Here is a 57,157-nt window from a genome sequence, read left to right on the forward strand (position 1 = left end):
CGGGTATCTTAAGCGAAGCCAACCGTGCCTCAGCAGTGTCGATGATATTCCGGCGATACAGGCTAACCACCCAGCGCTCGTAAGCAAAAAGTGCTGCCGGCATTGCAACCATCGCATTTTCCCAGTCTTGAGTAACCTTTACCGGCTCACCCATCTTTTCGTGCACTTCTGCCAATGCGGCATAAGTAATTGACGCAACTTTCTTGTCGTCCATACTCAAAGCGCGTTCGAACGCAGCTTCCGCCTTCTTCAACTCACCCTGGCTGTTTAAATACCACCCGGAAAAGAAATAACCCTGCGGCAACTCCGGGTGGGATTTCATAAACTCATTAATCAGCTGCTCAAGCAGATCGACTTCTCCAACGGCCGCCAATAGGCGATAGTAAGCCTGCTGCACAAGCAGATCGGTTTTAGCTAAATCGTAGGCCTTACTGAGCTGGGCGCGAGCCTGCTGCTCTTTTCCTGATTGGTTATAGGCGGCTGCCAAAGCAATTCGCAGCCTCGCCTGCTCCGGTTTAAGTGCGAGGCTTCGCTCCAGTGCACGCACCACGTCCTTCGGGTCAGACTTTAATTCGGCAAGCGCCAAGCCATAGGTTGCCCAAATTGCGGCATTTTCCGGCTGCAGCTCACACGCCCGCTGAAGCATAGATAGCGCTGCATCGGGTTGCTGGGTGCTTAGCTTTGCAATGGTCGCCGCCTGGATAACTTCCGGCGTAACCGTTTCCGCATCAACATACTGACCAAACAATTCATCTGCACGATCAAAATTTCCTAACTTCTGCGATACAACACCCAGCAAGGTACCCGCATTCTGATCTTCAGGAAATTGATCATGCAGTTCCTGTAATATTTTACTGGCGCCCTCAAGATCACCACTGGAAAAACGTTCCAGTGCTTCTGCAAACCGCTGTTGCGCTGAAATCCCTTCCGGATTGGCTTCGCTCAGTATTTTTTGATAGGTATAAGCTTCTGTGGCACGTCCCAACTGGGTGAGAGTTTCGATGAGTCGCCCCAAAACGGTGGCACGCTCTGCTGTCAGCACATCTGCGCTCTTCAGGGTGGCAAGCGCTTCGGTGTAATAGCGTTCCGCGGCTTCACGCTCATTAAAATAAAGGGCAATATCGCCTCTTAACGTAAGCGCCGGAAAATAATCAGGGTGCGACTCAATAACGCCATCGAGAAGCTCCTTCGCTGCAAGCGGATTATTGCCTGCCAGCTGATAAGCTGCCTCCAAATAACCTCGAAGTGACAGGGTTTCTTTCCCACTGACCTTGCCTAACTCTTTGATATGCTGCTCAAGGCCGGCGTAGTCATTGAGATAGAGCAGAGCCTCTCCCTTAACCTTAAAATAGCGCAACCCCTTTTCAGTATCAGGGCTCAGGACGATTGTATTCAACACTTCTATTGCTGATCGATATTTCTTGCTGGCCACATAGGCTTCAGCTAATGCAATGGCTAAAAAATCGCTTTGCGCAACGACCTCTTCCGGTATCCGCTGCGTTTGCCGGAATGCTCCAACTTGGTTATACACATTCGCCAGCAACTCATAGGCGGGCACCAGTCGCTCACCCTGCTGAATGACATTTCTGGCTTCCAGCATGGCAGCGCGATACTGCCCCTGCCGGTAGTAGGATTGAGCCGACTTCAGATGGCGCTCCGCCTTATCTTGCTGACTTTCCTTATCGCTCGCACACCCTACCGCGCCAAAAAAAAGCACTGCAATACATAGTGCTGCGAATGTGAGCCGATTAATCATTGCTTGCTTCCCTTCCGGACGTCACTTAAATGTATAGGTCAAACCTATGCCAAGAATATTCTGGTCATAGTCGACCTGAGCCTGTCGCTGCTCATAGCTATAAAAAACTCTTGCCGCCAGCTGCGCGCCGAGTGTTTTCTCCAATCGCACATCGATACGATCGGCCTCATAACCAAAGAGCGCATCGCTCCTGTAATCAAGCTTGGAGCGCTCATATTGAACGAAACTTCGAAGACTCTCGCTAAAACGGTAGCGGAAGCCAGCCGTAAACGCCTCCGTTGATCCATCTCGAATGTCTCTTCGATAATCGTCGTATTGGTATCGGTAGCCTAAAGTCGTTTCGCAACGGCCACATAACCCCTGTGACGTCCAGACCGCGCGAGCACGCTGTCGCTCAATTTGATCGACGCCCACGCCATCCGCCTCTGGATTTTCTGGCACATCGTCTAATAATGCACTGCCAGATGACGTATCAGTAATGTCTTGCGAAAGCTCGAACAGAAAACGATTGACTGAAGAGTTGTAATCCAACGTCAGATAAACACTCGGCGCTTCGTAATCAGCACCGTTATCCTCAAAAGTCGCTTTGTTATAGCCCAGCTTCAGCTCGTAGCTCAGCAGGCGCAGCCGGCTATTCCACGCAATGCCACCAAACTGGTTTTCATAATCATCCAAGGTGCCATTAGGGTACTCGACACTCCTGACGCCACCATAGGCCTGAAAAAAACTGACACTCGATACATCTCGCTGAAACGTTAGCGATGCAGTTTTTGGCTCACTGTCACGCAGACTGTTGTACCGGTAGGAAACCTGCTCTGCCCGCCCCGCCAATGTGAGCGAATTAACCGAGCCGAACCTGGCAATCAGCGAAGGCTCCACATACCAGACCGATCTATCATCCAGGTTTTCTGAGATTGGAGCGTCCTCGGGCGCATTGTAGACAGATCGCCGCTCGTTCCCCACTGCGAGGCTCGCCCAACCTTTTGGCTTGCCAAGAAATAGGCTTGCACGACCATCCAGTTGGTTTCTATCGTCCTGCGAATCTTTGCTGTAATTCAGATAGCGAGCCGTGTAGTCAGCATCAAACAGGTACCAGCTGCCCTTATAGTCCGCATACAATCGAGCCGTGGCCTCATCTTGCCGCTCTTCAATCTGGTTGACATCGGATTTTCGGGCGTTGTCATCCTGACTAACGGCTACCCCGACAGAACCTCCCCAATCACCTTCGGCAACAGCCAAAGATGTAACCAGTGGAGCAGCAACAAACAAGACAGCCGATATCGCATTGCGCTTTCTGCTTACCCTGTTCATAACAGCATTCCTTTTTTGCTTTAATAATTGAAAACCAATCCAGCAAACCGACCCCGACCAACAGCGTCAACACCGGCCATCACTTCGTCCTTCGTCGCCTTGCCAAAGGGCACCAGCAGCAAGGCTTTATCGCAATACTGCGCCAATATCCTTGCCTCAGTGCTGGACTGAATCGATGGCGCATCCAGGATAATGAACCTATCCGGATAACGATTTTTTATTTCATTAATAAACAGTTTCATTCGCTGTGTGTAAAAAAGCTCAGCAGCAGACTCATTCGAATCCGCTCCCGGAATAACCCTGACTCGTTCAACACCGGAGGAATAGATGATCTCCTCAATCTGAACCTTACTATCTTGCAAATAGTGCGATAAGCCTTTAGTGATTACACCATTTACATAACGATCCGCACATGAATCATACGGATTGCAGTCTACGTACAAAGCGGTTTTATTCGGATCAAGAGCAAACGTTGCGGCCAGGTTATAGGCAAAAAAGCTGGCGCCTCCACCGACCTTCAGCGAGGAAACCAGTACAACCAGGTTATCGTCCTGCGCGCCCTCCAGGAGCTTTATCCGCACTTCGCGTAGTGCATTGAGAATTTCACGCTGACGCATACCAACGTAAACGACTTTCCTCTCAATGAGTTCATCCTGTGTCCAAAGAGGCGACTGCACCATCTTCCGAATATTTGCTATGGGCTTATGCATGCTGGATTGCGACGCCTGATCGCCCAAAGGTTTTTCCATGGTGACTCCGACCGACTGACTATTTTCCATTGGCTTTACTTGCTCTCGACCGTCTCTACCGCTGTTTGGTTCGCGCACGGGCTGACCTTCATCACCTTCACCGGCGTTTGCTTTGGCACCCGACAAATTCGCTCGCTCTAGTAGCAATCGAATTTTTCTCGCCTCTGCATTTTTCCCCTGATACTGCAGTGAATCGGCAAGTTGTGCCATAACCACAGCCTTTTGCAGGTCCAGCGGCCCCCCTTCGGGAAGCAGCTTCAACGCTGCCCGGGTGTATATTTCGCATTTTGCGTACTGGGATTTACCCATTGCGATCGCACCCTGCAAAAGCAACGACCGGTAGTGTGTTGGGTGATCCCTGAGCAGAGAATCAAGCAGCTCATAGGCCTGATCAGCATGCCCTTCCTTCAACGCGCGATCGGCGGCATCAAACTGCTGCTCTACCGTATCTATTTTTCGAGTTGTCGCACCCATTCATTTACCTTCCGCGCATTACATGCGCATGTCGTACCAGTAGAGTGCCAACCCGATGTAGGCAACCATGGCAAAGGTGACTAAAAAGAGTACAACCAAAACGTCTTTTCTAATCAATCGTTGAGCCAGCGGTGAGTCGTAATGTGGGACCACCCCCACCAGCGGAATTTCTGGCGGCATTTGCTGTTGCAGAATCCTGGTTGAACGATAGTGAGGGTCAATCAACACAACCAGAATCAAAATACCGAAAGGCGCCAAAAAGCCAAGTAACGGAGCCGCTGCCGCAAAATGAGCGTAATGAATGCCTGACGGCCGGAGAGGGAAAGTAGCGGGATCCTGAATGCGATAGGTAACCCCCTGCCCCTCCTGATCCAGCGTCATGGATAAGCGGGCAGACTCTTTACGCTGGAGCATTTCCTCATAGACATCGCGTGTTACATTGTAATCCCGCGTTAACTCCGAAAGCTGAGCCTGATTCGCCGCCACCCGTTGGGCGCGCTCATGCTCCTGCTGCATGAGTTTTTCCAATGACTCCTTGCGTCGCAGTTGCGCTCTTAATTCAACCTCGGCAAGCGAAACCTGCTTGCGCAGCTCTTCATACAATGGATTCTCCACTGTTTGCGAAACCACATCGCCTTCGGTTTTTGCCTGCGCAATCAATGTATCGATTTCATTGATTTGTGCCCTCAGGGACACCACATCCGGATAGCTTTCCTGGTAACTCAGGAGCAACTGTTCAACATTAGCAGACAATCGAGCCCTGCGAGCCCTCAAGTCGTCCAACTGACCTTTGGCCTGGAGATACTGACCCTCGCTATCCAATTGCTGCTTTATCGTTCTGATACGGGACTGGCTCTCTTCGATGGCGATATTGAGCGTTTCAACATCAATTCTGAGCTGGGCAATACGCGCACTCACAGACGCCTCGGTACCATCCAAATTATTGGACTTGAACTCTTTAAGACGTTCTTCAGCCAATTCCAGCTGCCGCTTGTATGACTGCACCTGGGCATCTATAAAATTGAATGCCCCCATGCTTTCTTCACGTTTTTTACGCTCCGTGTAGTTAATAAACAGCGTTGTTACAGCATACAAGGTCTCGAACGAATCATCCTGACTACTCGAGGTGTATGTAATGGAGAAGTAGTTTGCTTTTTCGGATTTAACCCATAAGCCATCCCGAATTCGACGCACCACCCGATCAACCTGCTCCGGCGTCATAGTCGGCGATATCTTGCCGGTTTCCCGACCTGCCGCTTCGAGAATAGAACGCCCATAAATAATTTCGCGCGCCTGCGCGGAATGATCAACCTCTGTTACCGACGCCCTACCCTTTAACAAAGGCTCAATGATGTTGGTCACATCGGAATACAGCGAGACACTGGTGGTGTATTTGTGAGGCCATAAATAGCCCACACCTAAAATTGCAAAACTAAGCAGCACGAACATTGCAGCAGCCACAAACCGCCACCGTATAAGTTCCAGCTTCAGTGCTCGCAATAACTCTGCAATTAATACTTTATCCATAAATCCTCTTCACAACTGCCAATAGCAGTCAGAACGCCCTTTCCGGCACAGTGACAATATCGGACGGAATCAATGGGTAGTTGGTATCGGTTTTACCCTTATTGATTAAATCATCCAGATAGATGGGATAGACCTTGGTTTCACCATTGATCCGGCGGTACAGTTTTGCGTTATTACCCGACGCAAATTCATTGGTACCACCTGCCAGCAAAACCAGATCCAGGACCGTGATACCCTCGCGGTAAGGAATTGACTGAGGTGCCTGAACAGCCCCTGTAATACGGATGCGTCGCTGGAAATCGGCGCTGCTGGGATTTACCACGATTACGGTAACCTGGGGATTTCTCACAAAGCTTTTCAGCCCTTGGGTAATCTGGCCAGCAAGCTCTACCGGCGTGTGACCAGCGGCAACAATGTCGCCGATAAGCGGCATAGATATCTTGCCGTCAGGGCGGACCGGCACTGCCACACTCAGCTCCTCATTGCGCCATACACTAATTTGCAGCGCATCGCCTACGCCCACGCGGTAATCGGCCACGGGAGTGTAGTCTGTTGTGGGCGGGGGCGTTACCGGCCCCTGGCTGCTGCAGGAAGCCAGCGCAAATAACAACGGCAACAGAAGGTAGCATGCAGATTTCATTCTGGTTGTCTCCTTTAACCAAGTGCGGGGTTATCTGACCCCTTTACCTAACAATACGATCTCGACGGTTTGAACAAGAATCTGGAGGTCCATTAAAAAACCATGATTCTTGGCGTAATAAAGGTCGTATTTCAGTTTGTTTTTGGCGTCCTCTACCGAAGCACCATAGGGATATTTCAATTGAGCCCAGCCCATAAGACCCGGCTTCACCTTATGGCGAACATCGTAAAAAGGGATTTGCTGCTTCAGGTCTTCAACAAATTCAGGACGCTCCGGCCTTGGTCCGACAAAACTCATGTGACCCGCCAGTACATTATAGAGCTGTGGCAGTTCATCCAACCGGGTATTTCGGATAAAAGCGCCCACGCGCGTGACCCGATTATCATTTTCCTTGGCCCAGACGGCCTTACCTGCCACCTCGGCGTCTGTCCTCATGCTCCGGAACTTATAAATCCTGAATACACGTCCATTCAAGCCAACCCTCAGTTGCGAATAGAGTGCAGGGCCCTTGCTATCCAACTTTACGGCAAGCGCGGTCAACAACATTGCAGGCCAAAGCAGGGCCAGGAACACTCCGGATACTGCCACATCGAATAAACGCTTTGCCCACGCGTGCCGGCGCGAGACCCTGAATCCATCGGAAAACAGCAACCAGGAAGGCTTGAGCGAATCAACATCAATCGCATTGAGCTCGCGTTCTTCAAAGCTCAACAGGTCTGTAGTGGGAATGCCGGACACTTTACAATCCAGTAATTCCTGCACCGGCATGCCCGTCCCCTTGTCCCGGCGTCGTTCATCAGGGGCCATCACAATCTCATGGACATCATGCTTGCGCGCCAGCGCCAACCAACTGGACTCAGGCCGCAACAACAATTGCGGATCAACCTCCACCGGTTCCGAGCCCGCTGGCACGCAACCCACTACGGTCACCCCCAGTCTGGACGGCTGACTGGCGATGCGATTAAGCAATTCGCTCGCTTGCTGGCCCGCACCATAAACAAGGATTCTGCGCTGCAGATTGGCCAGATCAACAAAAGAGATAAACAATGCGCGAATCAGAAAGACCATCAATGTGGCAAACAACACCCCCCAAAACAGGAGTGCGCTATCAAACAGGTTGCCGCTGGTGATTAAATCGACAATGTAGAGAGACAGGCTGCCGAGCAGGAAGAAGCTGACTATGGTGCGCAACACCATACTGGCGTAGCCCTCTCGCACCAAAGAGATATAGACGCCCATTGCCAGGGTACAGCAACTCAAGACGACCGAGAAGATTAACGCCGGGACGAGAAAACCGACATCAATGCCGGCAAATAGGGATTCACCCGACAGCACAGACGGCAATCGCACGGCCAGCCAGGCGGCCAACACCAGGGTAAAGACTTCTATTATGCCCAGTGCGAGGTAGTGCTGGTGAATATAGTGTTTATTGAGGCGAATGTAAGCCACCCGAAAATCCCTTTGATCGCTACGTCCTGACTGTACTTCGCATGCCACCGTTACGGGCCCGGGGCCATCATTGACTGCATACGGTATACCCTTGCTTACCCACACAAACAGCGCGGATTTAAAGGTTAGCCCGCTATTATAGACTTTTTTATGACAATTTCCTCAACCTAAAGCATGAATAAAGAGTGGCTCACCTAGCACTATCGTTCAGACGCGGATTATCGGAAAATGTGGTACCGTACGCGCCTCTCAAAACCTCCCGTATAAAGACTTACGATCACGGATAGTATCTTATGTTCAACCCCTCTCCCTCTGTTTGCGTTATCGGCCTGGGCTACGTAGGACTACCGCTCGCAGTGGAATTTGGCAAGCAGGTCAATACACTTGGGTTTGACATCCACCAACGGCGGATTACTGAGCTCAATGCAGGCAAAGACCATACACTGGAGCTGAGCAGCGCAGAGCTGGCGGCGGCCACACACATCCGCTATACCGCCAACGAGGAAGAGATCAAGGCCTGTGACGTCTATATCGTAACTGTCCCTACCCCGATCACAGACGCCAAACAACCCGATCTGACGCCGCTACAAAAGGCCTCTGAGCTGTTGGGCAGGGTCATTGGCAAGAACAGTATCGTGGTATTCGAATCCACCGTTTATCCGGGCTGCACAGAAGAATATTGCATTCCTATTATCGAACGGGTTTCGGGCCTGGCTTTCAATCAGGATTTTTACGCCGGTTACAGTCCCGAGCGGATCAACCCGGGTGACAAGGCCCACCGGGTCCACAATATTGTCAAGGTCACATCCGGCTCAACGCCGGAGGTGGCCGACTATGTGGACGCCCTTTATCGGCGGGTTGTCACGGTGGGCACCCACAAGGCCAGCTCAATCAAGGTGGCTGAAGCCGCCAAAGTCATTGAAAACACGCAGCGCGACATCAATATCGCCCTGGTGAACGAACTGGCGCTGATATTCAAGCGCCTGAATATCGACACCCTGGAGGTGCTGGAGGCTGCAGGCACCAAATGGAACTTCCTGCCGTTCAGGCCCGGACTGGTGGGCGGCCACTGCATCAGCGTGGACCCCTATTACCTGACCCATAAGGCCCAGCAGGTTGGCTACAACCCCGAGGTGATTCTCGCCGGCCGCCGCATCAATGACAGCATGGGCGGGTTTGTCGCAGAAACCGTGATCAAGATGATGACCCAGCGCCGCATCCATGTGGTGGGATCCCGCATATTGTTGATGGGACTGGCCTTCAAAGAAAACTGCCCGGATCTGCGCAACACCCGGGTGGTCGACATTGTTGCCGAGCTGAAGACCTATCACGCAGACATTGATATCTACGACCCCTGGGTTGACCCGGCCGAAGCCGAACACGAGTACGGACTGACAATGCTGGAGACCCCTCAGGCCAACAATTACGATGCCATTATCATCTGCGTTGGTCATCAGCAGTTCCGCGACATGGGTGCGGCCGACATCCGCAAACTGGGCAAAAGCAGTTCCGTGCTATTCGACGTAAAGCACATTCTACCCAAGGATGAAGTAGACGGACGCCTCTAGCGCGCATCAACAGGGAGTTAACAAAATGAAAGTAATGGTCACTGGCGCAGCCGGGTTTATTGGTTCAACGCTGTCCCACCGGCTGCTGGCAAGGGGCGATGAGGTTATCGGTGTCGATAACCTGAACGACTATTATGACGTTACCCTCAAACACGCTCGTCTGGACCGCCTGACCTCGCAGCCCGGTTTTCAGTTCGCCAAGCTGGCGATTGAAGACAAAGCCGCTGTCGATAAAGTCTACCGGGAGCACAAACCCGACCGGGTCGTGAATCTGGCCGCGCAGGCCGGCGTGCGCTATTCACTGGAAAACCCCCAAGCCTATATCGATGCAAATATCACGGGTTTCCTGAATATCCTTGAGGCTTGCCGCCATCAGGGCACAGATCATCTGGTCTATGCGTCCAGCAGTTCTGTTTACGGCGCAAATACAGCGATGCCGTTTTCAGTGCACAACAACGTAGATCACCCCGTGAGCCTGTACGCCGCCAGCAAAAAAGCCAACGAACTGATGGCCCATACCTACAGCCACTTGTTCAACATCCCCACCACTGGCCTGCGGTTCTTTACCGTGTATGGCCCGTGGGGCCGCCCGGATATGGCACTGTTCATTTTTACCCGGAAGATACTGGCTGGCGAGCCCATTGATGTATTCAACTACGGCAAGCACCAGCGCGACTTCACTTACATTGATGATATCGTCGAAGGCGTGGTGCGCACGCTGGATCACATAGCGCCAGCTAATAGCAACTGGAGCGGTGACAGCCCCGATCCGGCCACCTCCAAGGCACCGTACCGGTTATACAACATCGGCAGCAACAACCCGGTAGAGCTACTGCGCTACATTGAGATTCTGGAAAACTGCCTGGGCAAGAAAGCCCAGATGAACCTGCTGCCATTGCAAGCAGGTGATGTGCCCGCAACCTATGCCGATGTTGATGCATTGATTGACGATGTGGATTACAAACCCACAACCCCCATCGAAGTGGGCATTGAACACTTCGTCAAATGGTACCGGGATTACTATAAAGTCTGAGCAGGGACCGTAACGTGAGTAAAGCCAGGGAAACGGCAATGAAAAATGCCATGACGATTGATGTGGAAGATTATTTCCACGTTGCCGCCTTCAAGGATGTGATAAACCCCGACGACTGGGGCCAATGGCCGAGCCGGTCAGATGCCAGTACCCGCCGCATCCTGGATCTTTTCGATGAAGCCGGTATAAAAGCGACATTTTTTGTGCTCGGCTGGGTGGCCGAACGCAATGGCGCTCTGGTGCAAGAGATCGCACGAAGAGGCCATGAAGTCGCCTCCCATGGCTACAGCCATCAGCTGATCTATTCGCAAACACCCGACGTGTTCAGAGCGGAAACCCACCGCTCCAAAGCGATTCTGGAAGACGCCCTGGGGACCGCGGTCACCGGATACCGCGCGGCCAGTTATTCAATTACCCGCAAATCACTCTGGGCAATCGAAATATTGGCTGACCTCGGCTTCCAGTGGGACTCGAGCATTTTCCCGACCCGCCATGACAACTATGGCATCCCCGGCAGCCCTGAACAGCCGTATCAGATTGCGACCCCGGCGGGCGGTCGTATTACCGAGTTCCCGCTCACCATGGCCAAGCTCGGGCCGCTGAAACTGCCTGCCGCCGGCGGCGGCTACTTCAGGCAATACCCCTATTGGCTGTCCCGCTTATTGTTTAACCGCGCCAGCGAAAACGGCCAGCGCCCGCAGATATTTTATTTGCACCCCTGGGAAATAGACCCCGATCAACCCCGGATACCGGGTGCAAGCTGGTTTTCCCGATTCCGTCATTACACCAATTTGGCGCGCTGTGAAAATCGCCTGAAAAAACTGCTTCGGGATTTTGAGTTCGGCACCATGAGCGAATGCCTGCAAGCTGAGGACTTGACCACCATTGCGCTGGCAGACCTTAAAGCTTAAAGGCTCACGGCCCGCCCACGGCAATGCGCCGTGAGCGATGGGTTTTAGCCGGTACAAGATCAGGCGTCCTCAGGCGCCACTAATTTCTGCCATAGCGATCGTCAAATCGCACAATATCGTCTTCCCCGAGGTATCCGCCGGTTTGGATCTCTATTAATTCCAACGGAATTTTGCCCGGGTTTTCGAGGGAATGAACTTCACCGATAGGGATGTAGGTCGATTCGTTTTCACTGATTAACAGTGACTTGTCACCCACCTGCACCTTTGCCGTTCCTTGCACGACCACCCAATGTTCCGCACGGTGGTGATGCATTTGGGTTGACAATTTCTGCCCCGGTTTTACGGTAATGCGTTTCACCTGATAGCGCTCACCGGTACCCAAACCATGAAACTTACCCCATGGCCGGTGGACCTCTTTATGCCAGTCAATTTCTGGCCGACCTGATTGTGCGAGCTTATCGACAATCTTTTTTACATCCTGCGCGCGATCCGGTGTTGTCACCATTACCGCATCTTCGGTCTCAACGATAATGAGATTGTCCACACCCACTGCCGTAACGAGACGTGAACGGGCGTTGATCAGTGTATTGCTGCAATCCAGCGCGTGCACATCACCGCTGTATACATTGTTCTGCTCATCAGGGGTGTTGATAGCCCATAACGCTGACCAGCTGCCGACATCGTTCCATATGGACGGAAAACGAACTACGCAGCCATTGCGCGTGTGCTCCATGACGGCATAATCCACAGAAATGGACTTCATGGCACAGAAGGGCGCCGCTGCCACGCGGGTAAAAGTGAGATCACTTTCTGCCCCGGCAATCGCCTCGGCACTTAAGCTGACGATGTCGGGCTCGTTTTTGCCTAATTCGGTCAAATAGGTGTCCGCCCGGAACAGGAACATTCCGCTGTTCCAAAGGTAGCTGCCGTCCGCCAGGTAAGCCTCGGCCCGGGCCAGGTCTGGTTTTTCGACAAATTCGGCAATATCCGCCACTGGCGCATTAGACGCGGCCTTAATGTAACCATAACCGGTTTCCGGCGCATCGGGCTCTATCCCAAACGTCACCAGCCTTCCCGACTGGGCTTCAGCCTGCGCTGTCTGCACCAGCGATAAAAAGGCCGCATCATCGGCGATCGCATGATCGGATGGCAGCACCAACAAACTCGCATCGGGATCTTCCTCCTTCGCAATATGCGCCGCCAGCGCAATAGCAGGCGCAGTGTTACGACCTTCTGGCTCTAATACTATCGCATGAGGCGCTACCCCCAAGGCACGTAACTGCTCCGCAATCAGAAACCGGTGCTCTTCATTGCAGATCACAATCGGCGCCGCCTTGAGCGGCAAACAGCGCTTGAGGGTAGCCTGCAACAGGCTCAGGCCCTCACCTTGCAAATCGATACATTGCTTTGGAAAACGCGACCGGGACAAGGGCCAAAGACGACTGCCGACCCCACCTGCAAGCACCACAGGAAATAACATGACTTGATTCCTCTCAAATCCCTTTGCAAATGCGGCATTATACCTTTGAAGGCCTTCCAGACACAGGCAACCACACAATTAGTGCCAGTGTACCACAATGAGTGGTATTATCTGGGCCATACTGTCTGTTACATCCAGCCAAGAAGGCGCAGTTAAAAAAGGAACTTTGCCAATCATGACGACGGGCAACTTCAGCTTTCAGTACGTATGGGGCGCCGAGGGTCTGCTCACCATCCGGGAGGCTTGGGAGCATCTGACAGATGCCAATCCTGTGCGCCGGTTTTTTACCGACTGGGCATGGTATTACCTGTTAGAGACACAGCTGAACGAGCGCCCCTTCCTCTATATCGTCTGCTCACAACAGAATCAGATACGCGCCATTCTGCCTCTGGAGCAAACCCAGCAAAAACGCGGCCCAATAGAACTCAAAGCCCTGCGCACACCAAAATCCGCAGCGCTGAACCTGTATGACATTGTCACAGATACAGCTACCGACCCGTCGCTGATAAATGAGCTCTTACACAGTCTGTCGCTCAGCGCAAAGGTCAGCTGGGATCTACTGGACCTGGAGTTGATTCCGGCCAGTGGTGACCTGGCAAGCCTTATCGGCAACGCCGGGCTTACACTGGATCGAATGGGAGCAAGTTACTACGCGGAAAGCCAATCCATTCACACGCTGTCCAAAAAACAACTCAGAAACGCTGAGCGCCTGAAACGAAAGGCCACAGAAGACTTCGGACCCGTAAGAATAGAGCAGGCAACTACGCCAGCAGAACTGGACCAGGCGTATAATTTGCTTTTGGACCTGGAGAGTTCTGGCTGGAAAGGCGAACGCGGCACAGCCATTATTCATGACGTTAGTCTGAATAATTTTTACCGAGCGCTGCTATCTGAGTACGGCACAGCTAATACTGCTGCGATTCATATACTCTATTTTGGCACACACCCTGTAGCAGGCGAGCTGATGCTCCGCATAGAGAACAGCCTGCAGATTTTGAAAATCGGATTCGATGATACGTTTCGCGCTTACGGGCCCGGCACCATATTGATGTCAGAAACACTGCAATCCTGCGCCACTGGCGAAGCAGAAAACGTACACCTGGTGACTGCTCCAAGCTGGGCAGAGCGCTGGCACCTACAGGAAGATCCGGTCATGACATTCCACAACTACAATAAGACTACACGCTCACTGCTTTTCAGGGCAGCTAAGCGCGCTGCCAAAATTATCTAACGGCAACTCAGGGATCAGAAATGAATATTTTAGGGATAAACTACATATTTCATGACACATCTTCCTGCATCGTTCAGGACGGCGACCTGATTTGCGCGCTGGAAGAAGAAAGGTTCACCCGCAACAAGCACACCTACGAATTCCCTGAACGCTCTATTCAAAGATGTCTGTCGATAGCCAAACTCGACACTGAAAACATAGACCACATAGCCGTATCGATAGACCCTTGGAAACACCAGTTAAAAAAAATCGCCTACGCCCTATCGCTTGGATTTAAATCCAAACAATTCATCAAGAACGAATTCTGGCGCTACAGAAACCAACAACAAAAGTTCTGGCACTGGTACCGCCACACCTGGCCCGGCAACAAACACCCAGAAGTACACTTCATAGAGCATCATAAATCCCACATACTGGGCAGCTATTTTGTATCGCCCTATGAAAACGCAGCCTTGCTTTCACTCGACGGCTCAGGTGAATGGTCAACTCACTGGATGGGTGAAATTCGCGACGGCAAGATAAGCAAAATCGCAGAAAGCTTTTTTCCAAACTCGCTTGGTTCATTCTACGAGGCCGCTACCGAATTCTGCGGATTCAGACCCAACTACGACGAAGGAAAAACCATGGGTCTCGCTCCATTCGGAAACGCCGACCGACTTTATGATAAAGCCAGGAGCTTGGTTACAATAAAAGATACGGGAGAAATAGCAGTAGACACTGGTTATTTTAACTTTCCGCATTACGGAGAATGCCGATATAACGAAAAATTTGTCGCCCTTTTTGGCAAACCAAGAGCCCAATCCAAAACCGCACCGTTCGAATCTCACCACGAAGACGTTGCCGCCGCATTTCAAAAAGCACTGGAAGATTGCGCCTTGAAAATGTGTAAAATTTTGGAACAAAAAACATCCGCCGAACACATAATTATCGCCGGTGGCGTAGCCTTAAACAGCGTGATGAACGGCCGCATAATAAGAGAAACCCGGTTTAAGGATGCCTACATCATGCCTGCAGCAGGCGACAATGGAACTGCAATTGGCGCAGCCTATTGTGTCTGGAATGACGTACTAGGAAACACTAAACGCCACACCCACCTGAACCCCTTTGTGGGCACAAGTTATTCTGATGACGAAGTGGAAGCCACCCTCAAGGGGTTCAAACTAAGCTACAAAAAATGCGACGACATTTGCCAGGCAGCGGCACAACTCATACACCAAGGAAAAATTATTGGCTGGTTTCAAGGCAACATGGAAATCGGACCGAGAGCGCTGGGTAGCCGCTCAATTGTAGCTGACCCAACCAATGCAAACATGAAAGGCAAGATCAACGCTGAAGTGAAATACCGGGAGCCGTACCGTCCTTTTGCGCCCTCCGCTATAGAGGAGTCGTACAAAACCTACTTTGAACTTGGTGTTGACGACCCCTTTATGCTTAAAGTCGATTTTGTCAAACCTGAATGGCGAGCAAAGCTCGCTGCGATCACGCATGTGGATGGATCAGCCAGGCTACAGACGGTGAGCAAGAAAACCAACCCTCTTTACCATCGGCTGATTTCGGAAGTGGGCAAACTAACCGGTACCGATGTAGTATTGAACACCAGCTTTAACGTTATGGGTGAACCAGTGGTTGAATCACCCGAACAGGCCATCCGATGCTTCTACACTTCAGGTCTGGATGCACTGGCCATTGGCAATTTTCTCATCATGAAATAGACATTATGACCATTCGCTTTCTTTTTACGGCAGGATTGCTATATCCGACAGCGCTGGCACTCGTCATAGCACTGGACACATTGGTTGGTGACGCTGAATTTTTACAGCATTTCCTGACCGTATCACGCAAACAAACGCTACTGATCGTACTGTCTGACTGGGGGCAAGCCATTCCTTACTGCCTGGCATTTGCAGCCACTTACTTGCTGGCGGAGTATCAGTTCGGCCAGAGATCTGCAATTATCGGAGGCATCGCTGTCGGCGGTATAGCTTTGCTAGCCTCTGTGATGCCACCTCACCTACCAACCATAATTCCCTGCGCCCTGTTCACCACAGTGATACTCGCCGTCCTGAGCCGGATACCCACAAGGAAATACCATGAAAAAGCTTAGTGCCGGAATTATTGCTGCCGTATTGAGCCTGGCCAGCACTCAAAGCCCTGCGACCAGCAAAGCCATCATTATTGGCGGGGGCAACACTCTGGAAAACTCCCAAGGCCAGATTGAAGAAAATGTTCAGTGGGTAAGCGACATCCTGGACGCAAAAAAAATTGAAACCCAAGTATATTTTACCCACGGTAGCGCCCAGGGTGTGGATATCGTTTATTTTGGCGACGCCAGACTGAACGACACCCCTGAAAACGTGTTGCGACGCATTTATCTCGATGGTCTGGACTTCGCTAAGTCCTACAAACGAAATACGCTCCCGAAAATCGATGGCCCAACGACGAAAGCCTCCCTGACCGAAGCATTATCAAAAACTTTTAAGTCACTTGAGAACCAAGCCGAATCCTTACTTATTTTCAATGGTCACGGCGATATAGACTTCTCCAATACCGACAACAACGCCCTTAAACTCTGGCAAGACGAACGACTTAGCATTAACGAAATACGGTCATTATTCGAGAGTGCGCCCCAGCAAAGCACCGTTCGGTTCATTTTTACCCAATGTTTTTCCGGCTCTTTTTCCAAACTCGCCTTTGATAATCTTGAAACAGACCAACTCGCAACCCCTCGTAGCTGCGGCTTTATGGCTGAAAGCGATAGACGCGAAGCAGAGGGTTGCGATCTCGGCATAAATCCATCCGAATTCCGGGATTATACAACGTACTTTTTTGCAGCCTTGAATGGCTACACCCGAACAGGTCAGCCGATTAATCTTACAAAGACAGATCTCGACAAATCAGGGGAAATCGATTTTCGCGAAGCCCACCTGTACACTCTTGCAAACGCGCATAGTAGCGATCTATCAAGATCCACCAGCGAACAATTTGTCGAGTATAAAGAGCCTTGGTATAGACGCTGGGACACCGCATTTACGCCTAAAAATAACGTGTACAGCCGTATCGCCATCGAAGTCGCTGAGCGCGAAAAGGTGGCATCAGGAGGACTTCCCTTACTGAGAGATATCCTGCATGAGAGAGCGGCTCTGAAAAACCTGACATCCGAGCAGGACACAGCCCGAGCGAAAATCGAGCAAATACAGGCCACCTTGCGCACCGAGTTGGGCGAACTGCGTCTTGCCGAATTGACCACCGATAAACAAGAAGAGGTCTATAATCAAGCCATTCAAATGGCTGCGTACCAACAGTTAAAGCACGCCCAAGATGAACTGATGCAACTGAACGAGCAAGTCCTGCAACAGACCAGGAACCTGACACAGCGCTTGAAAGCGGCGCGAATGAACAGGATATCCCGACTCGCACACTACCAGAAAGAGAATCCGGCATATCAGTCGTTAGTTGATTGCGAGTCATCTGGCCAGCTTTAGAATCAGCCTCCTCCACTTCACTTGCTCATTAGCATACGGATATGACTGCTTTCAGGGAATTACGTCAAACCCATCGCAATTACGGCTTACTTGCCGTAGCGACAGATATCATAAACCGGATTGGGTATCGATTTGGCATTACCCATGTTGAAAAAATATTCGTTATAGAAGAGTTGGCCCGTACCAGCGAGTTCAGCGCCAACGTTCTTTCAGCCGATGAAATAAAGCACCTCCAACAGCAGGGAATGATCACCTGCGATCCTGAACAAATCACTGCCGCCGAATGCGGCCAGTTAATTTGTATTGCCGCAACTGAACAAGACCGGCTGTGCGGGCTTACGTGGTATGCAATTCAGCCTTACCGCTATGGCGGGTCAACCTTTGCTTTTTTCGATCCCCGCTACATCTGTGGATTTGGCGCATTTGTTCACCCGGATTACAGGGGCCGCGGTGTGCGCGACGCTATCGTTGCAAAGGCTATTGAGCACGCAAACAGTTTGGGCCGCAGGGGTATTATCGCAGCCATTTCGTGGACAAACTTTGCCTCACTCCGATCCGCTGCGCGCATCGGCTACAAAGCCATCGGCCTTGCCTATTGCTGCCCCTGGCTACCCAGTCACCGGCACCGGCCCTACTACCAGTTGCGCAAACTGGAAACCACCACCCCCATAACGACAGCATTTATCAGCACAAGCGTGTCGGCAGTACTGGAGTTACTGTATCGGAAATCTATCCTGCTACTGGTGATTGATGCCGCTCCCAAAAGGCCGACAAGCCAAAATCCGCTGCGTCGGATTTTGGCCCGCACACAACACCAATCGGTGTCTGACTGGGCATACGCGCGTGGCGTCCCCTGCATACGGTTTTTGTCAGACAACCAATCCACAACAGCCGAGGCGATACGAGCGAGTCACGCTGACTATTTGATCTCTTACACTGCACCGCTTTTTAACGAAGAGATACTGCTTGCCCCTAAAAAGGCAGCGGTCAATATCCACCCCTCATTGTTACCCGATTACCGCGGAGGTGCACCCTTGCCATGGCAAGTGCTACGCGAAGAAGCAATCACCGGGGCCTCACTGCATCTGCTCACCATGAAAATTGACCAAGGCGCGGTACTCGCACAGGTGCAATCTGAGTTACCTGCAGGCTTAAGCAAGAAGGCTTTATTCGAACTCGCACGCAACAATGCTGCCCGCGCGCTGGATACCTGGCTGGACAAACATCTTTCTGATAGCCTTTTATCAGGCGTTGCACAGCCGGAGCAGTCTGATACTCCCTTCGCGCGCAACAGAACTTTAGCCGATCTGAATAGAGAACTTGACTGGCACCAGGACTCAACCGCGAAGCTATTTGCCCTGGCCCGCTATCTCGAACGCTGGCCAACCGAACTCAACCAACCACCCGGGTTGCTCCCCTGGCTACCCTGGCGGGCCTGCTCACTAGAGGAAAGCTGCTCAAACCTGCATAGCGTGCAATGGCGCTATAGCTGGAAGGGGCTGCAATTCCGTAACGCTAAAGGACAAATCACGCTACGCCCCAGCCTCAACCCACTTCACTGGCTGTCGCACTGGCGAAACTGGCGCAGATTGGCAAGAGAACAGGGCGAAAATATTTACCTTTAGGCAGACCAAAAAAAACAGGCCAGAAGCCTGTTTTTTTCACACTGATTATTCCTTGCCAGGGTAAATCTTAGAAAGGAATATCGTCGTCAAAATCAGCAAAGCCATCATTCGGGGCCTGCTGAGGCTGAGCCTGCTGCGGGCGCTGCTGTTGCTGCTGGTAATTCTGCTGCGGTTGCTGGCGCTGTTGTGGTGCCTGCTGCTGAGGTGCAGAGTAGCCGCCTTGTTCGTAGCCGCCTGAACCCATGTCGCCACGGCCATCCAACATCTGCATTTCGCTGGCCACAATTTCGGTGGTGTAACGGTCCTGCCCGTCCTGCCCCTGCCATTTACGCGTACGCAGACTGCCTTCGACATAGACCTTGCTGCCCTTTTTCAGGTACTCACCCGCTATTTCGGCCAGGCGATTGAAAAACACCACGCGATGCCATTCGGTGCGCTCCTGGGGCTGGCCGGTCTGCTTATCCTTCCAGGTTTCAGAGGTTGCGATACTTACGTTAGTGACCGCGCCACCACTGGGCATGTACTTGGTTTCCGGGTCCTGGCCGAGATTACCTACCAGGATGACTTTATTAATGCCTCTTGCCATTTATCTTTCCTCTTCTGAAGTCACGTCCCTTTGACTTGCACATCTAAACATTCAGTTCACTAAAAGTCGACACCTGCTCAAGCAAGTGCCCAGTCGTAGGCCGCCAATTGGTCCGGGTCGAAGCGCGTGGCATCCACCTGCAGGTAAATCACTGCATCCTCTGCCACCAGCGTAACCTGCTTCACACCGGGCAGGGCCGCCAACAACTGCACACCGGGCTCACCATTGGCCTGGCCAAGATTTATACGAATACGCTGAGGCCGCGCTGGCTGACGGTGCCACAGCGCCAACAGCCACCAGAGCACCAACAAACACGCACACAGGATAAACACACTACTCAGACCCGCACGGGTTATCATCAGGCCTCCCAGCGAGCCGCCCGCGAAGGCGCCCAAAAACTGCCAGGTCGAGTAGACCCCTGTCGCGGTACCTTTTACCTCTGGTTTGGCCACTTTACTCACCCAAGAGGGCAAGGTTGCCTCCAGCAGATTAAACGCCATAAAAAACAGGAACAACGCAGCGACCACAGCCGAAGCCACCCGAGCCTGAGCAAGCAGCAACTCTGCCCCCAGCAGCAACGCAATGGCTCCGAGGTATACCTGTTTAACCCAGGATTTGCGCTCGCCGATCACCATAAACGGGATCATAGCAATAAATGACAAAACCATGACCGGCAGATACACCTGCCAATGATCCACCCGAGCTACACCGGCAGCCTCCAGCATTTGTGGAATCGCCAGAAATCCGGCCATCAGGACAAAATGCAGCACAAAGACACCTGCATTCAGCAACCACAATTCTTTGTCGCTCAGCACAGAACGCCAATCTAACGGCCCTTGTACCACCAGGCGGGCGGGCTCCACCACCAGAGACAACAATATCAGCACCCCCGCAGCGGCCAACGCGGCGGTTGCATAGAATACCCCGGCCAAACCCCACTGACCCGAGATCAACGGCCCGAGTACCATTGCGATCGCAAAGGCAATGCCAATGGATACGCCCAGCAAGGCCATGGCTTTGGTGCGGTTTTCTTCAGCCGTGACATCCGCCACCAACGCCATCACGACGGCGGCGATAGCACCGCAGCCCTGCAGGAAGCGCCCCAGGATAAGACCCCAGACCGAATCGGTCATCGCGGCCACCAGCGACCCGGCAAGAAAAACCAGTAAACCGATTAAAATCAAAGGCTTACGACCAAATCGGTCCGATAAATAGCCAAAGGGGAGCTGCAGAACTGCCTGACTGAGACCGTAGGCCCCAAGGGCCACGCCCAGCAACACCGGCGATGCATCGCGATAGCTTTCGCCGTATAGACTCAGCACCGGCAGCACCATGAACAGCCCCAGCATACGAACCACATAAAGTGCAGCCAACGGCAGGACGGCACGACGTTCAAAGGGCGTAGTCACGGGTATGTTCTGGACCTGGAGCTGAATTAACGGGGGCAGCAATACTATCAAAAAACCGGTCCCGATAAATGAACACTGACCACCTTAGAGCAGAAAAAAAGGAAAATCCGGAGTTCTATAACTAAACTGTCTTTCATACCAATTGCTCAAGTGATTGGGGCTGGTTATATTGACTTTGGTTATAAAATAAACGAATTCACCACCAAACCGGTCTGCGGACCCAGGATGTACCCATGAAATTCCTCACTCTGCCCGCCTTAGCCTTGCTCTCCTGCAGCGCCATTGCGGCCCCCCAGAGCGCCGATGCCAACGCCGCAATTCAGGAACTCCGTCAGGCAGTGACCTTTGCCGACGCCGCAATCCGCGATGTGCAGGCTCAGGAAGCCGTGAATCAGCTGCATGCAGCGATTGCCGAAGCCGATCTGACCATCGCAATAGCGTCTGCCGCGGATGCCATCCGGGATGTGCAGGGTCAGGAAGCGGTGGGCATGCTAGCCGCCGCCATCGCTAACGCAGATCTCAACATCGCGTTTGTAGAAGCGCAGGTTGCGATCAACCAGGTCGGTGATGACCAACTGCTCAACGAGCTGTCTGAAACACTGGCAAATGCCGATGACGCGCGCGCCAACGACATGATCATGGCAGTGGTTTCAGAGCGCCCGATGCTGGCCGCAGCGGTGCAGGACCGCGCACTTGGCGCAGGCATCAATGAAGCACTGGTCGCCAATGCACTGACCGCCGGATTTGGCGAAGCAGCAGCAACTGCCGCAGGCAAATAAGTCCGTCGCGCGCCGGCTATTCATTGCCGGCGCGCCCGCCTTACACTGGCGTACCAACTAGCCCCGTTATAACGTTTTATTTCCCGCTACCAACAAAATGTTCTGAAGCACTGCAATTGGCAATATTGTTCCAGTTCAACCTTGTCAAACGCGAAACGTTGCACAAAAACCACTAATAGCAGTGTGTTTTATTCGCCAATTCATCTAACAAATACATACTTAGGTGCTAATTTATAACAGCAAAGGGTTGGCGTCTTGCAGTACTAAAAGTGAAACTTTACTCTTAGTCTCTCTTTTACTGACGCCATGGAAAGCGCAGACTCAAAAAAGGACTCTGGTTATGAAACCTACCTCTTCGGCTCCCACTCACATGGTACTCCTCAGCGAGTCCAGTATGCAGTCCAAGATGCTCGCGAATCTGATGGCGGACCGACTGCAACTTGAATGCAAGCTTACCGACAATACCAATCAGATTGCACACCTGTTCAGCGGAGACCAGAATCTTCTGCTGATCGATACCCAGCACTTCGATCTAACCGCATTGCGCGCCTTGCTGCAGAATCTGCAAAGCAAAGTCAGTCGGCTGGTGGTGGCACTGTTTAACGTCATCCCAAGCTCAGAGCAGGAGCATCTGGCAGAGTGGCCTCAGGTAAAAGGCCTGTTCTACCTCAACGCCGATCACAACCAATTACTCAAGGGCTTGCAGTCCCTGGTGGCCGGTCATTTGTGGCTGCCAAGACAAGTGGCAAACCAACTGGTCGAGCAGAATCGCCGCCCTCCCATGGACTCTGGTTCCCGCCAGATGCTTACGCGCCGCGAACTGCAGATCATGGAACTGCTGGCCGACGGTGCAACCAATCTGCAAATCGCAGAAGCGTTGTTTGTCAGTGAGCACACCATTAAAAGTCACTTGTACAACGTGTTCAAAAAGATTGACGTGAAAAACCGTCTGCAAGCCTGTAACTGGGCTCGCAACAATATCTGACATGCGCCTTTTTCTGCGCCTGGCGCCACTGTTGATCAGTGGTGCTGCTCTGTTGTTTCCGGGCCCCTGTCTGGCGCAGGCGATTGAAGACGAGATCAGCGGCTTCACCATCGACAATACGATCACGCGCACAGGCCATGAGTTTGCCCGCTTTCTGGCCGACTATCGCAACAGCCAATTCGCCCACCAAAATGATTACAACCTGGTGGTGAATGAACGCCCCTCGGCCCGATGGGGCAGCCTGATTTGGGTCACATTGGATAATCAGGAGGTATACCGCCGCTTTCTTCCACCCGGGCGGGTGGACCTAGAGCAGGAAGCCCAAGCGGCGGCAAACGGAATCCATCAACGCGCTCAGCAACAACAATTACAACTTTTGTTGATGGACACTTTTGACTTGGACGCAAACGAGTATTGAGGGAAGACCATGAAACCACTTGCGATCGCCGGCTTATTGTTAGCCAGCACGGGAGCTATTGGCTCTGAATTGATTTATACCCCCACCAATCCCGCTTTTGGTGGCAATCCAATCAACGGCAATTACCTCCTTTCCAATGCGCAGGCGCAGGATACCTATAAAAACCCGGACCTGGGTGAAGGTTACAGCACGCCGTCTGATCTGGACCGTTTTACCAGCTCCCTGCAATCGCGCCTGCTCAGTCAATTGCTGACTGATGTCGGCAGCGGCAATAGCGGCAGCATTGAAACTGACGCCTTTATTGTTGATCTAGTGGACATTGATGGTGTCCTGACGGTCACCATAACCGACCGCGAAACCAACGAAGTCACGGAAATTGTCGTCTCCGGTTTAAACCCCGGCAACTAACTTTCAGGGAAGAATCATGTTCCGATCCGCATTGCTTTTGTGCGCAGGCGCCTGCCTGTTTATTTCTGGCTGCCAGACCGCTGAAAAAACCTCTGCCGCCCTGTTTGGGCCCGGCGTTGAACACGCATCACTCACACCCAGGGCGAGTACTTACAGCGACCTGAAGTCATTGCCGCCGCCCAGGGGGAAGATTGTCGCAACGGTTTACAATTTCCGCGACCAGACCGGGCAATACAAGCCGATTCCTGCCAGCTCCTTTTCCACCGCGGTAACGCAAGGTGCCACCGCCATGCTGGTGAATGCCATGAATGAATCCGGTTGGTTCATTCCGCTTGAACGGGAAGGCCTGCAGAATTTGCTTACCGAACGAAAAATTATTCGCGCCGCGCTGAAAAAGCCGGGCACCCCCACAAATAATGACGATGATTTGCCTTCTTTGCTGGCCGCCAATGTACTGATAGAGGGCGGAATTGTGGCCTATGAGTCCAACATAAAAACCGGCGGCGCTGGCGCCCGCTATTTTGGTATTGGCGCCTCAGAGCAGTACCGTACCGACCAGGTGACTGTAAACTTACGGGCTATCGACATCCGCTCCGGCAGAATCCTGCACAGCGTTCTGACCACCAAGTCAATTTTGTCCCAAGAGATCACCACCGGCGTATTCCGCTTTGTGGAATACAAACGACTGCTGGAAATCGAGGCCGGCACCACCACTAATGAGCCTGCACAACTGTGCGTTTTATCCGCCATAGAAGCAGCGCTAATACACCTGATTGTTGATGGCATCGAAAAAAATTCCTGGACGCTAATGAACAATGAAGACATCAACAATGCAACTTTAAAGCAATATATGTCGGCTAAACCTGCGCTGCAAAAACAAACGTAGAAGTACAGACGTACCGCCAAAAAAGTAAACTAATGTAAATCTAATACAGGGACGTATTTTTGATCATAAAAAAACATTAGATACTGATCAGTCACAAAAAACATTTTCAGTCTTCTGTTGGATAGTTAGCGGTTTTTTAACAACAGAGAATGAGGCTCCACTGTGACGGAGTTCAAATCCCATGGATGGTTTTAGCGCAATGACGCGCTGGCAAAAAACAATAACAACACCGCTATACATCGGCTGCCTCGCGCTCGCGTTCAGTCTCAACGCGGCAGCCTCGCCGGACCTGGGCGCCGGCGATCTGGATGCACTCTTCAGCGAGCTGCCGAGCCATGCCAATCACGCGGCGCTGGTCGAGCAACTCGGTAGCGTCAACAGTGCAGACATCCAACAAAGCGGCATTGGGCAACGCGTCGCACTGGTTCAATCCGGGTACAACCAACACGCCTCTGTGCAACAGCTGGGTGACAACCACTCAGCACGGGTTTCCCAGCAAGGTGAAGACAATCTCTTGTTCCTGATCCAATCCGGCTCGCTCAATCAGCTGGTGCTCCAGCAATCGGGCTTCGCCAACAGTGCGAATGTGCATCAGGACGGCAGCGCCAACACGGCGACCATTCAGCAACAAGGTAATCAGAATTCCGTTGTGTTGCAGCAGTACGGCAATCACCACGCCGCCAGCATAACGCAGTACGGAGACCAGTTATCGGTCTCTGTTCGTCAATCGCAGTAAATCCATCAATGAGGAAGATGCTATGAAAAAATTGATCAACCCTTTAGCCATTGCCATCGCATTGGCATCTACCGGCGCACTCGCAGACGGCAATATGGCGTCGGTTACCCAGTTCGGCGAATACAACGATGCCACCGTAGACCAGATCGGCACCACCGAAGCCCAGGCCAGCATCAACCAGTCTGGCTCAGAAAATGGTGCCGCAATTGTGCAGAGCAATTCAACCGCGCCGATGTATGCTCTGATCGACACACAAGGCAACCAGAACCGTGCGGCGATCGCGCAGGACGACAGCTGGTATGCCAACGCAACTGTTTACCAGGTGGGTGACGACAACCGCGCCGAGATTTCCCAGGTAGCTATTTCCGACGACTCGTCAGCAGGAATCTACCAATTCAATGCCACCGGTAACGACGCGGAGATTTCGCAGGAATTCGCCTTCCTGTCTAGCGCAAACATCACCCAGGATACCACCGACATGTCCTCCGCTCAGGTTGAGCAGGTTGACGGCATGGGCCTTAACGCAAGCATTTTCCAAAACAACACCTACGGTGATCAGGCCTACATCTTCCAGACCGGTGCCTTCCAGACCGCGTCAATTTATCAGGATGATGCCTGGCTCTCCGGTGCCTACATCAGCCAGGAAGGCCAAGGCCACAACGCAAGCATCAGCCAGACCGCAATCTCCGATCTGGCAACCGCGGACATCGCACAAACCGGTGCAAATAACAGTGCCAGCATTGGTCAGGACGGCTCACTGTTCAGCGAAGCCTACGTCGCTCAATCCGGCGAATCCAACAGCACCAATGTGTATCAGGGTCCGCAAGGTATTCATCTGGCATTGGTCGATCAGGACGGCTTAGGTAACAGCGCGTGGGTTAACCAGTACGGTATTGCCGACACTGCGCTGGTAAGCCAGAACGGTGAAGGCCTGTATGCCGATGTGTATCAGTCAGGCGACCTGAATGATGCCATCGTGGATCAGTCCGGCATGTACAACCAAACCTATATTTCTCAGTACGGCATGGGTATGGATGGCATGAATAACACGGTATTTGTTCAGCAAACCGGTGCTTATGATTATGCCAATGTGGTACAGGGCGGCGGCTCCGGCAACAACATCAGCGTTATCCAGAACTAAGCCTCGGGGCAGGGCCGCAATGGCCCTGCCCTTTTCCCTTCCTTACCTGACACCCCTCCGCCCCTTCGCTATAATCGACCGCTTTGTGATCCCATAGAGAGCAGTCAGCAGTGGATACCATTCTGGTTCGCGGCGCCCGCACCCATAACCTCAAGAACATCGACCTCGACATCCCGCGCGACAAGCTGGTGGTGATTACCGGGCTATCCGGTTCGGGGAAGTCTTCACTCGCATTTGATACGCTCTATGCCGAAGGCCAGCGCCGCTACGTGGAGTCTCTGTCCACCTATGCGCGCCAGTTTTTGTCCATGATGGAAAAGCCCGACGTGGATCACGTGGAGGGCCTGAGCCCCGCCATCTCCATCGAGCAGAAATCCACCTCGCACAACCCCCGCTCCACGGTGGGCACGATCACTGAAATCTATGACTACCTGCGCCTGCTGTACGCGCGCGTGGGTGAGCCCCGCTGCCCGGAACACGGGGAACCTCTCGCCGCCCAAACCGTCAGCGAAATGGTGGATCAGGTGCTGGCCCTGCCGGAAGGCAGCAAAATCATGTTGCTGGCGCCCTTGGTCAAAGACCGCAAAGGTGAGCACTTACATATTCTGGAACAGCTGAAACGCGACGGTTTTATCCGCGCCCGCATCGACGGCCTGGTGGTGGATCTGGACGATGCACCGAAACTCGACAAAAAGAAAAAACACACCATTGAAGTGGTGGTCGATCGCTTTAAGGTCAAGGCAGATTTACAGCTGCGTTTGGCTGAATCGTTCGAAACGGCCCTCAATCTCGCTGACGGCCAAGCCCTGATCAGCTACATGGACGGCGACGGTGACGACCGTATTTTCAGCGCCAAACACGCCTGTCCCATCTGCGATTACAGCCTCGCCGAACTGGAACCCCGGCTGTTTTCCTTCAACAATCCGGCCGGTGCCTGCCCCAGCTGTGACGGCCTGGGTGTGCGCCAGTATTTTGATGAAGACAAGATAATTCACGACCCGGAACTGACCCTGGCCGAAGGTGCCATCCGCGGCTGGGACAGACGCAATGTGTATTATTTCCACATGCTCACAAGCCTTGCCGAACACTATGGATTCTCCATTGATGTGCCGTGGAAAAAACTGAAGAAGAAAGACCAGACGGCGGTGCTGCAGGGCTCGGGCGATACGGAGGTATCCTTCCGCTACGTCAACGACCGGGGCGATATCTACCAACGCACCCACCGCTTTGAAGGCGTGATTCCCAATATGGAACGGCGCTATCGCGACACCGATTCCAATATGGTGCGCGAAGACCTGGCCAAATTCCTGTCGCACCAGAATTGCCCTGAATGCCAGGGCACCCGTTTGCGCCGCGATGCCCGCCATGTATTTGTGGACAACCGCACCCTGCCCGACATCACCTCACTGCCCGTGGGCGAGGCGTTCGATTATTTCTCGTCCCTGAGCTTCACGGGTCGCAAACAGGAAATCGCCAGCAAGGTGTTGAAAGAGTTGCGCGACCGCTTCCAGTTTCTGGTGGACGTGGGCCTGAATTATCTCACCCTGAACCGCAGTGCTGAAACCCTTTCCGGCGGCGAAGCACAGCGCATCCGGCTCGCGAGCCAGATCGGTGCTGGCCTGGTGGGCGTGATGTACATTCTGGATGAACCCAGCATCGGCCTGCACCAGCGCGATAATGAGCGCTTACTGCGCACACTGACACACCTGCGCGATCTGGGTAACACGGTGATCGTGGTGGAGCACGACGAGGATGCCATCCGCGCCGCCGACTTCCTGATCGATATCGGCCCCGGCGCCGGCGTGCACGGGGGAGAGGTGGTGGCTGCCGGCACCTACAAGCAGGTCATCAAAGCGAAAAACTCGCTCACTGCCGATTACCTCTCAGGCCGCAAATCCATTGCCGTGCCGGCCAAACGTACGCCTTACAACGCCAAAGAAGAGCTGGTACTCGCCGGCGCCACCGGCAACAACCTGAAAAACGTCACGCTTACCCTCCCGGTGGGACTCATGACCTGTGTCACCGGGGTTTCGGGCTCGGGTAAATCCACGCTGATCAATGCCACCCTCTATCCCCTGGCAGCAACAGCGCTGAACAAGGCCACCACCCTGAAAGCGGCCGAGCACACATCCGTGCAGGGCCTGGAGCATTTCGACAAGTGCGTGGATATCGACCAGAGCCCCATTGGCCGCACACCGCGCTCCAACCCGGCCACCTACACCGGTATTTTCACTCCCATCCGCGACCTGTTTGCCGGCACCCAGGAAGCCCGCTCGCGCGGCTACAAGCCCGGGCGCTTCAGTTTTAACGTTAAAGGCGGACGCTGCGAGGCCTGCCAGGGCGACGGCGTAACCAAAGTGGAAATGCATTTCCTGCCCGATGTGTTCGTGCCGTGCGACGTGTGTAAAGGCAAACGCTACAACCGGGAAACGCTGGAGATCAAATTCAAAGGCAAAAACATCCATGAGGTGCTGGACCTCACGGTAGAAGACGCGCGCGAGTTTTTCGATGCGGTGCCCGCCATTGCTAAAAAACTGCAAACCCTGATGGATGTTGGCCTGTCCTACATCCGCTTGGGGCAGGCAGCCACCACGCTCTCGGGCGGTGAAGCCCAGCGGGTCAAACTGTCGCGGGAATTGTCAAAACGCGATACCGGTAAAACCCTGTACATCCTCGATGAGCCGACTACAGGCCTGCACTTCTACGACATCCAGCAGCTGCTGAACGTGTTGCACCGCCTGCGCGATCACGGCAATACCGTGGTGGTAATCGAGCACAACCTGGACGTGATCAAAACCGCCGACTGGGTGGTGGACTTAGGCCCCGAAGGCGGCAGCGGCGGCGGTGAAATCATCGTCACCGGCACCCCGGAGGATGTGGCGAAGGCAAAGCACTCCCATACGGGCCGCTTTCTTAAACCTCTGCTGGCAGCCCAGAAGCCCAAAGCAAAAGCAAAGAAGAAGTAGCTCGAACGACTCGGTCGGACCAGACTCGGTCGGACCAGACTCGGTCGGACTAGACTCCCCCATGCTAAAGCACTAAGTGCTTAGCCCTTGGTGCTTTAGCATGAGGGAGTCTGACCCCGAACTTACGGGGCTACTCCAAGGCCCTGAGTTTTTCAGCCACAGGCGCCATCAGCGTCTCGAAGTGCCGCCAGCGACCTATAGACCGGGTGTGCGGTTTTTCGCGCACCTGAGCAGCGCTGGCTGTGGCTACGGTTTGTTTTTGCTGGTAATAAGCGAGGCAGTCAGGCTCCATGGACAACCCCAGGCGCTGAAGCAACTGCGGTACCTGTTGATGAGGGTCGGCGACCAGATCCTCATATTTCACTTCAACCAATCGATCACCCAGCAAGCTACGCCAGTGCGCCATCAGCCGATGGTAGCCCAGGTAGTAATCTGCCAATGCGTCCAGGTCATAGGAGAAGGGATAAGCACCGGCAAACAGTTGTTTGTAGATGGCAAAGCAGGCATCCAGGGGATCGCGCAGCACGTGCACAAACCGGCCATGCGGGAAAGCCTTGGCCAAAAGCCCCAAGTAATAGAAGTTTCCGGGCAGCTTGTCTGTGCGTAAGCCACCGGGTAAGCCGAGATAGGCGGAGGCCTGCCAATACCCCTGCGCCACCGCCACAGGGTCAATGCCCGCACTGGCTGCAGCGATAGCGGGATTCAGTGCCTGCGACGCTTTGAGGCCTGTGAGCTGCTTGGTGACCAGACCCACAAATTGAAGTTCGCCAGCGCTGGTCACCGAAGAGTGTGCAGATAATATGCTATCGATCAGGGTGGAGCCGGTGCGCGGCAACCCGACGATGAACAGCGGCTCAGTGCCTTCAGTGTTCCCGGCCGGCGCAGCCGCCGGTGTTTTTTGCCACCAATCGGCGTCAAAGCCACGTATCAACGCATCTACGGTCAGCTTCTCATCGGCACCGCTGTAGGGAGGCGCCACTGCCTGAGCGGCTTCAGCGGCCCGCTGATAGGTATTAGCGGCCCGGGGCCAGTCCTGCTCGTCTTCGTACCACTTGGCTAATGCATAGTAGCCATATGCCTGATTCAAAGGCCCTTGCCACCGGGGTAAGCGATCGCCGACTAACTTAATGGCGGCTTGTCGATCGATACCCGACAAACGCGAATACTGCCACCAGGCGCGAGGATGATCCGGCGACAGCGCCAGCAGGGCCTCGAGCGATTCCTTTGCCAGGAAAGTTTCACCATTGAACAGGGCGCAGGCCGACAAATTGCTCAGGTATTCCGCGTGGCTGGGCACCGCGCTGACAGCGGCCCGGTAGAGCGGTAAAGCCTCGGCGTGACAGCCGATGTGCGTCAGCACCGAGCCGGCCAGATCCTGTAACCAGGGCTTGCCGCGAATATCGTCAGCCGCCAATCGCACCAGTTGGCAGGCTCGTGCGTGATCGCCAGTGCGCACCAAGCAACGCGCCAGCTGAATGGCAGCATCACAACGGTTTTGATCCAGCTGCAAGGCCCGCTCAAACGCTTTGGCGGCCAGCGCAAACTTTTCTGCCTGACCGGCCAACACACCCGCCACATAGTGACCGTCGGGCGCCTGCGGGAACCGGCTTAACCATTGCTTGCAGAGTTGCTGCAATTGGGGGCCGTTTTCCTGTGCCAAAGCCTGGCGGGTTTGATCTAGGAGGTGGTTTTGAGAGGTCATGATGTCTATTTTTAAAAATTGGTGGTGGAATGCGCTGGCGCTTATTCCACCCTACCAGATTGCGCGCGTTTCCGTAGGGTGGAATAAGCGACAGCGCATTCCACCACACCAGCCCGCACACATTTCGTAGGATGGAATAAGCGATAGCGCATTCCACCACACCAACCCGCACACATTCCGTAGGGTGGAAGAAGCGCCAGCGCATTCCACCACACCAGCCAGCACACATTCCGTAGGGTGGAATAAGCGCCAGCGCATTCCACCACCCAAAACATCCCTATAAAAAAGGCGGGCTCTGCGCCCGCCTTTAATCACACTTTACTGGCAATCAGAAACGGTAACCCGCTTCCAGACCAATCAGGCGCGGGGTGCCCACGTAGCGGAACGAACCGCGCTCGCCATAGCGAGCCTCACCGCGCGCACCATTTTCATAGTACTCGTTGGTGAGGTTGTCCACATACAGCTTCACATGCCACTGATCGCGAACATAGTCAGCACTCACGTTCAGCAGGCCGTAACTGTCCAGCTCTACATAGTCGCCATTGTTGGCGATGGTGTCATTGAGCTGGGTTTTGACCTCATCTTTCCAGTAGTAGTTGCCGCGCAACACTAACTCGGCACTGTCGAGCGGGATGGCGTAATCAGCCGCCAGGTTAAATTGCAGCTCCGGAACACCGGGGAAGCTGTCACCCTTGAGACCATCGATTTCCGGTGCGTCTTCGGTGAGCTGGGTATCGTAATAAGTAATCCAACCATCGAAACGCAAGCGTTCAGTCGCGTGCGCTTGCAGGGTCAGCTCAAGCCCGTTGATCTCACCCTGCTGTCCATTTTTGATGATGTTGAGCGCATTGACCTCCGACTTGGTAGGTACCTGCAGGTCGGTCCAGTCAATCTGGAACAGCGCCGCGTTGAAAGTGACCCGACCATCCACCCAGGTGGAGCGCAGACCGATCTCCTTGTTTAACGCTTTATCCGGCTGGTAGGTTTTTTCTCCCGGCAACAGACCAGGTCCCACATTGACACCACCGCGACGGAAGCCTTCGGCGAGCGTGCCATACAGCATCATGTCTTCGGTGATGTTGTAGGATGCGTTCAGCTTACCCACGGTGTCTTTTACCGTACCCTTACCCGAATCACACTCCGGCTCAATCGGCGATGGGCGGGTATAGAACCAGTAGATGGGAATCACCGTGCAATCTTCTTTGATGTCCAGTGTCTGCTCGAAACTACGCAACCCGGCAGTGACCTGAAACTCATCGGTAAAATTGAAGGTCACCTCACCAAACACGGCCTTTTCGGTAAACCGGCTGTCGCTGGTCGCCTGATACTCGATTTCACCCCAACCGGTATCGATACCGGCCCAATCCTGATAGCCCGGCGTGAACTCAGTGGAAGACCCCTCGGAATCTTCCTGCTCGTAATAGAAACCGGCAATCCAGTCGATCATCCCGTCACCGGTCGACAGGAAGCGAGTCTCGTGCACCAGTGCATCGGTTTTATCCACTTCCCGGGTGAATGCAGAAAACTCAGGAAAATTAGCGTAGCCAGGATAGATATCCACGACCAGCAAGTCGGTCTGATCGCGTTGACCCTCACCGTCGAAATTAGCCAGTGATGTGGTGGAAAAAATTTCAACGTATTCCGTTTCCCAGTCAAACTCCACGTTAGCCACGCTGTCTTTGGCATCGTAGGGCTCAACATAACGCATGGCCGAGTGGTATTTATTGCCGGTAAACAGTTCATTACCGGCTTGCCGGCCACCGGCCTGCTGATCCTGCTGGAAGTAGTTCACCTGCAGGTAGAATTCGTCGGTGGGCTCCCAACGCAGCGACGCGCGCACGGACGTGGTTTGCTCGTCATTGGCGTCTTCAACCACGCGGGTGTTATTGGATACACCCGGCTCAGTGAGCACCTCGGTATAATCGATGAAACCGGCGTCGTCCAGATAGCCAACGGCAAAACGTGCCGCAACGGTTTCACTCAGAGGGAGATTCAGCACCGCGTTGGTTTCGTAAGAAAGCCCGCTGCTTTCGGCATTCTGGCTGATCTTGCCGTACACCTCACCCTCGATGGCTTCGGTGGAAGGCTTATTGAGGATATAGCGGACAGTACCGCCCATGGCACCACGACCGTACAGTGTTCCCTGTGGCCCGCGCAGTACTTCGATGCGCTCCACATCGATCAGCTTCATGTCGATCAGCAACGGGGTATCGTTAACGTAACGGGAAATAATGTCCTTGCCGCCCTGATTCTCTGACGCCTGCAGACCGCCTATATTCATACCCCGGAGGGTGACCAGACTCAGACCGCGCGCGCCGGCATCCACCATTTGCATGCCGGGCACAAACTGCGCCATTTTCGATAAACTGGTTGCACCCACTTCGCGCATGCTGTCACCACTGACAGCGGTGATGTTGTAAGGAATGTCCTGAACACCCTCTGCCCTGCGGGTAGCGGTTACAACCACCTCTTCGATATTGAATACACTTTCTTCCTGAGCCACTACAACACCCGGAACACCCAGCGTGGTGATCGCCAGGGCCTGGCTCAATAAACGGCGCTTAAACATGCGTCTCTCCTCGTTTTTATAATGCGGGCTGCCCCACTTTGGTACTAGCGAGCCTATCGGTAGATCCACACCAGACACAAGCGTGACTCTACGGGCGCTGTAATTGCGTGTCGCTTTTTGGCAACTTTATGCCATTTATTCAATTTAAGCTGCCAATGGGGATAATGCGAGCGACTTGCGACAATTTGCGGGCATAAAAAAACCGGGCAGAGCCCGGTTTTTTCAGTTGATCGCGCCTTATTCAGCCGCGTCTTCAACTTTAGCAGTGCGATCCACCAGCTCAACGTAAGCCATGGGTGCTTTATCACCAGCACGCAGACCACACTTGAGGATGCGGATGTAACCACCTGGACGACCTTCGAAACGCGGGCCCAGCTCGTTGAACAACTTGCCTACGGCTTTGTCGTTGCTCAGACGGCTGAACGCCAGACGGCGGTTTGCAACGCTGTCTGATTTGGCCAGAGTAATCAAAGGCTCAACTACGCGACGCAGTTCCTTGGCCTTAGGCAGGGTGGTTTTAATCAGTTCATGCTCAACCAGTGAAATCGCCATGTTCTTGAACATAGCCTTGCGGTGTGAGCTTGTACGATTCAGTTTACGGCCACTATGACGATGACGCATGACGCTAAATCCTATCAGTTCTGATTGCTATCACAGCAAATCGTGTTAGGCGCGGACGAGTCCGCGCAAAATCTATTAGTTACTTACCGTCGGTGCGGAGCTCGGCCGGGGGCCAGTTTTCCAGACGCATACCCAAAGACAGACCGCGAGACGCAAGGATGTCTTTGATTTCAGTAAGTGACTTTTTACCCAGGTTCGGGGTCTTCAACAGCTCAACTTCAGTGCGCTGAATCAGATCGCCGATGTAGTAAATGTTTTCCGCTTTCAGACAGTTGGCTGAACGTACGGTAAGTTCCAGATCGTCTACTGGACGCAGCAGCACTGGATCGATGGGCGGCTCTTCTGGCTTGGCGCCAGCAGTGGTACCCACATCTTCCAGGTCTACAAACACGGCCAGCTGCTGCTGCAGAATGGTGGCAGCGCGACGGATGGCTTCTTCCGGCTCAATTGTGCCGTTAGTTTCCAGATCCAGAACCAGCTTATCCAGGTCGGTGCGCTGCTCAACACGTGCACTTTCTACCGAGTAAGCCAAACGCTTAACGGGGCTGAAAGACGCATCCAACTGCAAGCGCCCAATCGCGCGAGTTTCTTCCTCATCGCTATGACGCTGGTCAGCGGGTTCGTAACCGCGGCCGCGGGCCACGGTAATCTTCATGTTGAGGGCCTTGTCGCCGGTGATATTGGCGATCACGTGCTCGGGATTCTTGATCTCGACTTCGTGGTCAACCTGGATATCGCCGGCAGTTACTACGCCCGCACCTTTTTTGGACAGGGTCAGTTCAACCTGATCCTTACCGTGCATAACCACTGCCACGCCTTTCAGGTTCAGCAGGATTTCAATTACGTCTTCCTGCACGCCTTCAATCGCGCTGTATTCGTGTTGTACACCATCGATTTTCACTTCTGTGATGGCACAACCGGGCATGGAAGACAACAAAATGCGACGCAGCGCATTGCCCAGGGTGTGACCAAAACCACGCTCCAGAGGCTCCAACACCACCTTTGAGCGGGTGGGGCTCAGCTCGGTAACGTTGATCTGGCGCGGTGTAAATAACTCGTTTACTGCACTCTGCATAGCCGTTCCTGTTAGCGGTTAATTACTTGGAGTAAAGTTCAACGATCAGGTTTTCGTTGATGTCTGCAGGCAGATCAATACGATCGGGAACCCGCTTAAAGGTGCCCTCTTTCTTGTCTGCACTCACATCAACCCACTCAACGTCTGCACGCTGAGCTGCCAGAGTCAGGGCGTTCTGAATACGCAACTGATTCTTGGCCTTTTCGCGAACGGCAACTACATCGCCTTCGGAAACCTGGAAAGACGGGATGTTAACGGACTTGCCATTAACCAGGATCGCCTTGTGAGATACCAGCTGGCGGCTCTCGGAACGGGTAGAACCGAAGCCCATGCGGTAAACCACGTTATCCAAACGGGTTTCCAGCAGCTTCAACAGGTTTTCACCGGTTGCGCCCTTACGGCGAGCTGCTTCTTTGTAGTAACCACGGAATTGCTTTTCCAGAATGCCGTAGATACGACGAACTTTCTGCTTTTCACGCAGCTGCACACCGTAGTCTGACAGACGGCCACGGCGCTGGCCGTGCATTCCGGGTGCGGTTTCTGCTTTACACTTTGAATCCAGCGGGCGGGCGCCACTTTTCAGGAACAGGTCAGTTCCTTCGCGACGGGCCAGCTTACACTTTGGTCCGATATAACGTGCCATTGTTCAGTCCCCTTAAACGCGACGCTTCTTGGAAGGACGACAGCCATTGTGTGGAATGGGCGTGACGTCAGTGATGTTGGTGATCTTGTAACCAACATTATTCAGCGCGCGAACAGCTGATTCGCGGCCTGGGCCTGGGCCCTTTACTTCCACGTCCAGGTTCTTCAGGCCGTACTCTTGTGCGGCTTGACCAGCGCGCTCAGCGGCTACCTGGGCTGCGAACGGGGTGCTTTTACGTGAACCACGGAAACCTGAACCACCGGCAGTTGCCCAGGACAAGGTGTTGCCCTGACGGTCGGTGATGGTCACGATGGTGTTGTTAAAAGACGCATGGATGTGGGCAACGCCGTCAACCACGGTCTTTTTGACCTTCTTGCGAACAGTCTTATTACTTGGCTTGGCCATAGCAATCTCTTCCTAAACCTTTGGTTACCGAAAAGCCAATTACTTCTTAATTGGCTTGCGCGGACCCTTACGGGTACGGGCGTTAGTCTTGGTGCGCTGACCGTGTACCGGCAGGTTGCGACGATGACGCAAACCGCGGAAACAACCCAGATCCATCAAACGCTTGATGTTCATGTTGATTTCACGACGCAGATCACCTTCTACGGTGCGCTTGGCGACTTCGCCACGCAATACGTCCAGCTGCTCTTCAGACAGGTCACCCACCTTGGTGGTTTCAGCGATGCCGGTGTCTGCCAGGATTTTCTGGGCAGTGGTACGGCCGATGCCAAACACATAGGTCAAGGAGATAACCGCATGTTTGTTATCTGGAATGTTTACTCCAGCAATACGGGCCATTCAAATTACTCCGATAAGTACAAATTTGCGGCGCTGACAGCATAGACGTCACCTACCACACGAAAAGGCGCGGGAGGATAGCGAAAATACCAGCAAAAAGCAATAGCCCGAGGATTGCTCCCCGGGCGACAGTCAACGCCCCCAAAGCCCCTGAGGCCAGGCCTCACGGGGTTTTGCCAGCACCAGACAAGGTACCGGCAGGCGAAAATTAACCCTGACGCTGCTTGTGGCGCGGCTCAACGCTGCAGATTACCCGCAGAACACCGTTGCGCTTAACCATTTTACAGTTGCGGCAAACTTTCTTAACTGAAGCACGAACTTTCATTTTCTACCTCGCTCAATTCACCCTGACCCTTAGCGGCCAAAGCTCTTCAAGTTAGACTTCTTCATCAGTGAGTCATACTGATGGGAATAAAGGTGGGCCTGAACCTGAGACATAAAGTCCATGATAACCACCACCACGATCAACAACGATGTACCGCCCAAGTAGAAAGGCACATTGGTGAATACGATCAAAAACTGTGGCAACAAACACACCGCTGCCATGTACAGAGAGCCAACCACGGTTAAACGGGTCAACACCTGGTCAATATATTTGGCCGACTGCTCACCCGGGCGGATACCCGGAATGTAGGCACCTGACTTCTTCAGGTTGTCAGCAACTTCTTTCGGGTTAAACATCAACGCCGTGTAGAAGAAGGTAAAGAAAATAATCATGCCGGCGAACAAAATGAAATTCAGCGGCTGACCTGGACCAATGGCCAGAGCAATTTCCTGTAAAACCTCACTGCCCGCGCCGTCACCCTGACCAAACCAGCTCGAAATAGACGCTGGGAACAGCAACAAGCTGCTGGCAAAAATGGGCGGAATCACACCGGCCATGTTCACCTTCAAAGGCAGGTGAGACGACTGCGCTGGCATCGCATGACGACCCTGCTGACGTTTGGCGTAGTTAACCGTGATGCGGCGCTGACCACGCTCAACACGAACCACAAACCACACAATCAATACCGCCAGGAACGCAATGGCCAACAGCATCAGAATATGCAGATCACCCTGACGTGCGCTTTCAAACGACTGACCGATGGCACTGGGCAGGCCTGCCACAATACCGGCAAAGATCAGCATGGAAATACCGTTACCGATACCCCGCTCTGTCACTTGCTCGCCCAACCACATCATGAACACGGCGCCGGTCACCAGGGACACAACCGCGATGAAGTAGAAGCTGAATCCGGGCTCGCCACCGTACGCCTGACCGGAGAAACCCACAGCCATAGCAATACCCTGGAAAGTGGCCAGAATTACTGTGAAATAGCGAGTGTACTGGCTGATCTTGCGACGGCCTGCATCACCTTCTTTCTTCAGCTGCTCGAGCGACGGCGTCACTGCGGTCATCATCTGAATAATGATGGACGCAGAGATGTAGGGCATGATGCCCAGCGCCAGAATACTCATGCGCTCAAGCGCACCACCGGAAAACATGTTGAACAAACCCAGAATGGTGCCCTGGTTTTGGTTAAACAAGCTCGCCAGACGCTCAGGATCAAGCCCCGGCACCGGGATATGGGTCCCGATCCGGTATACAACTATCGCCAGAAACAGAAAACGAAGGCGAGCCCAAAGCTCGCCCAGTCCTTTCTGATTCCCTAATGGCAGATTACTCGCCATTCGGAACCTCGCTTTATTCTTCTACTTTACCGCCAGCGGCTTCAATCGCAGCCTTGGCACCCTTGGTAACGGCCAGACCCTTTACGGTCACGGCTTTAGTCAGTTCGCCAGACAGCATGATCTTGGCGCGCTTGATGTTGGTGCCGATAATATCAGCTTGCTTCAGCGCTTCCAAATCAATCAGCTCGCCCTCTACCTTGTTCAGCTCGCCCAGACGCACTTCGGCAGTAACACGGCCGATGCGAGAGGTAAAACCGAACTTCGGCAGGCGCTTCTGCAAAGGCATCTGACCGCCTTCGAAGCCTGGACGAACGCTGCCACCGGAGCGGGACTTCAGACCCTTGTGGCCACGGCCAGCAGTCTTACCAATACCGCTACCAATACCGCGGCCTACGCGCTTGCGCGACTTGGCGCGGCTAGGATCGGGACTCAGAGTATTCAGACGCATTGCTTACTCTCCCTCTACCTGAACCATATAGTTCACTTTGTTAATCATTCCGCGAACGGCAGCGGTGTCTTCCACTTCAACAGTGTGACCGATGCGACGCAGACCCAGGCCCTTCAGGCAGGCCTTGTGATTCTCCAGGCGGCCGATAGAGCTCTTCACCTGGGTCACTTTGACAGTTTTCTTAGCCATGGTCGTTCCAATATCTCAGTTGGTCGAGGCCTTAGCCCGTGATGTCTTCAACACTTTTGCCACGCTTGGCCGCTACGGATTCCGGAGAAACCATGGCTTTCAAGGCGTCGAAAGTGGCGCGCACTACGTTTACCGGGTTGGTAGAGCCGTAGCACTTAGACAGTACGTTTTTAACACCCGCGATTTCCAGCACGGAGCGCATTGCACCGCCGGCGATAACACCGGTACCCGCAGAGGCAGGCTGCATGTAAACCTTGGAACCACCGTGACGACCCTTGGTTGGGTACTGAAGGGTGTCGCCGTTCAGCTCAACCTGGATCATGTTGCGGCGAGCCGCTTCCATTGCCTTCTGGATTGCAACAGGCACTTCACGCGCCTTGCCGCGACCGAAGCCAACTTTGCCATTGCCATCGCCAACTACAGTCAGTGCAGTGAAGGCAAAGATACGACCGCCTTTTACGGTCTTGGCAACGCGGTTAACCTGAACCAGCTTTTCCTGCAGGCCTTCAGAGTTGGCGTCGCCACCTTTTTGTTTCTGCTCGTAAGACATGTTCTAACCTTTAGAATTCAAGGCCGGCTTCACGCGCGGCGTCGGCCAATGCTTTTACTCGACCGTGGTATTTGAAACCACTGCGGTCGAACGCTACTTTGGTCACGCCAGCGGCCTTGGCACGCTCAGCGATCAGACTGCCCACAGCCTTGGCGGCGTCCGCGTTACCGGTTTTACCGGAACGCAGATCCTTGTCCAGGGTGGAGGCACTGGCCAGTACTTTGGCGCCTTCGCCAGAAATAATCTGGGCGTAGATATGGCGCGGCGTACGGTGAATCGTCAGGCGATTTACCTTCAGCTCTGCAATCTTGGCACGAGCACGGCGTGCACGGCGCAGACGAGCAATTTTCTTGTCGTTCATAACCTAGCCCTACTTCTTCTTAGCTTCTTTACGCAGTACGTTCTCATCGGCGTAGCGAATGCCCTTGCCTTTGTAAGGCTCTGGCGGACGGAACGCACGAATCTCAGCGGCAACCTGACCCAGCAATTGCTTGTCAGCGGCTTTGAGAACAATTTCAGTCTGGCTAGGAGTCTCAGCGGTTACGCCCTCCGGCAGGGCGTAATCAACAGGGTGAGACAGGCCCAGAGCCAGGTTTACAGTTTTGCCCGCAGCTTTTGCACGGTAACCAACACCGATCAGGGTCAGCTTCTTCTCGAAACCTTCAGAAACACCCTTAACCATGTTGTTCAACAGTGCACGGGTAGTACCCGCTAATGCGTTGGACTGCTTGGCATCGTTACGCGGCGCGAAAGTCAGGGCGTTGCCGTCCTGCTTCACTTCTACATCTTTGTGTACCGCCAGAGCCAAAGTACCTTGCTTGCCTTTTACAGAAATATCCTGACCTTTCAGAGATACTTCAACGCCAGCAGGTATTTCAACCGGACTTTTTGCAACTCGTGACATGACGACTTCCCGTTAGAATACAGTGCACAGCACTTCACCGCCCACACCGGCAGAACGCGCGGCACGGTCGGTCATAACACCTTTACTGGTAGAAACGATAGCTACACCCAGTCCACCACGGACGGAGGGCAGTTCGTCTTTACCTGCGTAGTTGCGCAGGCCTGGACGGCTTACGCGATCAAGCTCGGCAATAACCGGCTTGCCTTCGTAGTATTTCAGCTCAACCGTCAGCTCTGGCTTGGCGCCTTCGCTAACACTGAAACCACCTACATAACCTTCTTCGGCCAACACACGAGCAACGCTCGCTTTCAGCTTGGAAGACGGCATAGTTACATTTGGCTTACCAACCATCTGCGCGTTGCGGATGCGGGTCAGCATATCAGCCAGAGGATCTTGCATACTCATTGGATTCTGCTCCTGAAAACAGCCGTCTTACCAGCTAGATTTAACCAGACCCGGAACGTCACCGCGCATTGCTGCTTCGCGCAACTTGTTACGGCACAGGCCGAACTTGCGGTACACGGCGTGCGGACGACCGGTCAAGCGACAGCGACGCTGCTGACGGCAGGGCGCAGAATCACGCGGCAGAGCCTGCAATTTCTGCTGAGCAGCCCAGACTTCTTCATCAGAAGAAGACGCGCTGCCGATAATGGCCTTAAGCTCAGCGCGCTTGGCAGCGAACTTAGCAACGGTTTTTGCGCGCTTTACTTCGCGTGCAATCATAGATTTCTTAGCCATGATATCTACCCTTATCCTTTGAACGGGAAGTTGAACGCTTTCAGCAGCGCGCGGCCTTCCTCATCGGTACGAGCGGTGGTAGTGATACAAATATCCAATCCACGGATTTTGTCGATTTTATCGTAATCGATTTCCGGGAAGATAATCTGCTCAGTCACGCCCATAGAAAAGTTGCCACGACCGTCGAACTGCTTGGGACTGATGCCCCGGAAGTCACGGATACGTGGGATTGCAATAGATACCAGACGGTCCAGGAACTCGTACATACGGTCCGAACGCAGGGTAACCTTACAACCGATGGGCCAGCCATCACGGATTTTAAAGCCCGCAATAGACTTGCGGCTCTTGGTTACTACTACTTTCTGACCGGCGATCTGCTCCAGGTTGGCAACAGCGTGCTCCAGCACTTTCTTGTCACCTACCGCTTCACCCACACCCATATTCAGGGTGATCTTGGTGATTCGTGGAATCTCCATCACATTGGTCAAACCCAGCTCTTTTTGAAGCTTGGGCGCGATTTCTTTCTTGTAAAGATCTTTCAGCCTAGCCATTTCTGCTTACCTGGTCTGCTTATGCGTCTACGGCTTCGCCGTTGGATTTAAAGACGCGGATTTTCTTCCCGTCTTCGAGAATTTTGAAACCAACGCGATCGGCTTTCTTGGTTGCAGGATTGAAAATTGCAACGTTTGAAACCTGGATCGGGGCTTCTTTTTCCACGATTCCGCCAGCAACACCCGCCTGCGGGTTAGGCTTCTGGTGCTTCTTGATCGTGTTGATACCAGAAACAACCAAGCGATTGTCTGTAAGCACGCGCACAACTTTGCCACGCTTGCCCTTATCGCGCCCGGCGATAACAATCACTTCGTCATCACGTTTGATCTTACGCATTTGACTGTCCTCGATTCTCTGGACTCTGGCCTGTACTTAAAGTACTTCAGGTGCCAGAGAAATGATTTTCATAAACTTTTCACCGCGAAGCTCACGGGTTACCGGGCCGAAAATACGGGTCCCGATAGGAGCATCTTGGTTGTTAAGCAGTACAGCAGCGTTATCATCAAACTTGATCAGTGAACCGTCTTGCCGGCGAACACCTTTTTTAGTGCGCACAACGACAGCCTTCATCACTTGACCCTTTTTGACCTTACCGCGAGGAATTGCTTCCTTCACAGTTACCTTGATGATGTCACCAACAGATGCATAACGACGATGTGAACCGCCCAGCACCTTGATACACATAACGCGGCGAGCACCACTGTTGTCAGCCACTTCTAAGTAGGATTCAGTTTGAATCATGGTCCGTCTCCGAAACTCTTAATCGATCGGCACTGAATTAAACTTCAGCAGCGCGCTCTACAATTTTAACTAAAGCCCAAGACTTAGTTTTTGAGAGCGGACGAGACTCAGCGATGGTGACCAGGTCACCAATCTTGCACTCGTTATTCTCATCATGAGCCTTCAACTTAGACGACTTACTAACATACTTGCCGTAAATCGGATGCTTTTCGCGACGCTCGATCAGCACAACAATGGACTTGTCCATCTTGTCGCTGACAACCTTACCGGTGAGCGTGCGCGCAGTCTTATTTACCTGGTCCATTGTTACTTACCTGCCTTTTCAGTCAGCACAGTCTTGATTCGTGCAATGTCACGACGAGCCTTCTTCAACAAGTGAGTCTGGCTTAACTGGCCGGTAGCTGCCTGCATACGGAGCTTGAACTGCGCCTGCAGTTCAGACAACAGCGCGGCATTCAGCTCTTGAACTGATTTTTCGCGGAGTTCTGAAGTTTTCATTACATCACCGTACGCTTAACAAAGGTTGTAGTCAGCGGCAGTTTTGCAGCTGCCAGAGCGAAAGCTTCACGAGCCAACTGCTCAGAAACGCCTTCCATCTCGTACAGCACCTTGCCGGGCTGAATCTGGGCAATCCAGTATTCAACGTTACCCTTACCTTTACCCTGACGAACTTCCAGAGGCTTTTCGGTAATTGGCTTATCCGGGAACACACGGATCCAGATTTTACCGCCACGCTTAATGTGACGAGTCATGGCACGACGAGCCGCTTCAATCTGACGAGCAGTGATGCGGCCGCGGCCGGTGGCCTTCAGGCCAAACTCACCGAAGCTAACTTTTGAGCCGCGCTGGGCCAGGCCACGGTTGCGGCCTTTTTGTTGCTTGCGGAATTTCGTACGCTTTGGTTGCAGCATGATGCGTACCCCTTACTTAGAAGATTTCTTCTTGGGTGCTGCTTCGACCGGTGCCTCACCGCCCAGAATCTCACCCTTAAAGATCCATACTTTCACGCCAATGATGCCGTAAGTAGTAGAGGCCTCGGCAGTGGCGTAATCAATGTCCGCACGCAGTGTGTGCAATGGCACACGACCTTCGCGGTACCACTCGGTACGGGCAATTTCTGCACCGCCCAAACGGCCGCTCACCTGAATCTTGATACCTTCTGCACCCTGGCGCATGGCGTTTTGTACAGCGCGCTTCATAGCGCGGCGGAACATCACACGACGCTCCAACTGCTGTGCAACACTTTGTGCTACCAGAGCCGCATCCAGGTCAGGCTTGCGGATTTCTTCGATGTTGATGTGCACAGGCACGCCCATTTTGGCGGTGATTGCACTGCGCAGCTTCTCAACATCTTCACCTTTCTTACCAATCACGATGCCGGGACGGGCAGTATGAATGGTTACGCGAGCTGTGTTCGCAGGACGCTCGATATCGATGCGGCTTACGGACGCGTGTGCAAGCGCCTTTTGAATGTACTCACGTACTTTCAAGTCGGTGTAAAGCTTGTCTGCGTATTCATCGCTACCGGCATACCAAACAGAGGTGTGCTTTTTAACGATACCCAGACGAATGCCTGTCGGATGTACTTTCTGACCCATATCGCCTGCTCTCTTATTTCTCAGCTACTTTAACGGTGATGTGGCAAGTGCGCTTACAGATACGATCTGCACGGCCCTTGGCACGTGGCTGAATGCGCTTCATGGTCATACCTTCGTCAACGAAGATAGTGGACACTTTCAGCTCATCAACGTCTGCACCGTCGTTGTGCTCTGCGTTAGCAATCGCAGATTCCAAAACTTTCTTGATTAAGTCGGCGCCTTTCTTGGGGCTGAACGCCAGAATGTCGAGAGCTTCGTCTACGGACTTGCCACGAATCTGGTCAGCAACCAGACGTGCCTTCTGGGCAGACAGGCGAGCACCGCGTAATTTTGCTGCTACTTCCATCGTCATAACCTCAATTAGCGCTTCTTCGCTTTCTTATCCGCGATGTGACCGCGGTAAGTGCGAGTGGCGGCAAATTCACCCAGCTTGTGACCAACCATTTCTTCGTTGACCAAAACCGGTACGTGTTGACGCCCGTTGTGTACAGCGATTGTCAGACCAACCATTTCTGGCATGATCATGGAACGACGCGACCAGGTCTTAACCGGGCGGCGGTCATTTTTTTCAATCGCTGCTTCGACCTTCTTCAAAAGGTGAAGATCGATGAAAGGACCTTTCTTCAGTGAACGTGGCACTGTTAATTCCCCTATCAGCTAAGTCGTGCGTTATTTCTGGCCGCGACGACGAACAATCATGTTATCTGTGCGCTTGTTACTACGGGTTTTGTAACCCTTAGTTGGCACACCCCATGGAGTCACCGGATGACGACCACCGGAGGTGCGGCCTTCACCACCACCGTGCGGGTGATCTACCGGGTTCATCGCCACACCGCGAACGGTAGGACGCACACCGCGCCAACGTTTGGCACCGGCTTTACCCAAAGAACGCAAGCTGTGCTCACTGTTGGACACTTCGCCCAGAGTCGCACGACATTCGCTCAATACTTTGCGCATTTCGCCGCTGCGAAGACGCAGCGTAGCGTAGGCACCGTCACGCGCAACCAGCTGAGCAGAAGTACCGGCTGAACGCACCATTTGGGCGCCTTTGCCTGGCTTCAGCTCGATGCAGTGAATTACCGCACCGACTGGGATGTTACGCAGTGGCAGGGTATTGCCAGCCTTGATCGGTGCAGCTTCACCGCTCAGGATCTGATCACCAGCCTGCAGGCCCTTGGGCGCAATAATGTAACGGCGCTCACCGTCGGCGTAGCACACCAGCGCGATGTTAGCGCTGCGGTTTGGATCGTATTCCAGACGCTCAACTTTGGCAGGAATACCGTCTTTCTGACGCTTGAAGTCGATCAGACGATAATGCTGCTTGTGACCACCACCGATATGACGGGTAGTGATACGACCGTTGTTGTTACGACCACCGGTCTTGCTCTTCTTCTCCAGCAGCGGAGCGTGTGGAGCGCCCTTGTGCAGGTCTGGATTCACTACGCTTTCAACGAAGCGACGACCGGGAGACGTTGGTTTACGTTTTACGATTGGCATCTCAACTATCCCCTTTACTCAGCAGCGCCGAAGTCGATGTCCTGGCCATCAGCCAAACGAACATACGCCTTCTTGTAGTCGCTCTTCTGGCCCAGACCGTAGCGCGTGCGCTTGGTCTTGCCCTTAATGGTCACAGTGCGAACACCTTCAACCTTCACGTTAAAGAGCTTTTCTACAGCGGTTTTGATCTCGGGCTTTTCAGCGTTCTTCAGAACTTTGAAAACCACTTGATTCTGCTCACCCGCACCGGCAGCCTTTTCAGAAATTACCGGACCGAGCAGCACTTTATAAATGCGTTCCTGGTTCATGCCAGCATCTCCTCAAGCTTTTTCAGCGCAGGCACAGTCACAACCACTTTGTCGAAGCGGATCAGGCTCACAGGATCTACGCCCTGGGCATCACGCACGTCAACTTTGTGCAGGTTGCGAGCTGCAAGATACAGATTGGTATTTACTTCTTCAGTCACGATCAGCACGTCGGACAGGTTGTACTTGGCCAGCTCGCCAACCAGCGCCTTAGTCTTAGGCACTTCCAGGTCGAACGCATCAACCACAACCAAACGCTCCTGACGAGCCAGCTCGGACATGATGCACTGCATGGCAGCGCGGTACATTTTTTTGTTCAGCTTCTGATCAAAGCTGCGTGGCTTGGCTGCGAAAGTTACACCACCGTGACGCCACAGCGGACCACGAGTGGTACCTGCGCGCGCACGACCAGTGCCTTTCTGACGCCATGGCTTGGCGCCGCCACCAGAAACTTCTGAACGAGTCTTCTGAGCCTTGGTACCCTGACGCGCCGCTGCCATGTAAGCAACAACCGCCTGATGCACCAGGTCTTGATTAAACTCGCGAGCGAACGCTACGTCGGACACAGAAACTGTGCCTTTGGCGCCTGCTGGAGTAGTGATATTCAATTCCATGGTCGATTCCCCTCGGATTAGCCGTTGTTGCGCGCTTTAACAGCGGGACGCACGATCACGTCGCCACCCGGAGCTCCGGGTACGGCACCTTTGATCAACAGCAAATTACGTTCTGCATCGACCTTAACCACTTCAAGGTTCTGAACGGTTACACGCTCATCACCCATGTGACCGGTCATTTTCTTGCCCTTGAAAACACGGCCGGGTGTCTGACACTGACCGATAGAGCCTGGAACGCGGTGAGAAAGGGAGTTACCGTGGGTGGCATCCTGGGTACGGAAATTCCAGCGCTTTACGGTGCCGGCGTAACCTTTACCTTTGGAAGTACCAGTAACATCTACGATTTGACCAGCTTCGAAAACATCAACGGTGATTGAACCACCGATTTCGAAAGCTTCGCCGGCTTCATTACGCAATTCCCACAGGCCGCGACCGGCTTCTGTGTTGGCCTTGGCGTAGTGACCAGCAGCAGTTTTGTTGACACGTGAAGCACGGCGCGCACCCACAGTCACCTGCACAGCAGAGTAACCATCGGTATCAACGGTCTTAACCTGAGTCACGCGGTTTGGTTCTACTTCAACCACGGTAACAGGAATAGAAACACCGTCTTCAGTGAAGATACGGGTCATGCCGCTTTTGCGGCCGACAATACCTATTGTCATTTTACTAACCTCAATGGTGTACGGGGCTTTTACCCGCTATGGCCGCCCATTTCAGAGCGTTACACACACCTGCACCACCCCAGTGGGCAGGCAGCTTTTGTTAATTAACCGAGACTAATTTGAACTTCGACGCCAGCAGCCAGATCCAGCTTCATGAGGGCGTCTACAGTCTTTTCTGTAGGCTCAACGATATCCAACAAACGCTTATGTGTGCGGATTTCGTACTGATCGCGCGCGTCTTTGTTAACGTGCGGGGAGATCAGAACGGTGAAACGCTCGCGACGAGTCGGCAACGGAATCGGACCACGCACTTGTGCACCTGTACGCTTAGCGGTCTCGACGATTTCCTGTGTAGACGCATCGATCAACTTGTGATCGAACGCTTTCAGGCGAATGCGAATGCGTTGATTCTGCATCTGAACCTAACTCCAAAATACTGTAAAGAACAATCCGCCAGGGGAAATCCCTGAAAAACGGAGGCGCAATTCTAAGGGCGGCACCGCCCCCTGTCAAGCGCCGGTTGATTTTTTAGCCAACTATTCGCTTTTACCTTGAAAATCAATTAGTTAGCAAAACAAAGGCCCCGCCGGGCGGGGCCTTTTTGCCGGTCAGACCGGCCGATCATTACTCGATGATCTTGGAAACAACGCCCGCACCTACGGTACGACCGCCTTCACGGATCGCAAAGCGCAGACCGTCTTCCATTGCGATAGGTGCAATCAGGGTAACTTCCATCTGGATGTTATCGCCTGGCATTACCATCTCAACGCCTTCTGGCAGCTCAACTGCACCAGTCACGTCAGTCGTACGGAAGTAGAACTGAGGACGGTAGCCTTTGAAGAATGGCGTGTGACGACCACCTTCGTCCTTGGACAGTACGTATACTTCGCCTTGGAACTTGGTGTGCGGCTTGATTGAACCTGGCTTACACAGAACCTGACCACGCTCTACGTCGTCACGCTTGGTACCACGCAGCAGAACACCTACGTTCTCACCAGCACGGCCTTCGTCCAGCAGCTTGCGGAACATTTCAACACCGGTACAGGTGGTCTTGGTGGTGTCGCGGATACCAACGATCTCGATTTCCTCGCCCACTTTCACGATACCACGCTCTACACGGCCGGTTACTACAGTACCGCGACCAGAGATAGAGAATACGTCTTCGATTGGCATCAGGAAGGCACCGTCGATGGCACGCTCTGGCTCAGGAATGTAAGAATCCAGGGTCTCTACCAGCTTCTTAACAGCGGTAGTACCCATTTCTTTGTCGTCCTGACCGTTCAGGGCCATCAGCGCAGAACCGATGATGATCGGGGTGTCGTCGCCTGGGAATTCGTATTGGCTCAACAGCTCACGAACTTCCATCTCAACCAGCTCCAGCAGCTCTTCGTCGTCTACCATGTCAGCTTTGTTCAGGAATACCACGATGTAAGGTACACCTACCTGACGGGACAACAGGATGTGCTCACGGGTCTGCGGCATGGGGCCGTCAGCAGCGGAACAAACCAGGATAGCGCCGTCCATCTGGGCAGCACCGGTAATCATGTTCTTAACGTAGTCGGCGTGGCCCGGGCAATCTACGTGTGCGTAGTGACGCACTGGTGAATCGTACTCTACGTGAGCAGCAGAGATGGTAATACCACGCTCACGCTCTTCTGGCGCAGAATCGATACCGTCGAAAGCAACTGCTTCACCGCCCCAAACTTCCGCACATACGCGAGTCAGAGCTGCGGTCAGAGTGGTTTTACCGTGGTCAACGTGACCGATGGTGCCCACGTTTACGTGGGGCTTGTTACGTTCAAACTTAGCCTTAGCCATTTTGTTATAACCTCAAATTATAAATTTGATAGATAGTAAGTTAGTGATCGCTAGCAACCCTGCTCTTGGCAATGATTTCCTGCGCGACATTCGAGGGCGCCTCAGCGTACTGCTGGAACTCCATGGAGTAAGTAGCACGCCCCTGGGTGGCTGATCGCAGCGCCGTAGCATAACCGAACATTTCGGCCAGCGGCACCTCGGCGTTGACGATTTTGCCAGATGGACTGTCTTCCATGCCGTGGATAATGCCACGACGACGGTTAAGATCGCCCACCACATCGCCCATGTTCTCCTCCGGCGTTACCACTTCCACTTTCATCATTGGCTCAAGCAGGACTGCGCCGCCTTTTTGCGACAACTGCTTGGTGGCCATGGAAGCGGCAATTTTGAACGCCATTTCACTGGAGTCAACATCGTGGAAGGAACCGTCGAATACAGTTGCCTTCAAGCCCAGCAATGGATAGCCGCCGAGCACGCCGTTTTTGGCCTGCTCTTCGATACCCTTGCCGATTGCAGGGATGTATTCCTTCGGAATCACACCACCAACAATTTCTGAAACGAATTCCACCTTATCGGCGTTGTCGTTTTCTGCAGGTTCGAACCGGATCCAGCAGTGGCCATACTGACCACGGCCACCGGACTGGCGCACGAACTTGCCTTCAATTTCACAGGTATTTTTGATCCGCTCACGGTAGGCCACCTGCGGCTTACCGATATTGGCTTCAACCGCAAACTCGCGACGCATGCGATCGACAATAATATCCAGGTGCAACTCACCCATACCGGAGATAATGGTCTGCCCGGTTTCTTCATCGGTATGCACGCGGAAGGACGGATCCTCTTGCGCCAACTTGGACAGCGCAACACCCATTTTGTCCTGATCCGCCTTGGTTCTGGGTTCCACCGCAACCGAAATTACCGGCTCGGGGAACTCCATGCGTTCAAGTGTAATTTTCTTGTCCAGATCACACAGGGTTTCACCCGTGGTCACATCCTTCAGGCCAATCACCGCGGCGATATCGCCCGCCAGCACTTCTTTGATTTCCTGACGGTTATTAGCGTGCATCTGCACCATGCGCCCGATGCGCTCTTTTTTACCCTTGACCGAGTTGTACACCTGGTCACCACTGGACAGCTTGCCCGAGTAAACCCGGATAAAGGTCAGGTTGCCTACAAAGGGGTCTGTAGCAATCTTGAACGCCAGCGCTGAGAAAGGCGCGTCGTCATCGGCCACACGGGTATCATGGGTCTCGCCGTCTTCCAGCACCCCATCGATAGCCTTCACTTCCGTGGGCGACGGCAGGTATTCAATCACCGCGTCGAGCACGGCCTGCACGCCCTTATTCTTGAACGCAGATCCGCCCAACACCGGCACAATTTCGTTCGCCAGCGTGCGCTGGCGGATAGCGGCCTTGATCTCGGCTTCGGTTAGCTCCTCACCTTCGAGGTACTTGTTCATCAAGTCCTCGTTCGCTTCGGCAGCAGCCTCAATCAGGAATTCGCGCATTTCTTCGCACTTGACCTGCAACTCGGCCGGAATCGGCTCGTAGTTGAAGGTCATACCCTGGTCTTCTTCGTTCCACATGATGGCCTTCATTTTGACCAGGTCCACCACGCCTTTAAACGAATCTTCAGCGCCAATGGTCATCTGTAACGGCACGGGATATGCGCCCAAACGCGTTTTCAGCTGCTCGACCACGCGCATGAAGCTGGCGCCCATGCGGTCCATCTTGTTGACGAACACCATGCGTGGCACTTCGTACTTATTGGCCTGGCGCCAGACCGTCTCGGTCTGTGGCTGCACGCCCGAAGACGCACACAGCACCACTACCGCACCGTCGAGTACGCGCAGGGAACGCTCCACCTCAATGGTGAAATCCACGTGACCGGGGGTATCAATAATATTGACGCGATGCTCTTCAAACTGCGCATCCATCCCGCGCCAGAAACAAGTGGTAGCAGCAGAAGTAATAGTAATACCCCGCTCCTGTTCCTGCTCCATCCAGTCCATGGTGGCAGCACCGTCGTGCACCTCACCGATTTTGTGAGACAGACCGGTATAGAACAACACGCGCTCGGTAGTGGTGGTCTTGCCCGCATCTACGTGCGCACAAATACCAATATTGCGATAGCGAGAAATGGGCGTCTTGCGTGCCACAGTCTTATCCCCTAAGTGAGTAGCTGCTTTATTTCAAAAGACTCTTGGAAAGCGACGGGCTTCAGAAAGGGACGCTTTGCAGGAGACTTCCGCTGGGTGGGAACAACAAAAGGCAGCCGAAGCTGCCTCTTGCATAGCGCAGGGCTATTAGAAGCGGTAGTGGCTGAACGCCTTGTTCGCTTCTGCCATGCGATGAACGTCTTCGCGCTTCTTCACAGCGGCACCTTTGCCTTGTGAAGCGTCGATCAGCTCACCCGCCAGACGCTGGGGCATGGACTTCTCACCGCGGTTGCGGGAGTAATCCACCAGCCAGCGCATGGCCAGGGCAGAACGACGGGCAGGACGAACTTCTACGGGCACCTGGTAAGTGGCACCACCCACGCGGCGGGATTTAACTTCCACCAGCGGAGCGATGGCTTCCAGCGCCTCGTCAAACACTTCCAGGGGGTCGCGGTTCAGTTTGGTCTGAACGATTTCCAGCGCACCGTAAACGATACGCTCCGCGACTGACTTCTTACCACTGATCATCACGTGGTTCATGAATTTCGCCAGCGTAACATTGCCGAATTTGGGATCTGGCAATACTTCGCGCTTGGCGACGACGCGTCTTCTTGGCATTTTAAATCGCCTCTATCTTTAGGTTTCTCTAAGACTCCGCTCTTACCGCTGTTCAAATGCCCGAAAAGCCTGGGCTCTCAATCACTTCAACGGGGCAAGCGCGCTTAGCCTTACTCGGTTCAACCGAAAACGTATGTCACTAGGTGATCGACAGGGATCACTTAGGACGCTTGGCACCATACTTGGAACGACGCTGCTTACGGTCTTTCACGCCAGCAGTATCCAAGGAGCCACGCACTGTGTGGTAACGCACACCGGGCAAGTCTTTTACACGACCGCCACGGATCAGCACCACGCTGTGCTCTTGCAGGTTGTGACCTTCACCACCAATGTAAGAAGTTACTTCAAAGCCATTGGTCAGGCGCACACGGCAAACCTTACGCAAAGCTGAGTTTGGCTTCTTGGGGGTAGTGGTGTAAACGCGAGTACAAACGCCACGCTTCTGCGGGTTGGCCTGCAGGGCGGGTACGTCGCTCTTCACAACCTTACGTTTTCTCGGCTTACGAACCAACTGGTTGATCGTTGCCATGAAAATAAACTCCACTAACTTAATTTCACTGCCCGAAAGCAGTGTGTTTACAGTACGGGCAAAGCCCGTCCCACTCAGAAAAAGCGGGAGGCGCATTTTAATGACGCCCCCCGCCTCCGTCAAGGTGGAAAAACAACCATCTTGGCTATTCCCCCACCCTGCTGTTCTTGCAGGGGCCTCCGGCCCCCGCGCCCCGACCTCAGCTGGCGCTGGATTTCAGGGCTTCGGTCAACGCGGCTTCCACTTCTGCTGCGCTCACGCCACCTTCCGACACACCGGCATCGCGGTTGCGGCGACGGTCGGCGTGGTAGGCGAGACCGGTACCGGCGGGAATCAGGCGACCGACCACGACGTTCTCCTTCAGACCGCGCAGATCGTCGCGCTTGCCGGTTACGGCCGCTTCGGTCAGTACGCGCGTGGTCTCCTGGAAGGAGGCCGCGGAAATGAAGGATTCGGTGGCCAGCGAAGCCTTGGTGATACCCAGCAGCTGACGCTCAAACGTCGCCGGCTGCTTGCCTTCGGCACGCAGGCGCTCGTTCTCTTCCAGCACCTTGTGGTACTCCGCTTGCTCGCCCTTCACAAAGCTGGAATCACCCATACTGGTGATCTCCACCTTGCGCAGCATCTGCCGGCAGATGGTTTCAATGTGCTTATCGTTAATACCCACACCCTGCAGACGGTAAACGTCCTGGATCTCGTTGGTGATGTAGCGCGCCAGCGCCTCCACGCCCTGCAGACGCAGGATATCATGGGGGTTGCTCGGGCCATCGGACACCACTTCACCCTTGGCTACCTGCTCACCTTCAAACACGGTCAGCTGGCGATGCTTGGGTATCAGCACTTCGTAATGGGTAGAGCCATCAGCTAAAGGCTGACCATCGTTCGGGGTGATGATCAGGCGACGCTTGCCTTTGGTTTCCTTACCGAAGCTGACGGTACCGGTGATTTCCGCCAGGATTGACGGCTCTTTCGGCTTACGGGCTTCGAACAAGTCGGCAACCCGCGGCAGACCACCGGTAATATCGCGGGTCTTGGAGCCTTCCTGCGGGATACGGGCCAGTACGTCACCGACGCTGATCTTGTCGCCGTTGTTGAGCGACAGAATCGCCTTGGCGGGCAGCGCATAGTGCGCCGGCACGTTGGTATTGGGCAAGTGCAGCTCATTGCCCTTCTCGTCGAGCAGGGTAATGGCAGGCTTGAGATCCTTACCAGCGGCGGGGCGCTCGGCCGGGTCGATCACCTCAATAGAGGACAGACCGGTCAACTCGTCCGTCTGACGACGGATAGTCAGCCCCTCTTCCATACCGGAGAAGGCTACCTGACCGGCCACTTCGGTAACGATCGGGTGGGTATGCGGATCCCACTTGGCCACAACCTGGCCACCTTCCACTTCAGCGCCTTCCTGCACGATAATTACTGCACCGTACGGGATCTTGTAACGCTCGCGCTCGCGACCGTTGGCATCGGCAACTGCCAGCTCACCGGAACGGGATACCGCCACCAGATCACCGGACTCGCGGGTAACCACTTTCATGTTGTGCAGACGGATAGTACCTTCCTGCTTAACCGCCACGCTGTCGGCCGCAGAGGCCCGCGATGCCGCACCACCGATGTGGAAGGTACGCATGGTCAGCTGGGTACCCGGCTCACCGATAGACTGGGCCGCGATAACACCGATGGATTCACCGATGTTGGCGCGATGGCCACGGGCCAGATCGCGACCGTAACACTGGGCACAGATACCCTGACGGGTTTCACAGGTAATCGGGCTGCGTACCTGCACCTCATCGATACCCATCTGCTCAATGCGCTCTACCCACTTCTCGTCGATCATGGTGCCGGCGGGAATCAGGATTTCGTCGGAGCCCGGACGGATCACGTCGCGCGCCACTACACGGCCCAAGATGCGATCACCCAAGGATTCGATCACGTCACCACCTTCAATTACCGGCGACATGGTCAGGCCGTTGTCGGTACCGCAATCGTTTTCGGTCACTACCACGTCCTGCGCCACGTCTACCAGACGACGGGTCAGGTAACCGGAGTTCGCGGTCTTCAGAGCGGTATCCGCCAGACCCTTACGCGCACCGTGCGTAGAGATGAAGTACTGCAGTACGTTCAGGCCTTCACGGAAGTTGGCTGTGATGGGCGTTTCGATGATCGAGCCATCGGGACGTGCCATCAGACCACGCATACCGGCCAGCTGACGGATCTGCGCTGGCGAACCACGGGCACCGGAGTCGGCGTACATGTACACCGAGTTGAAGCTATCCTGCGTCTCTTCTTTGCCTTCGCGGTTAACAACAGTTTCTTTACTGATGCCTTCCATCATGGATTTGGCCACCTGGTCGTTAGCGCGCGACCAGATATCAATCACTTTGTTGTATTTCTCACCTGCAGTTACCAGACCGGCGGCGAACTGAGCTTCGATTTCTTTCACATCGTTCTCAGCGCGGTCAACAATCTTGGCTTTTGCTTCAGGAATTTCGAAATCGTTCACACCGATAGAAGAACCTGACTTGGTGGAGTACTGATAACCCATGTACATCAGCTGGTCGGCAAAGATTACCGACGACTTCAAGCCCACCTGGCGGTAACAGAAGTTGATGATCGCAGAGATCGCCTTCTTCACCATAGCCCGGTTAACCATCTCAAAGGGGATACCCTCTGGCACGATTTCCCACAGCAGCACGCGGCCAACGGTGGTGTCGACAATCTTGGTTTCTTCGATGCGCTCGCCCTGTTCGCCGAAGGTGACTTCGTTGATACGGACTTTGATCTTCGCCTGCAGGTTCGCCTGCTTGGCATGGTAAGCACGGTTCACTTCTTTGGTGTCGGCAAAAACCATGCCTTCGCCTTTGTCGTTCACGCGCTCACGGGTCATCCAGTACAGACCCAGTACCACGTCCTGGGACGGCACGATAATCGGCTCACCGTTGGCGGGCGACAGGATATTGTTGGTGGACATCATCAGCGCACGCGCTTCCAACTGGGCTTCCAGTGTCAGCGGTACGTGTACAGCCATCTGGTCACCGTCGAAGTCGGCGTTGTAGGCCGCACACACCAGCGGGTGCAGCTGAATCGCTTTACCTTCAATCAGCACTGGCTCAAACGCCTGGATACCCAGACGGTGCAGGGTAGGTGCACGGTTCAGCAGTACCGGATGCTCGCGGATCACTTCGTCCAGGATATCCCACACCACTGCTTCTTCGCGCTCAACCATTTTCTTGGCGGCTTTGATGGTGGTGGCCAGGCCTTTCAGCTCCAGCTTGGAGAAGATGAATGGCTTGAACAGTTCCAGCGCCATTTTCTTGGGCAGACCGCACTGGTGCAGACGCAGGGTCGGACCTACCACGATCACCGAACGACCGGAGTAATCCACGCGCTTACCGAGCAGGTTCTGACGGAAACGACCCTGCTTACCTTTGATCATGTCGGCCAGGGACTTCAGCGGACGCTTGTTGGAGCCGGTGATGGCGCGGCCGCGACGACCGTTATCCAACAGGGCGTCAACCGCTTCCTGCAGCATGCGCTTTTCGTTTCGCACGATGATGTCAGGCGCAGACAGATCCAGCAGACGCTTCAGACGATTGTTACGGTTGATCACGCGACGATACAGATCGTTCAGATCTGAGGTGGCGAAACGACCGCCATCCAGAGGTACCAGCGGACGCAGATCCGGCGGCAGCACGGGCAGGGCTTCCAGCACCATCCACTCGGGCTTGTTGCCGGAGTTTTCAAACGCTTCCAACAGCTTCAGGCGCTTGGAGTATTTTTTGATCTTGGTTTCAGAGTTGGTGTTGGGGATCTCTTCACGCAAAAACTGAATTTCAGATTTGAGTTCGATATCCGCCATCAACTTCTGAATGGCTTCGGCACCCATGGAGGCTTCGAATTCATCACCGAACTCTTCCATGGCTTCAAAGTACTGCTCGTCGTTCAGCAGCTGACCGCGCTCCAACGTGGTCATGCCCGGCTCGGTCACCACGTAGGATTCAAAGTACAGCACCCGCTCGATATCGCGCAGGGTCATATCCAGCAGCAGGCCGATACGGCTCGGCAGTGACTTCAGGAACCAGATGTGAGCCACGGGGCTCGCCAGCTCGATGTGGCCCATGCGCTCGCGACGCACTTTGGCCAATGTCACTTCAACGCCACACTTTTCACAGATGATGCCACGGTGCTTCATGCGCTTGTACTTTCCGCACAAGCACTCGTAGTCTTTTACCGGGCCAAAAATCTTGGCACAGAACAAACCTTCACGCTCAGGCTTGAAGGTACGGTAGTTAATGGTCTCTGGCTTTTTCACTTCTCCAAATGACCAGGACCGGATCATGTCGGGCGAGGCCAGACCGATACGGATCGCGTCAAATTCTTCAACTTGTCCCTGGGACTTCAGCAGATTAAGTAAGTCTTTCAAGGCGCTTCCTCCAATGGGCTCTTAGTAGCTCCGGGTTTGCCGGCGGGCTTTCGCCCGCCTCTCAAAGTCTTTCAGTCAACAATTAGGAATCGTGTTCCAATTCCATATTGATGCCGAGCGAGCGGATTTCCTTCACCAGTACGTTGAAGGATTCCGGCATGCCGGGCTCCATGCGATGATCGCC

Annotated in this window: 61 protein-coding genes (2 of these 61 only partly in view); 16 read left to right on the plus strand and 45 right to left on the minus strand. The window is 53.7% G+C overall.

Annotated elements, in window-relative coordinates:
• The 6 genes in view from M5M_RS08735 to M5M_RS08760 are tightly spaced (at most 30 nt apart) and all read right to left on the minus strand, a layout consistent with a single transcriptional unit that may run on beyond the window.
• On the minus strand, window positions 1-1,756 hold the 5' portion of the coding sequence (locus M5M_RS08735) for a tetratricopeptide repeat protein (RefSeq protein WP_015047129.1). Its footprint begins 884 nt before the window's first position; 1,756 of the gene's 2,640 nt are visible here — the first part of the coding sequence; it begins with the start codon at window positions 1,754-1,756; the stop codon falls past the left edge of the window.
• Between the two features lie 21 nt (window positions 1,757-1,777).
• The gene (locus M5M_RS08740; protein WP_015047130.1) at window positions 1,778-3,067 is read right to left on the minus strand and encodes a porin family protein; all 1,290 of its coding nucleotides are present in this window, start codon (window positions 3,065-3,067) and stop codon (window positions 1,778-1,780) included.
• A gap of 20 nt (window positions 3,068-3,087) precedes the next feature.
• The gene (locus M5M_RS20145; RefSeq protein ID WP_015047131.1) at window positions 3,088-4,290 is read right to left on the minus strand and encodes a tyrosine-protein kinase family protein; all 1,203 of its coding nucleotides are present in this window, start codon (window positions 4,288-4,290) and stop codon (window positions 3,088-3,090) included.
• Between the two features lie 18 nt (window positions 4,291-4,308).
• A complete protein-coding gene (locus M5M_RS08750; protein WP_015047132.1) occupies window positions 4,309-5,817 on the minus strand; it encodes an XrtA system polysaccharide chain length determinant in 1,509 nt (502 codons plus the stop codon).
• A gap of 28 nt (window positions 5,818-5,845) precedes the next feature.
• Window positions 5,846-6,457 (minus strand): XrtA/PEP-CTERM system exopolysaccharide export protein, encoded by a 612-nt coding sequence (locus M5M_RS08755; protein WP_015047133.1) that lies wholly within the window; start codon window positions 6,455-6,457, stop codon window positions 5,846-5,848.
• Window positions 6,458-6,487: 30 nt separating this feature from the next.
• A complete protein-coding gene (locus M5M_RS08760; RefSeq protein ID WP_338057827.1) occupies window positions 6,488-7,954 on the minus strand; it encodes a TIGR03013 family XrtA/PEP-CTERM system glycosyltransferase in 1,467 nt (488 codons plus the stop codon).
• Window positions 7,955-8,199: 245 nt separating this feature from the next.
• Between M5M_RS08760 and tviB the strand changes: the two genes are divergently transcribed.
• The 3 genes from tviB to M5M_RS08775 are packed head-to-tail and all read left to right on the plus strand — an operon-like array spanning window position 8,200 to window position 11,418.
• Complete coding sequence (tviB, locus tag M5M_RS08765) at window positions 8,200-9,474, plus strand: Vi polysaccharide biosynthesis UDP-N-acetylglucosamine C-6 dehydrogenase TviB (RefSeq protein WP_015047135.1); 1,275 nt, start codon at window positions 8,200-8,202, stop codon at window positions 9,472-9,474.
• Between the two features lie 25 nt (window positions 9,475-9,499).
• Window positions 9,500-10,507, plus strand: a complete 1,008-nt coding sequence (locus M5M_RS08770; RefSeq protein ID WP_015047136.1) for an NAD-dependent epimerase — start codon at window positions 9,500-9,502, stop codon at window positions 10,505-10,507.
• 14 nt (window positions 10,508-10,521) lie between these two features.
• Window positions 10,522-11,418 (plus strand): XrtA system polysaccharide deacetylase, encoded by an 897-nt coding sequence (locus M5M_RS08775; protein WP_244431070.1) that lies wholly within the window; start codon window positions 10,522-10,524, stop codon window positions 11,416-11,418.
• Between the two features lie 79 nt (window positions 11,419-11,497).
• Here the strand turns inward: M5M_RS08775 and M5M_RS08780 are convergent, their stop codons facing one another.
• Window positions 11,498-12,898 (minus strand): mannose-1-phosphate guanylyltransferase/mannose-6-phosphate isomerase, encoded by a 1,401-nt coding sequence (locus M5M_RS08780; protein ID WP_015047138.1) that lies wholly within the window; start codon window positions 12,896-12,898, stop codon window positions 11,498-11,500.
• Window positions 12,899-12,995: 97 nt separating this feature from the next.
• On the opposite strand from M5M_RS08780, the gene M5M_RS08785 reads away from it, so the two are divergent.
• Genes M5M_RS08785 through M5M_RS19480 form a run of 5 tightly spaced genes read left to right on the plus strand, consistent with a single transcriptional unit; the run spans window position 12,996 to window position 19,236 of the window.
• A complete protein-coding gene (locus M5M_RS08785) occupies window positions 12,996-14,129 on the plus strand; it encodes a GNAT family N-acetyltransferase (protein ID WP_081640142.1) in 1,134 nt (377 codons plus the stop codon).
• A 20-nt stretch (window positions 14,130-14,149) separates the two neighbouring features.
• Window positions 14,150-15,841 (plus strand): carbamoyltransferase family protein, encoded by a 1,692-nt coding sequence (locus M5M_RS08790; RefSeq protein ID WP_015047140.1) that lies wholly within the window; start codon window positions 14,150-14,152, stop codon window positions 15,839-15,841.
• A 5-nt stretch (window positions 15,842-15,846) separates the two neighbouring features.
• Window positions 15,847-16,233 carry a hypothetical protein gene (locus M5M_RS08795; protein WP_015047141.1) on the plus strand — a complete coding sequence of 129 codons (387 nt, stop codon included), beginning with the start codon at window positions 15,847-15,849 and terminating at the stop codon, window positions 16,231-16,233.
• Window positions 16,220-17,611: a hypothetical protein gene (locus M5M_RS08800; RefSeq protein ID WP_015047142.1), complete on the plus strand. Its 1,392-nt coding sequence runs from the start codon at window positions 16,220-16,222 to the stop codon at window positions 17,609-17,611. The genes M5M_RS08795 and M5M_RS08800 overlap by 14 nt, the downstream gene beginning before the upstream one ends.
• A gap of 41 nt (window positions 17,612-17,652) precedes the next feature.
• A complete protein-coding gene (locus M5M_RS19480) occupies window positions 17,653-19,236 on the plus strand; it encodes a GNAT family N-acetyltransferase (protein WP_015047143.1) in 1,584 nt (527 codons plus the stop codon).
• Window positions 19,237-19,303: 67 nt separating this feature from the next.
• On the opposite strand, the gene ssb is transcribed toward M5M_RS19480, so the two are convergent.
• Both ssb and M5M_RS08815 read right to left on the minus strand, forming a co-directional pair.
• Complete coding sequence (gene ssb, locus M5M_RS08810; RefSeq protein WP_015047144.1) at window positions 19,304-19,822, minus strand: single-stranded DNA-binding protein; 519 nt, start codon at window positions 19,820-19,822, stop codon at window positions 19,304-19,306.
• A 77-nt stretch (window positions 19,823-19,899) separates the two neighbouring features.
• Entirely contained in the window at window positions 19,900-21,231 is a 1,332-nt protein-coding gene (locus tag M5M_RS08815) for an MFS transporter (protein WP_037433989.1), read from the minus strand.
• Window positions 21,232-21,464: 233 nt separating this feature from the next.
• Here M5M_RS08815 and M5M_RS08820 point away from each other — a divergent pair, with 233 nt between their 5' ends.
• The 8 genes from M5M_RS08820 to uvrA all read left to right on the plus strand — a co-directional run bounded on the left by M5M_RS08820 (window position 21,465) and on the right by uvrA (window position 29,550).
• Complete coding sequence (locus M5M_RS08820) at window positions 21,465-22,010, plus strand: hypothetical protein (protein ID WP_015047146.1); 546 nt, start codon at window positions 21,465-21,467, stop codon at window positions 22,008-22,010.
• 340 nt (window positions 22,011-22,350) lie between these two features.
• Window positions 22,351-22,995, plus strand: coding sequence for a LuxR C-terminal-related transcriptional regulator (locus tag M5M_RS08825; RefSeq protein WP_015047147.1), 645 nt, complete (start codon window positions 22,351-22,353; stop codon window positions 22,993-22,995).
• Window position 22,996: 1 nt separating this feature from the next.
• Complete coding sequence (locus M5M_RS08830) at window positions 22,997-23,413, plus strand: curli production assembly/transport protein CsgE (protein ID WP_015047148.1); 417 nt, start codon at window positions 22,997-22,999, stop codon at window positions 23,411-23,413.
• A gap of 9 nt (window positions 23,414-23,422) precedes the next feature.
• Window positions 23,423-23,821: a curli assembly protein CsgF gene (locus tag M5M_RS08835; RefSeq protein ID WP_015047149.1), complete on the plus strand. Its 399-nt coding sequence runs from the start codon at window positions 23,423-23,425 to the stop codon at window positions 23,819-23,821.
• A gap of 16 nt (window positions 23,822-23,837) precedes the next feature.
• Window positions 23,838-24,707: a CsgG/HfaB family protein gene (locus tag M5M_RS08840; RefSeq protein WP_016389319.1), complete on the plus strand. Its 870-nt coding sequence runs from the start codon at window positions 23,838-23,840 to the stop codon at window positions 24,705-24,707.
• Window positions 24,708-24,888: 181 nt separating this feature from the next.
• The gene (locus tag M5M_RS08845; protein WP_015047152.1) at window positions 24,889-25,443 is read left to right on the plus strand and encodes a PPE repeat-containing protein; all 555 of its coding nucleotides are present in this window, start codon (window positions 24,889-24,891) and stop codon (window positions 25,441-25,443) included.
• 22 nt (window positions 25,444-25,465) lie between these two features.
• On the plus strand, window positions 25,466-26,584 hold the full coding sequence (locus M5M_RS08850) for a curlin-associated protein (protein ID WP_015047153.1): 1,119 nt from the start codon (window positions 25,466-25,468) through the stop codon (window positions 26,582-26,584).
• Window positions 26,585-26,694: 110 nt separating this feature from the next.
• Window positions 26,695-29,550, plus strand: a complete 2,856-nt coding sequence (gene uvrA, locus M5M_RS08855; RefSeq protein WP_016389320.1) for an excinuclease ABC subunit UvrA — start codon at window positions 26,695-26,697, stop codon at window positions 29,548-29,550.
• A gap of 130 nt (window positions 29,551-29,680) precedes the next feature.
• On the opposite strand, the gene M5M_RS08860 is transcribed toward uvrA, so the two are convergent.
• The 36 genes from M5M_RS08860 to rpoB form a co-directional block, all read right to left on the minus strand.
• On the minus strand, window positions 29,681-31,252 hold the full coding sequence (locus M5M_RS08860; RefSeq protein ID WP_015047156.1) for a tetratricopeptide repeat-containing sulfotransferase family protein: 1,572 nt from the start codon (window positions 31,250-31,252) through the stop codon (window positions 29,681-29,683).
• A 328-nt stretch (window positions 31,253-31,580) separates the two neighbouring features.
• A complete protein-coding gene (locus M5M_RS08865) occupies window positions 31,581-33,821 on the minus strand; it encodes a TonB-dependent receptor (RefSeq protein ID WP_015047157.1) in 2,241 nt (746 codons plus the stop codon).
• Window positions 33,822-34,058: 237 nt separating this feature from the next.
• On the minus strand, window positions 34,059-34,442 hold the full coding sequence (rplQ, locus tag M5M_RS08870; protein ID WP_015047158.1) for a 50S ribosomal protein L17: 384 nt from the start codon (window positions 34,440-34,442) through the stop codon (window positions 34,059-34,061).
• A 79-nt stretch (window positions 34,443-34,521) separates the two neighbouring features.
• Window positions 34,522-35,517: a DNA-directed RNA polymerase subunit alpha gene (locus M5M_RS08875; RefSeq protein WP_015047159.1), complete on the minus strand. Its 996-nt coding sequence runs from the start codon at window positions 35,515-35,517 to the stop codon at window positions 34,522-34,524.
• 22 nt (window positions 35,518-35,539) lie between these two features.
• Window positions 35,540-36,160: a 30S ribosomal protein S4 gene (gene rpsD / locus M5M_RS08880; protein WP_015047160.1), complete on the minus strand. Its 621-nt coding sequence runs from the start codon at window positions 36,158-36,160 to the stop codon at window positions 35,540-35,542.
• Window positions 36,161-36,172: 12 nt separating this feature from the next.
• Window positions 36,173-36,565 carry a 30S ribosomal protein S11 gene (gene rpsK, locus M5M_RS08885; protein ID WP_015047161.1) on the minus strand — a complete coding sequence of 131 codons (393 nt, stop codon included), beginning with the start codon at window positions 36,563-36,565 and terminating at the stop codon, window positions 36,173-36,175.
• A gap of 39 nt (window positions 36,566-36,604) precedes the next feature.
• Window positions 36,605-36,961 (minus strand): 30S ribosomal protein S13, encoded by a 357-nt coding sequence (gene rpsM, locus M5M_RS08890; RefSeq protein WP_015047162.1) that lies wholly within the window; start codon window positions 36,959-36,961, stop codon window positions 36,605-36,607.
• Between the two features lie 208 nt (window positions 36,962-37,169).
• Complete coding sequence (rpmJ, locus tag M5M_RS19870; protein WP_015047163.1) at window positions 37,170-37,286, minus strand: 50S ribosomal protein L36; 117 nt, start codon at window positions 37,284-37,286, stop codon at window positions 37,170-37,172.
• A gap of 29 nt (window positions 37,287-37,315) precedes the next feature.
• A complete protein-coding gene (gene secY, locus M5M_RS08895) occupies window positions 37,316-38,632 on the minus strand; it encodes a preprotein translocase subunit SecY (RefSeq protein WP_015047164.1) in 1,317 nt (438 codons plus the stop codon).
• Between the two features lie 13 nt (window positions 38,633-38,645).
• Window positions 38,646-39,080: a 50S ribosomal protein L15 gene (gene rplO, locus M5M_RS08900; RefSeq protein ID WP_015047165.1), complete on the minus strand. Its 435-nt coding sequence runs from the start codon at window positions 39,078-39,080 to the stop codon at window positions 38,646-38,648.
• Between the two features lie 3 nt (window positions 39,081-39,083).
• Window positions 39,084-39,269, minus strand: coding sequence for a 50S ribosomal protein L30 (rpmD, locus tag M5M_RS08905; protein ID WP_015047166.1), 186 nt, complete (start codon window positions 39,267-39,269; stop codon window positions 39,084-39,086).
• Between the two features lie 31 nt (window positions 39,270-39,300).
• On the minus strand, window positions 39,301-39,819 hold the full coding sequence (gene rpsE / locus M5M_RS08910) for a 30S ribosomal protein S5 (RefSeq protein ID WP_015047167.1): 519 nt from the start codon (window positions 39,817-39,819) through the stop codon (window positions 39,301-39,303).
• 10 nt (window positions 39,820-39,829) lie between these two features.
• The gene (gene rplR, locus M5M_RS08915; RefSeq protein ID WP_015047168.1) at window positions 39,830-40,180 is read right to left on the minus strand and encodes a 50S ribosomal protein L18; all 351 of its coding nucleotides are present in this window, start codon (window positions 40,178-40,180) and stop codon (window positions 39,830-39,832) included.
• A gap of 9 nt (window positions 40,181-40,189) precedes the next feature.
• Window positions 40,190-40,723: a 50S ribosomal protein L6 gene (gene rplF / locus M5M_RS08920; protein WP_015047169.1), complete on the minus strand. Its 534-nt coding sequence runs from the start codon at window positions 40,721-40,723 to the stop codon at window positions 40,190-40,192.
• 12 nt (window positions 40,724-40,735) lie between these two features.
• Complete coding sequence (gene rpsH, locus M5M_RS08925) at window positions 40,736-41,128, minus strand: 30S ribosomal protein S8 (protein WP_015047170.1); 393 nt, start codon at window positions 41,126-41,128, stop codon at window positions 40,736-40,738.
• Between the two features lie 27 nt (window positions 41,129-41,155).
• Window positions 41,156-41,461, minus strand: coding sequence for a 30S ribosomal protein S14 (rpsN, locus tag M5M_RS08930; RefSeq protein ID WP_015047171.1), 306 nt, complete (start codon window positions 41,459-41,461; stop codon window positions 41,156-41,158).
• An 11-nt stretch (window positions 41,462-41,472) separates the two neighbouring features.
• Window positions 41,473-42,012 (minus strand): 50S ribosomal protein L5, encoded by a 540-nt coding sequence (gene rplE / locus M5M_RS08935; protein WP_015047172.1) that lies wholly within the window; start codon window positions 42,010-42,012, stop codon window positions 41,473-41,475.
• A 19-nt stretch (window positions 42,013-42,031) separates the two neighbouring features.
• Entirely contained in the window at window positions 42,032-42,349 is a 318-nt protein-coding gene (rplX, locus tag M5M_RS08940; RefSeq protein WP_015047173.1) for a 50S ribosomal protein L24, read from the minus strand.
• A gap of 36 nt (window positions 42,350-42,385) precedes the next feature.
• On the minus strand, window positions 42,386-42,754 hold the full coding sequence (gene rplN, locus M5M_RS08945; RefSeq protein ID WP_016389321.1) for a 50S ribosomal protein L14: 369 nt from the start codon (window positions 42,752-42,754) through the stop codon (window positions 42,386-42,388).
• 37 nt (window positions 42,755-42,791) lie between these two features.
• Complete coding sequence (gene rpsQ / locus M5M_RS08950) at window positions 42,792-43,058, minus strand: 30S ribosomal protein S17 (protein ID WP_015047175.1); 267 nt, start codon at window positions 43,056-43,058, stop codon at window positions 42,792-42,794.
• Window positions 43,059-43,060: 2 nt separating this feature from the next.
• The gene (gene rpmC / locus M5M_RS08955; protein WP_015047176.1) at window positions 43,061-43,252 is read right to left on the minus strand and encodes a 50S ribosomal protein L29; all 192 of its coding nucleotides are present in this window, start codon (window positions 43,250-43,252) and stop codon (window positions 43,061-43,063) included.
• The gene (gene rplP / locus M5M_RS08960) at window positions 43,252-43,665 is read right to left on the minus strand and encodes a 50S ribosomal protein L16 (protein WP_015047177.1); all 414 of its coding nucleotides are present in this window, start codon (window positions 43,663-43,665) and stop codon (window positions 43,252-43,254) included. Before rplP ends, rpmC begins: the two co-directional genes overlap by 1 nt.
• A 12-nt stretch (window positions 43,666-43,677) precedes the next feature.
• Window positions 43,678-44,352 (minus strand): 30S ribosomal protein S3, encoded by a 675-nt coding sequence (gene rpsC / locus M5M_RS08965; protein WP_015047178.1) that lies wholly within the window; start codon window positions 44,350-44,352, stop codon window positions 43,678-43,680.
• 13 nt (window positions 44,353-44,365) lie between these two features.
• Entirely contained in the window at window positions 44,366-44,698 is a 333-nt protein-coding gene (rplV, locus tag M5M_RS08970; RefSeq protein WP_015047179.1) for a 50S ribosomal protein L22, read from the minus strand.
• A gap of 14 nt (window positions 44,699-44,712) precedes the next feature.
• Window positions 44,713-44,991 carry a 30S ribosomal protein S19 gene (gene rpsS / locus M5M_RS08975; RefSeq protein WP_015047180.1) on the minus strand — a complete coding sequence of 93 codons (279 nt, stop codon included), beginning with the start codon at window positions 44,989-44,991 and terminating at the stop codon, window positions 44,713-44,715.
• A gap of 30 nt (window positions 44,992-45,021) precedes the next feature.
• Window positions 45,022-45,849, minus strand: a complete 828-nt coding sequence (gene rplB, locus M5M_RS08980; RefSeq protein WP_015047181.1) for a 50S ribosomal protein L2 — start codon at window positions 45,847-45,849, stop codon at window positions 45,022-45,024.
• Window positions 45,850-45,863: 14 nt separating this feature from the next.
• On the minus strand, window positions 45,864-46,157 hold the full coding sequence (gene rplW / locus M5M_RS08985; RefSeq protein WP_015047182.1) for a 50S ribosomal protein L23: 294 nt from the start codon (window positions 46,155-46,157) through the stop codon (window positions 45,864-45,866).
• Window positions 46,154-46,768 (minus strand): 50S ribosomal protein L4, encoded by a 615-nt coding sequence (gene rplD, locus M5M_RS08990; protein ID WP_015047183.1) that lies wholly within the window; start codon window positions 46,766-46,768, stop codon window positions 46,154-46,156. The genes rplW and rplD overlap by 4 nt, the downstream gene beginning before the upstream one ends.
• A 17-nt stretch (window positions 46,769-46,785) precedes the next feature.
• Window positions 46,786-47,430, minus strand: a complete 645-nt coding sequence (gene rplC / locus M5M_RS08995) for a 50S ribosomal protein L3 (protein ID WP_015047184.1) — start codon at window positions 47,428-47,430, stop codon at window positions 46,786-46,788.
• A 104-nt stretch (window positions 47,431-47,534) separates the two neighbouring features.
• Window positions 47,535-47,846 (minus strand): 30S ribosomal protein S10, encoded by a 312-nt coding sequence (rpsJ, locus tag M5M_RS09000; protein WP_015047185.1) that lies wholly within the window; start codon window positions 47,844-47,846, stop codon window positions 47,535-47,537.
• A 208-nt stretch (window positions 47,847-48,054) separates the two neighbouring features.
• Window positions 48,055-49,248 carry an elongation factor Tu gene (gene tuf, locus M5M_RS09005; protein WP_015047186.1) on the minus strand — a complete coding sequence of 398 codons (1,194 nt, stop codon included), beginning with the start codon at window positions 49,246-49,248 and terminating at the stop codon, window positions 48,055-48,057.
• Between the two features lie 40 nt (window positions 49,249-49,288).
• The gene (gene fusA / locus M5M_RS09010; protein WP_015047187.1) at window positions 49,289-51,406 is read right to left on the minus strand and encodes an elongation factor G; all 2,118 of its coding nucleotides are present in this window, start codon (window positions 51,404-51,406) and stop codon (window positions 49,289-49,291) included.
• Window positions 51,407-51,553: 147 nt separating this feature from the next.
• Window positions 51,554-52,024 (minus strand): 30S ribosomal protein S7, encoded by a 471-nt coding sequence (rpsG, locus tag M5M_RS09015; protein WP_015047188.1) that lies wholly within the window; start codon window positions 52,022-52,024, stop codon window positions 51,554-51,556.
• A 157-nt stretch (window positions 52,025-52,181) separates the two neighbouring features.
• Window positions 52,182-52,553, minus strand: a complete 372-nt coding sequence (gene rpsL / locus M5M_RS09020) for a 30S ribosomal protein S12 (protein WP_015047189.1) — start codon at window positions 52,551-52,553, stop codon at window positions 52,182-52,184.
• Window positions 52,554-52,752: 199 nt separating this feature from the next.
• Entirely contained in the window at window positions 52,753-56,973 is a 4,221-nt protein-coding gene (gene rpoC / locus M5M_RS09025; protein ID WP_015047190.1) for a DNA-directed RNA polymerase subunit beta', read from the minus strand.
• A gap of 82 nt (window positions 56,974-57,055) precedes the next feature.
• Window positions 57,056-57,157 carry the 3' end of a DNA-directed RNA polymerase subunit beta gene (gene rpoB / locus M5M_RS09030; RefSeq protein ID WP_015047191.1) on the minus strand. 3,984 nt of this gene lie beyond the right edge of the window, so 102 of the gene's 4,086 nt are visible here — the last part of the coding sequence; the start codon falls outside the window, past its right edge — the gene reads right to left on this strand; its stop codon occupies window positions 57,056-57,058.

The sequence above is a fragment of the Simiduia agarivorans SA1 = DSM 21679 genome (assembly GCF_000305785.2).
Lineage (GTDB): Bacteria > Pseudomonadota > Gammaproteobacteria > Pseudomonadales > Cellvibrionaceae > Simiduia > Simiduia agarivorans.

What these genes read in the sequence shown, in the direction of transcription:
- M5M_RS08740 (WP_015047130.1), bottom strand. Translation starts at nt 3,067, where the DNA reads ATGAACAGGGTAAGCAGAAAGCGCAATGCGATATCGGCTGTCTTGTTT.
- M5M_RS20145 (WP_015047131.1), bottom strand. Translation starts at nt 4,290, where the DNA reads ATGGGTGCGACAACTCGAAAAATAGATACGGTAGAGCAGCAGTTTGAT.
- M5M_RS08750 (WP_015047132.1), bottom strand. Translation starts at nt 5,817, where the DNA reads ATGGATAAAGTATTAATTGCAGAGTTATTGCGAGCACTGAAGCTGGAA.
- M5M_RS08755 (WP_015047133.1), bottom strand. Translation starts at nt 6,457, where the DNA reads ATGAAATCTGCATGCTACCTTCTGTTGCCGTTGTTATTTGCGCTGGCT.
- tviB (WP_015047135.1), top strand. Translation starts at nt 8,200, where the DNA reads ATGTTCAACCCCTCTCCCTCTGTTTGCGTTATCGGCCTGGGCTACGTA.
- M5M_RS08770 (WP_015047136.1), top strand. Translation starts at nt 9,500, where the DNA reads ATGAAAGTAATGGTCACTGGCGCAGCCGGGTTTATTGGTTCAACGCTG.
- M5M_RS08780 (WP_015047138.1), bottom strand. Translation starts at nt 12,898, where the DNA reads ATGTTATTTCCTGTGGTGCTTGCAGGTGGGGTCGGCAGTCGTCTTTGG.
- M5M_RS08785 (WP_081640142.1), top strand. Translation starts at nt 12,996, where the DNA reads ATGAGTGGTATTATCTGGGCCATACTGTCTGTTACATCCAGCCAAGAA.
- M5M_RS08790 (WP_015047140.1), top strand. Translation starts at nt 14,150, where the DNA reads ATGAATATTTTAGGGATAAACTACATATTTCATGACACATCTTCCTGC.
- M5M_RS08795 (WP_015047141.1), top strand. Translation starts at nt 15,847, where the DNA reads ATGACCATTCGCTTTCTTTTTACGGCAGGATTGCTATATCCGACAGCG.
- M5M_RS08800 (WP_015047142.1), top strand. Translation starts at nt 16,220, where the DNA reads ATGAAAAAGCTTAGTGCCGGAATTATTGCTGCCGTATTGAGCCTGGCC.
- M5M_RS19480 (WP_015047143.1), top strand. Translation starts at nt 17,653, where the DNA reads ATGACTGCTTTCAGGGAATTACGTCAAACCCATCGCAATTACGGCTTA.
- ssb (WP_015047144.1), bottom strand. Translation starts at nt 19,822, where the DNA reads ATGGCAAGAGGCATTAATAAAGTCATCCTGGTAGGTAATCTCGGCCAG.
- M5M_RS08820 (WP_015047146.1), top strand. Translation starts at nt 21,465, where the DNA reads ATGAAATTCCTCACTCTGCCCGCCTTAGCCTTGCTCTCCTGCAGCGCC.
- M5M_RS08825 (WP_015047147.1), top strand. Translation starts at nt 22,351, where the DNA reads ATGAAACCTACCTCTTCGGCTCCCACTCACATGGTACTCCTCAGCGAG.
- M5M_RS08830 (WP_015047148.1), top strand. Translation starts at nt 22,997, where the DNA reads ATGCGCCTTTTTCTGCGCCTGGCGCCACTGTTGATCAGTGGTGCTGCT.
- M5M_RS08835 (WP_015047149.1), top strand. Translation starts at nt 23,423, where the DNA reads ATGAAACCACTTGCGATCGCCGGCTTATTGTTAGCCAGCACGGGAGCT.
- M5M_RS08840 (WP_016389319.1), top strand. Translation starts at nt 23,838, where the DNA reads ATGTTCCGATCCGCATTGCTTTTGTGCGCAGGCGCCTGCCTGTTTATT.
- M5M_RS08845 (WP_015047152.1), top strand. Translation starts at nt 24,889, where the DNA reads ATGGATGGTTTTAGCGCAATGACGCGCTGGCAAAAAACAATAACAACA.
- M5M_RS08850 (WP_015047153.1), top strand. Translation starts at nt 25,466, where the DNA reads ATGAAAAAATTGATCAACCCTTTAGCCATTGCCATCGCATTGGCATCT.
- M5M_RS08860 (WP_015047156.1), bottom strand. Translation starts at nt 31,252, where the DNA reads ATGACCTCTCAAAACCACCTCCTAGATCAAACCCGCCAGGCTTTGGCA.
- M5M_RS08865 (WP_015047157.1), bottom strand. Translation starts at nt 33,821, where the DNA reads ATGTTTAAGCGCCGTTTATTGAGCCAGGCCCTGGCGATCACCACGCTG.
- rplQ (WP_015047158.1), bottom strand. Translation starts at nt 34,442, where the DNA reads ATGCGTCATCGTCATAGTGGCCGTAAACTGAATCGTACAAGCTCACAC.
- M5M_RS08875 (WP_015047159.1), bottom strand. Translation starts at nt 35,517, where the DNA reads ATGCAGAGTGCAGTAAACGAGTTATTTACACCGCGCCAGATCAACGTT.
- rpsD (WP_015047160.1), bottom strand. Translation starts at nt 36,160, where the DNA reads ATGGCACGTTATATCGGACCAAAGTGTAAGCTGGCCCGTCGCGAAGGA.
- rpsK (WP_015047161.1), bottom strand. Translation starts at nt 36,565, where the DNA reads ATGGCCAAGCCAAGTAATAAGACTGTTCGCAAGAAGGTCAAAAAGACC.
- rpsM (WP_015047162.1), bottom strand. Translation starts at nt 36,961, where the DNA reads ATGGCCCGTATTGCTGGAGTAAACATTCCAGATAACAAACATGCGGTT.
- rpmJ (WP_015047163.1), bottom strand. Translation starts at nt 37,286, where the DNA reads ATGAAAGTTCGTGCTTCAGTTAAGAAAGTTTGCCGCAACTGTAAAATG.
- secY (WP_015047164.1), bottom strand. Translation starts at nt 38,632, where the DNA reads ATGGCGAGTAATCTGCCATTAGGGAATCAGAAAGGACTGGGCGAGCTT.
- rplO (WP_015047165.1), bottom strand. Translation starts at nt 39,080, where the DNA reads ATGCGTCTGAATACTCTGAGTCCCGATCCTAGCCGCGCCAAGTCGCGC.
- rpmD (WP_015047166.1), bottom strand. Translation starts at nt 39,269, where the DNA reads ATGGCTAAGAAAACTGTCAAAGTGACCCAGGTGAAGAGCTCTATCGGC.
- rpsE (WP_015047167.1), bottom strand. Translation starts at nt 39,819, where the DNA reads ATGTCTTACGAGCAGAAACAAAAAGGTGGCGACGCCAACTCTGAAGGC.
- rplR (WP_015047168.1), bottom strand. Translation starts at nt 40,180, where the DNA reads ATGAACGACAAGAAAATTGCTCGTCTGCGCCGTGCACGCCGTGCTCGT.
- rplF (WP_015047169.1), bottom strand. Translation starts at nt 40,723, where the DNA reads ATGTCACGAGTTGCAAAAAGTCCGGTTGAAATACCTGCTGGCGTTGAA.
- rpsH (WP_015047170.1), bottom strand. Translation starts at nt 41,128, where the DNA reads ATGAGTATGCAAGATCCTCTGGCTGATATGCTGACCCGCATCCGCAAC.
- rpsN (WP_015047171.1), bottom strand. Translation starts at nt 41,461, where the DNA reads ATGGCTAAGAAATCTATGATTGCACGCGAAGTAAAGCGCGCAAAAACC.
- rplE (WP_015047172.1), bottom strand. Translation starts at nt 42,012, where the DNA reads ATGGCTAGGCTGAAAGATCTTTACAAGAAAGAAATCGCGCCCAAGCTT.
- rplX (WP_015047173.1), bottom strand. Translation starts at nt 42,349, where the DNA reads ATGCGTAAGATCAAACGTGATGACGAAGTGATTGTTATCGCCGGGCGC.
- rplN (WP_016389321.1), bottom strand. Translation starts at nt 42,754, where the DNA reads ATGATTCAAACTGAATCCTACTTAGAAGTGGCTGACAACAGTGGTGCT.
- rpsQ (WP_015047175.1), bottom strand. Translation starts at nt 43,058, where the DNA reads ATGGACCAGGTAAATAAGACTGCGCGCACGCTCACCGGTAAGGTTGTC.
- rpmC (WP_015047176.1), bottom strand. Translation starts at nt 43,252, where the DNA reads ATGAAAACTTCAGAACTCCGCGAAAAATCAGTTCAAGAGCTGAATGCC.
- rplP (WP_015047177.1), bottom strand. Translation starts at nt 43,665, where the DNA reads ATGCTGCAACCAAAGCGTACGAAATTCCGCAAGCAACAAAAAGGCCGC.
- rpsC (WP_015047178.1), bottom strand. Translation starts at nt 44,352, where the DNA reads ATGGGTCAGAAAGTACATCCGACAGGCATTCGTCTGGGTATCGTTAAA.
- rplV (WP_015047179.1), bottom strand. Translation starts at nt 44,698, where the DNA reads ATGGAAGTAGCAGCAAAATTACGCGGTGCTCGCCTGTCTGCCCAGAAG.
- rplB (WP_015047181.1), bottom strand. Translation starts at nt 45,849, where the DNA reads ATGCCAATCGTAAAACGTAAACCAACGTCTCCCGGTCGTCGCTTCGTT.
- rplW (WP_015047182.1), bottom strand. Translation starts at nt 46,157, where the DNA reads ATGAACCAGGAACGCATTTATAAAGTGCTGCTCGGTCCGGTAATTTCT.
- rplD (WP_015047183.1), bottom strand. Translation starts at nt 46,768, where the DNA reads ATGGAATTGAATATCACTACTCCAGCAGGCGCCAAAGGCACAGTTTCT.
- rplC (WP_015047184.1), bottom strand. Translation starts at nt 47,430, where the DNA reads ATGACAATAGGTATTGTCGGCCGCAAAAGCGGCATGACCCGTATCTTC.
- rpsJ (WP_015047185.1), bottom strand. Translation starts at nt 47,846, where the DNA reads ATGCAGAATCAACGCATTCGCATTCGCCTGAAAGCGTTCGATCACAAG.
- tuf (WP_015047186.1), bottom strand. Translation starts at nt 49,248, where the DNA reads ATGGCTAAGGCTAAGTTTGAACGTAACAAGCCCCACGTAAACGTGGGC.
- rpsG (WP_015047188.1), bottom strand. Translation starts at nt 52,024, where the DNA reads ATGCCAAGAAGACGCGTCGTCGCCAAGCGCGAAGTATTGCCAGATCCC.
- rpsL (WP_015047189.1), bottom strand. Translation starts at nt 52,553, where the DNA reads ATGGCAACGATCAACCAGTTGGTTCGTAAGCCGAGAAAACGTAAGGTT.